The 56,303-nt window shown below is 60.8% G+C and carries 53 protein-coding genes, 4 tRNA genes and 1 riboswitch (1 of these 58 running past the window's edge); of the genes, 31 read left to right on the forward strand and 26 right to left on the reverse strand.

Annotation, left to right across the window (positions count from 1 at the left end):
- Positions 1–45: 45 nt before the first annotated feature.
- A complete protein-coding gene (locus RGM2987_RS14865; RefSeq protein WP_245142451.1) occupies positions 46–555 on the reverse strand; it encodes a 6,7-dimethyl-8-ribityllumazine synthase in 510 nt (169 codons plus the stop codon).
- 99 nt (positions 556–654) lie between these two features.
- Positions 655–822: riboswitch (FMN riboswitch) on the reverse strand.
- A 318-nt stretch (positions 823–1,140) separates the two neighbouring features.
- On the opposite strand from RGM2987_RS14865, the gene ltaE reads away from it, so the two are divergent.
- From ltaE to RGM2987_RS14900, 7 genes are all read left to right on the forward strand, one after another.
- Positions 1,141–2,145: a low-specificity L-threonine aldolase gene (gene ltaE, locus RGM2987_RS14870; protein WP_245142453.1), complete on the forward strand. Its 1,005-nt coding sequence runs from the start codon at positions 1,141–1,143 to the stop codon at positions 2,143–2,145.
- Positions 2,146–2,290: 145 nt separating this feature from the next.
- Positions 2,291–4,912, forward strand: coding sequence for an alanine--tRNA ligase (alaS, locus tag RGM2987_RS14875; protein ID WP_245142455.1), 2,622 nt, complete (start codon positions 2,291–2,293; stop codon positions 4,910–4,912).
- A gap of 89 nt (positions 4,913–5,001) precedes the next feature.
- Positions 5,002–6,243, forward strand: coding sequence for an aspartate kinase (locus tag RGM2987_RS14880; protein WP_245142457.1), 1,242 nt, complete (start codon positions 5,002–5,004; stop codon positions 6,241–6,243).
- A gap of 184 nt (positions 6,244–6,427) precedes the next feature.
- The gene (gene csrA, locus RGM2987_RS14885; RefSeq protein WP_003178872.1) at positions 6,428–6,616 is read left to right on the forward strand and encodes a carbon storage regulator CsrA; all 189 of its coding nucleotides are present in this window, start codon (positions 6,428–6,430) and stop codon (positions 6,614–6,616) included.
- A 62-nt stretch (positions 6,617–6,678) separates the two neighbouring features.
- A tRNA-Ser gene (locus RGM2987_RS14890) sits at positions 6,679–6,769 on the forward strand.
- Positions 6,770–6,876: 107 nt separating this feature from the next.
- Positions 6,877–6,953 (forward strand) — tRNA-Arg (locus RGM2987_RS14895).
- Between the two features lie 72 nt (positions 6,954–7,025).
- A tRNA-Arg gene (locus RGM2987_RS14900) sits at positions 7,026–7,102 on the forward strand.
- Between the two features lie 40 nt (positions 7,103–7,142).
- On the opposite strand, the gene RGM2987_RS14905 is transcribed toward RGM2987_RS14900, so the two are convergent.
- Entirely contained in the window at positions 7,143–7,646 is a 504-nt protein-coding gene (locus tag RGM2987_RS14905) for a cell envelope protein SmpA (RefSeq protein WP_245142459.1), read from the reverse strand.
- A 322-nt stretch (positions 7,647–7,968) separates the two neighbouring features.
- Between RGM2987_RS14905 and mgtE the strand changes: the two genes are divergently transcribed.
- A complete protein-coding gene (gene mgtE, locus RGM2987_RS14910) occupies positions 7,969–9,411 on the forward strand; it encodes a magnesium transporter (protein ID WP_245142462.1) in 1,443 nt (480 codons plus the stop codon).
- A 193-nt stretch (positions 9,412–9,604) separates the two neighbouring features.
- On the opposite strand, the gene RGM2987_RS14915 is transcribed toward mgtE, so the two are convergent.
- A complete protein-coding gene (locus RGM2987_RS14915) occupies positions 9,605–9,931 on the reverse strand; it encodes an Arc family DNA-binding protein (RefSeq protein WP_245142464.1) in 327 nt (108 codons plus the stop codon).
- A 527-nt stretch (positions 9,932–10,458) separates the two neighbouring features.
- Here RGM2987_RS14915 and RGM2987_RS14920 point away from each other — a divergent pair.
- Positions 10,459–10,535 (forward strand) — tRNA-Arg (locus RGM2987_RS14920).
- Between the two features lie 121 nt (positions 10,536–10,656).
- Here the strand turns inward: RGM2987_RS14920 and RGM2987_RS14925 are convergent.
- The 6 genes from RGM2987_RS14925 to kdgD all read right to left on the reverse strand — a co-directional run bounded on the left by RGM2987_RS14925 (position 10,657) and on the right by kdgD (position 17,435).
- Positions 10,657–11,121, reverse strand: a complete 465-nt coding sequence (locus tag RGM2987_RS14925) for a hypothetical protein (protein ID WP_245142466.1) — start codon at positions 11,119–11,121, stop codon at positions 10,657–10,659.
- On the reverse strand, positions 11,090–11,836 hold the full coding sequence (locus RGM2987_RS14930; protein WP_245142469.1) for a FadR/GntR family transcriptional regulator: 747 nt from the start codon (positions 11,834–11,836) through the stop codon (positions 11,090–11,092). Before RGM2987_RS14930 ends, RGM2987_RS14925 begins: the two co-directional genes overlap by 32 nt.
- Before the next feature lie 113 nt (positions 11,837–11,949).
- Positions 11,950–13,533, reverse strand: coding sequence for an aldehyde dehydrogenase (NADP(+)) (locus RGM2987_RS14935; protein ID WP_245142472.1), 1,584 nt, complete (start codon positions 13,531–13,533; stop codon positions 11,950–11,952).
- Between the two features lie 151 nt (positions 13,534–13,684).
- Positions 13,685–15,037, reverse strand: a complete 1,353-nt coding sequence (gene gudD, locus RGM2987_RS14940; RefSeq protein ID WP_245142474.1) for a glucarate dehydratase — start codon at positions 15,035–15,037, stop codon at positions 13,685–13,687.
- Between the two features lie 41 nt (positions 15,038–15,078).
- Positions 15,079–16,443, reverse strand: coding sequence for an MFS transporter (locus RGM2987_RS14945; protein ID WP_245142476.1), 1,365 nt, complete (start codon positions 16,441–16,443; stop codon positions 15,079–15,081).
- Positions 16,444–16,523: 80 nt separating this feature from the next.
- Positions 16,524–17,435, reverse strand: a complete 912-nt coding sequence (kdgD, locus tag RGM2987_RS14950) for a 5-dehydro-4-deoxyglucarate dehydratase (protein WP_245142478.1) — start codon at positions 17,433–17,435, stop codon at positions 16,524–16,526.
- 362 nt (positions 17,436–17,797) lie between these two features.
- Here kdgD and RGM2987_RS14955 point away from each other — a divergent pair, with 362 nt between their 5' ends.
- The 5 genes from RGM2987_RS14955 to RGM2987_RS14975 all read left to right on the forward strand — a co-directional run bounded on the left by RGM2987_RS14955 (position 17,798) and on the right by RGM2987_RS14975 (position 23,926).
- Positions 17,798–18,508 carry a FadR/GntR family transcriptional regulator gene (locus tag RGM2987_RS14955; RefSeq protein ID WP_245142481.1) on the forward strand — a complete coding sequence of 237 codons (711 nt, stop codon included), beginning with the start codon at positions 17,798–17,800 and terminating at the stop codon, positions 18,506–18,508.
- A gap of 108 nt (positions 18,509–18,616) precedes the next feature.
- Entirely contained in the window at positions 18,617–20,224 is a 1,608-nt protein-coding gene (locus RGM2987_RS14960; RefSeq protein ID WP_245142484.1) for a tetratricopeptide repeat-containing response regulator, read from the forward strand.
- Positions 20,217–20,909 carry a HAMP domain-containing sensor histidine kinase gene (locus RGM2987_RS14965; protein ID WP_245142486.1) on the forward strand — a complete coding sequence of 231 codons (693 nt, stop codon included), beginning with the start codon at positions 20,217–20,219 and terminating at the stop codon, positions 20,907–20,909. Before RGM2987_RS14960 ends, RGM2987_RS14965 begins: the two co-directional genes overlap by 8 nt.
- A gap of 338 nt (positions 20,910–21,247) precedes the next feature.
- Positions 21,248–22,489, forward strand: coding sequence for a glutamine synthetase family protein (locus tag RGM2987_RS14970; protein WP_245142573.1), 1,242 nt, complete (start codon positions 21,248–21,250; stop codon positions 22,487–22,489).
- 69 nt (positions 22,490–22,558) lie between these two features.
- The gene (locus RGM2987_RS14975; RefSeq protein WP_245142489.1) at positions 22,559–23,926 is read left to right on the forward strand and encodes an MFS transporter; all 1,368 of its coding nucleotides are present in this window, start codon (positions 22,559–22,561) and stop codon (positions 23,924–23,926) included.
- A 63-nt stretch (positions 23,927–23,989) separates the two neighbouring features.
- On the opposite strand, the gene RGM2987_RS14980 is transcribed toward RGM2987_RS14975, so the two are convergent.
- From RGM2987_RS14980 to flgA, 4 genes are all read right to left on the reverse strand, one after another.
- Positions 23,990–24,736: a flagellar brake protein gene (locus RGM2987_RS14980; protein WP_245142491.1), complete on the reverse strand. Its 747-nt coding sequence runs from the start codon at positions 24,734–24,736 to the stop codon at positions 23,990–23,992.
- 92 nt (positions 24,737–24,828) lie between these two features.
- Complete coding sequence (locus tag RGM2987_RS14985; RefSeq protein ID WP_245142493.1) at positions 24,829–25,296, reverse strand: flagellar protein FlgN; 468 nt, start codon at positions 25,294–25,296, stop codon at positions 24,829–24,831.
- A gap of 48 nt (positions 25,297–25,344) precedes the next feature.
- Positions 25,345–25,653: a flagellar biosynthesis anti-sigma factor FlgM gene (flgM, locus tag RGM2987_RS14990; RefSeq protein WP_245142495.1), complete on the reverse strand. Its 309-nt coding sequence runs from the start codon at positions 25,651–25,653 to the stop codon at positions 25,345–25,347.
- 175 nt (positions 25,654–25,828) lie between these two features.
- On the reverse strand, positions 25,829–26,593 hold the full coding sequence (gene flgA, locus RGM2987_RS14995) for a flagellar basal body P-ring formation chaperone FlgA (protein WP_245142497.1): 765 nt from the start codon (positions 26,591–26,593) through the stop codon (positions 25,829–25,831).
- Between the two features lie 78 nt (positions 26,594–26,671).
- Between flgA and RGM2987_RS15000 the strand changes: the two genes are divergently transcribed.
- The 6 genes from RGM2987_RS15000 to flgE all read left to right on the forward strand — a co-directional run bounded on the left by RGM2987_RS15000 (position 26,672) and on the right by flgE (position 31,673).
- Positions 26,672–27,598, forward strand: coding sequence for a chemotaxis protein CheV (locus RGM2987_RS15000; RefSeq protein ID WP_245142499.1), 927 nt, complete (start codon positions 26,672–26,674; stop codon positions 27,596–27,598).
- A 54-nt stretch (positions 27,599–27,652) separates the two neighbouring features.
- Complete coding sequence (cheR, locus tag RGM2987_RS15005) at positions 27,653–28,480, forward strand: protein-glutamate O-methyltransferase CheR (protein WP_245142501.1); 828 nt, start codon at positions 27,653–27,655, stop codon at positions 28,478–28,480.
- 256 nt (positions 28,481–28,736) lie between these two features.
- Positions 28,737–29,144 (forward strand): flagellar basal body rod protein FlgB, encoded by a 408-nt coding sequence (gene flgB / locus RGM2987_RS15010; protein ID WP_214509552.1) that lies wholly within the window; start codon positions 28,737–28,739, stop codon positions 29,142–29,144.
- Positions 29,145–29,147: 3 nt separating this feature from the next.
- Positions 29,148–29,591, forward strand: coding sequence for a flagellar basal body rod protein FlgC (gene flgC, locus RGM2987_RS15015; RefSeq protein ID WP_003204730.1), 444 nt, complete (start codon positions 29,148–29,150; stop codon positions 29,589–29,591).
- Positions 29,592–29,606: 15 nt separating this feature from the next.
- Positions 29,607–30,326 (forward strand): flagellar hook assembly protein FlgD, encoded by a 720-nt coding sequence (gene flgD, locus RGM2987_RS15020; protein WP_245142503.1) that lies wholly within the window; start codon positions 29,607–29,609, stop codon positions 30,324–30,326.
- Between the two features lie 30 nt (positions 30,327–30,356).
- Positions 30,357–31,673 carry a flagellar hook protein FlgE gene (gene flgE / locus RGM2987_RS15025; protein ID WP_245142505.1) on the forward strand — a complete coding sequence of 439 codons (1,317 nt, stop codon included), beginning with the start codon at positions 30,357–30,359 and terminating at the stop codon, positions 31,671–31,673.
- A 276-nt stretch (positions 31,674–31,949) separates the two neighbouring features.
- On the opposite strand, the gene RGM2987_RS15030 is transcribed toward flgE, so the two are convergent.
- A complete protein-coding gene (locus RGM2987_RS15030; protein ID WP_245142507.1) occupies positions 31,950–34,841 on the reverse strand; it encodes a ribonucleoside-diphosphate reductase subunit alpha in 2,892 nt (963 codons plus the stop codon).
- 192 nt (positions 34,842–35,033) lie between these two features.
- Between RGM2987_RS15030 and RGM2987_RS15035 the strand changes: the two genes are divergently transcribed.
- The 3 genes from RGM2987_RS15035 (at position 35,034) to RGM2987_RS15045 (ending at position 38,025) form a co-directional block, all read left to right on the forward strand.
- Positions 35,034–35,237, forward strand: coding sequence for a hypothetical protein (locus RGM2987_RS15035; RefSeq protein WP_245142512.1), 204 nt, complete (start codon positions 35,034–35,036; stop codon positions 35,235–35,237).
- A 458-nt stretch (positions 35,238–35,695) separates the two neighbouring features.
- Complete coding sequence (locus RGM2987_RS15040; RefSeq protein ID WP_245142514.1) at positions 35,696–36,418, forward strand: response regulator; 723 nt, start codon at positions 35,696–35,698, stop codon at positions 36,416–36,418.
- Complete coding sequence (locus RGM2987_RS15045; RefSeq protein ID WP_245142517.1) at positions 36,415–38,025, forward strand: ATP-binding protein; 1,611 nt, start codon at positions 36,415–36,417, stop codon at positions 38,023–38,025. Before RGM2987_RS15040 ends, RGM2987_RS15045 begins: the two co-directional genes overlap by 4 nt.
- A gap of 117 nt (positions 38,026–38,142) precedes the next feature.
- Here the strand turns inward: RGM2987_RS15045 and RGM2987_RS15050 are convergent, their stop codons facing one another.
- Positions 38,143–38,856 carry a 4'-phosphopantetheinyl transferase gene (locus tag RGM2987_RS15050; RefSeq protein ID WP_245142519.1) on the reverse strand — a complete coding sequence of 238 codons (714 nt, stop codon included), beginning with the start codon at positions 38,854–38,856 and terminating at the stop codon, positions 38,143–38,145.
- Positions 38,857–39,060: 204 nt separating this feature from the next.
- Positions 39,061–39,852, reverse strand: a complete 792-nt coding sequence (locus tag RGM2987_RS15055) for a dienelactone hydrolase family protein (protein ID WP_245142521.1) — start codon at positions 39,850–39,852, stop codon at positions 39,061–39,063.
- A 159-nt stretch (positions 39,853–40,011) separates the two neighbouring features.
- Between RGM2987_RS15055 and RGM2987_RS15060 the strand changes: the two genes are divergently transcribed.
- The 3 genes from RGM2987_RS15060 (at position 40,012) to RGM2987_RS15070 (ending at position 42,736) form a co-directional block, all read left to right on the forward strand.
- On the forward strand, positions 40,012–40,611 hold the full coding sequence (locus RGM2987_RS15060; protein WP_245142523.1) for a porin family protein: 600 nt from the start codon (positions 40,012–40,014) through the stop codon (positions 40,609–40,611).
- 104 nt (positions 40,612–40,715) lie between these two features.
- Positions 40,716–41,393, forward strand: coding sequence for a response regulator (locus RGM2987_RS15065; protein WP_245142525.1), 678 nt, complete (start codon positions 40,716–40,718; stop codon positions 41,391–41,393).
- Entirely contained in the window at positions 41,390–42,736 is a 1,347-nt protein-coding gene (locus RGM2987_RS15070) for an ATP-binding protein (protein ID WP_245142527.1), read from the forward strand. The genes RGM2987_RS15065 and RGM2987_RS15070 overlap by 4 nt, the downstream gene beginning before the upstream one ends.
- 143 nt (positions 42,737–42,879) lie before the next feature.
- On the opposite strand, the gene RGM2987_RS15075 is transcribed toward RGM2987_RS15070, so the two are convergent.
- On the reverse strand, positions 42,880–43,878 hold the full coding sequence (locus RGM2987_RS15075) for an AraC family transcriptional regulator (RefSeq protein WP_245142529.1): 999 nt from the start codon (positions 43,876–43,878) through the stop codon (positions 42,880–42,882).
- A gap of 333 nt (positions 43,879–44,211) precedes the next feature.
- Between RGM2987_RS15075 and RGM2987_RS15080 the strand changes: the two genes are divergently transcribed.
- Both RGM2987_RS15080 and RGM2987_RS15085 read left to right on the forward strand, forming a co-directional pair.
- Positions 44,212–45,564: a dicarboxylate/amino acid:cation symporter gene (locus RGM2987_RS15080; RefSeq protein ID WP_245142532.1), complete on the forward strand. Its 1,353-nt coding sequence runs from the start codon at positions 44,212–44,214 to the stop codon at positions 45,562–45,564.
- A gap of 303 nt (positions 45,565–45,867) precedes the next feature.
- Complete coding sequence (locus tag RGM2987_RS15085) at positions 45,868–47,049, forward strand: CaiB/BaiF CoA-transferase family protein (RefSeq protein ID WP_245142534.1); 1,182 nt, start codon at positions 45,868–45,870, stop codon at positions 47,047–47,049.
- 121 nt (positions 47,050–47,170) lie between these two features.
- On the opposite strand, the gene RGM2987_RS15090 is transcribed toward RGM2987_RS15085, so the two are convergent.
- Entirely contained in the window at positions 47,171–47,665 is a 495-nt protein-coding gene (locus RGM2987_RS15090) for a SprT family zinc-dependent metalloprotease (protein ID WP_245142537.1), read from the reverse strand.
- Positions 47,666–47,821: 156 nt separating this feature from the next.
- Positions 47,822–48,424: a Yip1 family protein gene (locus RGM2987_RS15095; RefSeq protein WP_215007915.1), complete on the reverse strand. Its 603-nt coding sequence runs from the start codon at positions 48,422–48,424 to the stop codon at positions 47,822–47,824.
- Between the two features lie 384 nt (positions 48,425–48,808).
- Here RGM2987_RS15095 and ttcA point away from each other — a divergent pair, with 384 nt between their 5' ends.
- Positions 48,809–49,633 carry a tRNA 2-thiocytidine(32) synthetase TtcA gene (gene ttcA, locus RGM2987_RS15100; RefSeq protein WP_245142539.1) on the forward strand — a complete coding sequence of 275 codons (825 nt, stop codon included), beginning with the start codon at positions 48,809–48,811 and terminating at the stop codon, positions 49,631–49,633.
- Between the two features lie 67 nt (positions 49,634–49,700).
- Complete coding sequence (locus RGM2987_RS15105) at positions 49,701–50,375, forward strand: DNA-3-methyladenine glycosylase I (RefSeq protein WP_245142541.1); 675 nt, start codon at positions 49,701–49,703, stop codon at positions 50,373–50,375.
- Positions 50,376–50,476: 101 nt separating this feature from the next.
- On the opposite strand, the gene RGM2987_RS15110 is transcribed toward RGM2987_RS15105, so the two are convergent.
- The 3 genes from RGM2987_RS15110 to arsC are packed head-to-tail and all read right to left on the reverse strand — an operon-like array spanning position 50,477 to position 51,850.
- On the reverse strand, positions 50,477–50,902 hold the full coding sequence (locus tag RGM2987_RS15110; protein WP_245142543.1) for a DUF2069 domain-containing protein: 426 nt from the start codon (positions 50,900–50,902) through the stop codon (positions 50,477–50,479).
- Positions 50,895–51,500 carry an NAD(P)H:quinone oxidoreductase gene (wrbA, locus tag RGM2987_RS15115; RefSeq protein ID WP_245142547.1) on the reverse strand — a complete coding sequence of 202 codons (606 nt, stop codon included), beginning with the start codon at positions 51,498–51,500 and terminating at the stop codon, positions 50,895–50,897. Before wrbA ends, RGM2987_RS15110 begins: the two co-directional genes overlap by 8 nt.
- Entirely contained in the window at positions 51,497–51,850 is a 354-nt protein-coding gene (gene arsC, locus RGM2987_RS15120) for an arsenate reductase (glutaredoxin) (RefSeq protein WP_245142549.1), read from the reverse strand. Before arsC ends, wrbA begins: the two co-directional genes overlap by 4 nt.
- Before the next feature lie 112 nt (positions 51,851–51,962).
- Here arsC and RGM2987_RS15125 point away from each other — a divergent pair, with 112 nt between their 5' ends.
- The gene (locus RGM2987_RS15125) at positions 51,963–52,430 is read left to right on the forward strand and encodes a TlpA disulfide reductase family protein (protein ID WP_245142551.1); all 468 of its coding nucleotides are present in this window, start codon (positions 51,963–51,965) and stop codon (positions 52,428–52,430) included.
- Positions 52,431–52,648: 218 nt separating this feature from the next.
- Here the strand turns inward: RGM2987_RS15125 and RGM2987_RS15130 are convergent, their stop codons facing one another.
- The 4 genes from RGM2987_RS15130 to RGM2987_RS15145 all read right to left on the reverse strand — a co-directional run.
- A complete protein-coding gene (locus RGM2987_RS15130; RefSeq protein ID WP_245142553.1) occupies positions 52,649–53,053 on the reverse strand; it encodes an META domain-containing protein in 405 nt (134 codons plus the stop codon).
- On the reverse strand, positions 53,053–53,487 hold the full coding sequence (locus RGM2987_RS15135; RefSeq protein ID WP_245142556.1) for a hypothetical protein: 435 nt from the start codon (positions 53,485–53,487) through the stop codon (positions 53,053–53,055). The genes RGM2987_RS15130 and RGM2987_RS15135 overlap by 1 nt, the downstream gene beginning before the upstream one ends.
- A gap of 189 nt (positions 53,488–53,676) precedes the next feature.
- Complete coding sequence (locus RGM2987_RS15140; protein ID WP_245142558.1) at positions 53,677–54,666, reverse strand: 2-hydroxyacid dehydrogenase; 990 nt, start codon at positions 54,664–54,666, stop codon at positions 53,677–53,679.
- A gap of 65 nt (positions 54,667–54,731) precedes the next feature.
- Positions 54,732–56,303, reverse strand: partial view of a response regulator gene (locus tag RGM2987_RS15145; RefSeq protein WP_245142560.1) — the 3' portion only. It continues 1,179 nt past the right edge of the window; only the last 1,572 of its 2,751 coding nucleotides appear in the window; its start codon lies off the right edge, out of view; it ends in the stop codon at positions 54,732–54,734.

The following is a 56,303-nucleotide window of genomic DNA, read 5'->3' on the forward strand; positions in this document are numbered from 1 at the left end:
AAACCGCCTTCGCGAGCAAGCCGCTCCTACAGGGGGCGGCGGTGTTTAGACCGCCACCGCACGCGGCTCGCTACGACGCAACGCCCGGGTCTTGTGCAACGTATCGGCGCAGGTCTTCGCCGCTTCCTGGCCCTTGTGCACGAAGTGCTCGAAGAAGAACTTCTGGTGCTCTTCCCCTGCATGGAAGTGATGCGGCGTGAGCACCACCGAGAACACCGGCACTTCGGTTTCCAGCTGGACCTGCATCAAGCCGCTGATCACCGATTGGGCAACGAACTCGTGGCGATAGATGCCGCCATCCACCACCAGGCCGGCGGCGACGATGCCGGCGTAACGGCCTGACTTGGCCAGAAGCTTGGCGTGCAACGGGATTTCGAAGGCGCCGCCGACTTCGAAGAAGTCGATGTCGCTTTCCTGATAGCCCTGGCTGATCATTTCCGCGACGAAGCCTTTACGGCTCTGGTCGACGATCTCCTTGTGCCAGCAGGCCTGGATGAACGCAACGCGTTCGCCCGGATGATTTTTGCTTTTGCTGTCGATTGCAGTGGGTTGCATGTTCTGGTTCCTGTTTGTGTGAAAAACAGGGCGTCATGAATCGAAGGGGATTTAAGGGTACGCCGCGCACAACAGCCGCAGTCGGCCCTAGGGTGTCAATCCCGTTCTCTCTTCATCCGGACTATGACCGTCGGCCCCGGGATCACACCGGGTCTGCTGACCTTGCCGCTACACCGCCGCAGCCGTGTACCACCAAGCGCTCGCGGGCTATGCACCTTGCGTGCAATTACCGCCGGTGGGGAATTGCACCCCGCCCTGAGAACGTTTTGCCGCCACGGTATGTGGCCGCGGACGTTTTTTAACACATAACCCCTGTGGGAGCGAGCTTGCTCGCGATAGCGGTGGGTCAGTCACATCAGTACTGCCTGGCACGACGCACCTGTGGCGAGGGAGCTTGCTCCCGCTGGACTGCGAAGCAGGCCCAATTCCACACGGCCGCTTCGCACTGGAGCGCCAGCCCGGCCGGGCGGGAGCAAGCTCCCTCGCCACGGAATTTCCTGCGCTCAGCCTTGATTATTTCCCGCCATGCCCGCAGTAATGGTGCTCGAAAGGGAAGTCCCCCCACCAGAACCCGAGGCCAGATTCATGAGTGTTATCGATCTTCGCAGCGACACGGTCACCCAGCCCTCCGCTGGCATGCTCGACGCGATGGCCAGCGCGCCTACCGGCGACGATGTCTATGGCGAAGACCCGACCGTCAATCGCCTCGAAGCCGAACTCGCCGAGCGCCTGGGGTTCGCGGCGGCGCTGTTCGTGCCCAGCGGGACCATGAGCAACCTGTTGGGGTTGATGGCTCACTGCGAGCGCGGCGATGAATACATCGTCGGTCAGCAGGCCCACACCTATAAATACGAAGGGGGCGGGGCGGCGGTGCTCGGCTCGATCCAGCCGCAACCGCTTGAAGTGCAGGCCGATGGCTCCCTTGATCTGGCGCAGGTGGCTGCAGCCATCAAGCCCGATGACTTTCACTTTGCCCGTACCCGCCTGCTGGCCCTGGAAAACACCATGCAGGGCAAGGTCCTGCCGTTGGACTATCTGGCCCGGGCCCGAGCATTCACCCGCGAGCACGGCCTGGCCCTGCACCTGGACGGCGCGCGGCTGTACAACGCGGCGGTCAAACTCAACGTGGACGCCAGGGAGATCACCCGGCATTTCGATTCGGTCTCGGTGTGCCTGTCCAAAGGGCTTGGCGCGCCCATTGGCTCGGTCCTGTGCGGCAGCGTCGAGTTAATCGGCAAGGCGCGTCGGCTGCGCAAGATGGTCGGCGGCGGCATGCGTCAGGCCGGGATCCTTGCGGCGGCGGGCTTGTACGCCCTGGAGCATCAGGTCCAGCGCTTGGCCGATGACCACGCCAATGCCCAGCGGCTCGCCGAAGGCTTGCGCGCGGCAGGGTATGAGGTCGAGCCGGTGCAGACCAACATGGTCTACGTGCAAATGGGCGAGCGAGCCGAGGCGGTCAAGGCATTTGCCGCTGAACGTGGCATCAAGCTCAGTGCAGCGCCACGTTTGCGGATGGTCACGCACATGGACGTCAGCCGTGCGCAAATTGACCAGGTGATCGCCACTTTCGTCGAATTTTCCGACAACTGATCGTCCAAGCGGCCCAATTGACAGTTTCTATCGCATAACACGCTGTACCCCACGCGAAGGGCCGATATAATGCGGCCCTTTGCCGTTGCTTCGTCTGTCGACGTTTTGCACAGGCCTTTGGCCGCAGCCTCCGTGGAAGAACCTAATGAAAAGCGCAGAAATCCGTGAAGCCTTCCTTCGCTTCTTCGAAGAGCAAGGCCACACCCGAGTAGCCTCCAGCTCTTTGATTCCGGGCAACGACCCGACCCTGCTGTTCACCAACGCGGGGATGAACCAGTTCAAGGACTGCTTCCTGGGCCAGGAAAAACGTGCCTACACCCGCGCGGTGAGCAGCCAGAAATGCGTGCGCGCCGGCGGCAAGCACAACGACCTGGAAAACGTCGGCTATACCGCTCGTCACCACACGTTCTTCGAAATGCTGGGTAACTTCAGCTTCGGCGACTATTTCAAGCGCGACGCCATCACTTTTGCCTGGACCTTCCTGACCTCCGACAAGTGGCTGAACCTGCCCAAGGAGAAACTCTGGGTCACGGTCTACGCCAGCGATGACGAAGCCTATGACATCTGGACCAAAGAGGTCGGTGTCCCGGCCGAGCGCATGGTGCGCATCGGCGACAACAAGGGCGCGCCTTACGCCTCCGACAACTTCTGGACCATGGGCGATACCGGCCCGTGCGGCCCATGCACCGAGATTTTCTACGATCACGGCGCCGACATCTGGGGCGGCCCACCCGGCTCGCCGGAAGAAGACGGCGACCGCTACATCGAGATCTGGAACAACGTGTTCATGCAGTTCAACCGCACCGCCGATGGCGTGTTGCATCCGCTGCCGGCGCCGTCGGTGGATACCGGCATGGGCCTGGAACGGATCAGCGCGGTGTTGCAGCACGTGCATTCCAACTATGAAATCGACCTGTTCCAGAGCCTGCTGAGCGCTTCGGCCAAGGCCATCGGTTGCACCAACGACAACCAGGCCTCGCTGAAAGTGGTCGCCGACCACATCCGTTCCTGCGGCTTCCTGATTGCCGACGGCGTGCTGCCGTCCAACGAAGGCCGTGGCTATGTGCTGCGCCGGATCATCCGTCGCGCTTGCCGTCACGGCAACAAGTTGGGCGCCAAGGGCAGTTTCTTCTATCAGATCGTCGCGGCCCTGGTGGCCGAGATGGGCGAAGCTTTCCCGGAACTCAAATCCCAGCAGGCGCACATCGAACGCGTGCTCAAGGCCGAGGAAGAGCAGTTCGCCAAGACCCTCGAACAAGGGCTGAAGATCCTCGAGCAGGACCTGGCCGAACTCACGGGCAACGTGGTCCCGGGCGACGTAGTGTTCAAGTTGTACGACACCTACGGCTTCCCGATGGACCTGACCGGCGACATCGCCCGCGAGCGCAACCTGACCCTCGATGAGGAAGGTTTCGAGCGCGAGATGGAAGCCCAGCGGGTGCGTGCGCGTTCCGCCAGCTCCTTCGGCATGGACTACAACAGCCTGGTAAAGGTTGATGTCGCCACCGAATTCACCGGCTATGCCGGCACCACCGGTTCGGCCAAGATCGTTGCCATCTATAAGGATGGACAGTCGGTCGATATCCTGAGCGAAGGCCAGGAAGGCGTGATCGTGCTCGACAAGACGCCGTTCTACGCCGAGTCCGGTGGCCAGATCGGTGATAGCGGCTACTTGCAGGCCGGCAATTCGCGCTTCGATGTGCGCGACACCACCAAGACCGGCGGCGCCTTCCTGCACCATGGTGTGCTGGCCTCGGGCAGCCTGATGGTCGCGGCTCCGGTGGCGGCCCATGTCGATGCCGAGGTGCGCCATGCCACCTCGCTGAACCACTCGGCCACCCACCTGCTGCACGCGGCGCTGCGCCAGGTACTGGGCGAGCACGTCCAGCAGAAGGGCTCCTTGGTGGACAGTCAGCGCCTGCGCTTTGACTTCAGCCACTTCGAAGCCATCAAGCCGGAACAGCTCAAGGCACTGGAAGAGATCGTCAACGCCGAGATTCGCAAGAACTCCCCGGTAGAAACCGAAGAAACCGACATCGAGACCGCCAAGCAGAAGGGTGCGATGGCCCTGTTCGGCGAGAAGTACGGCGACAGCGTGCGTGTGCTGAGCATGGGTGATTTCTCGGTGGAGCTGTGCGGTGGCATCCACGCCAACCGGACCGGCGACATCGGCCTGCTGAAGATCATCAGCGAAGGCGGCGTGGCCTCCGGCGTGCGCCGTATCGAGGCGGTCACCGGTGCTGCGGCCCTGGCGTACCTCAACGGCGCCGAAGAACAACTCAAGGAAGCGGCGAGCCTGATCAAGGGCAGCCGTGACAACCTGATCGACAAGCTGTCGGCTGTGCTGGAGCGCAACCGCTTGCTGGAAAAGCAACTGGAACAGTTGCAGGCCAAGGCCGCCAGCGCCGCGGGCGACGATCTGTCGGCCCAAGCCGTGGACGTCAAGGGCGTGAAGGTCCTGGCCGCGCGCCTGGATGGCCAGGATGGCAAGGCGCTGCTGGCGCTGGTCGATCAACTGAAAAACAAACTCGGCCGCGCAGTGATCCTGCTCGGCGGTGTCCATGAGGAAAAGGTCGTTCTCGTCGCAGGCGTGACCAAAGACCTGACTGGCCAACTCAAAGCCGGTGATTTGATGAAGCAGGCCGCTGCGGCAGTGGGCGGTAAGGGCGGTGGTCGTCCGGACATGGCGCAGGGCGGCGGTACCGACGCCGGCGCACTGGACGCGGCACTGGCCCAGACCGTGGCATTTGTAGAGCAGGGTATTTAAGACAGCCTCCCGGGCTCGCAGTCTAGTGGCGAGCCCGGTTGCTGTTGAGTGATTATTGGGCGCCCTTCACGGGCAGAGGCGGCTTTGAAATGGCTTTGATCGTACAGAAATTTGGAGGCACCTCGGTCGGCACTGTCGAGAGAATCGAACAGGTCGCCGACAAGGTTAAGAAATTCCGTGATGCGGGCGATGACCTGGTGGTCGTGCTGTCGGCAATGAGCGGCGAGACCAACCGTCTGATCGATCTGGCCAAGCAAATCAGTGGCGAGCAGCAACCGGTTCCCCGTGAACTGGACGTGATCGTTTCCACCGGCGAGCAGGTGACCATCGCCTTGCTGGCCATGGCCTTGATCAAGCGTGGCGTGCCGGCGGTGTCCTACACCGGCAACCAGGTTCGTATCCTGACGGACAGCGCGCACAACAAAGCGCGTATCCTGCAGATTGACGATCAGAAAATTCGCGGTGACCTGAAGGCTGGTCGCGTCGTGGTCGTAGCCGGTTTCCAGGGCGTGGACGAGCACGGCAACATCACCACCCTCGGCCGTGGCGGTTCCGACACGACGGGTGTGGCGCTGGCGGCGGCCCTGAAGGCTGACGAGTGCCAGATCTACACCGATGTGGACGGCGTCTACACCACCGACCCACGGGTGGTGCCCGTGGCCCAGCGCCTGGACAAGATCACCTTCGAAGAGATGCTGGAAATGGCCAGTCTCGGCTCGAAGGTGCTGCAGATCCGGGCGGTGGAATTCGCCGGCAAGTACAACGTTCCGCTGCGCGTCCTGCACAGCTTCAAAGAGGGTCCGGGTACCCTCATTACTATTGATGAAGAGGAATCCATGGAACAGCCGATCATTTCCGGCATCGCTTTCAACCGCGATGAAGCCAAGCTGACCATCCGTGGCGTGCCAGACACCCCCGGCGTGGCGTTCAAGATTCTCGGCCCGATCAGTGCCGCGAACATCGAAGTCGACATGATCGTGCAGAACGTTTCACACGATAACACTACCGACTTCACCTTTACCGTACACCGCAACGACTACCAGTCGGCCGAAGCGATCCTGAAAAAGACCGCAGGCGAGATCGGTGCCCGGGAAGTCGTCGGCGATACCAAGATCGCCAAGGTCTCGATCGTCGGTGTCGGCATGCGCTCCCACGCAGGCGTGGCCAGTCGCATGTTCGAATCCCTGGCCAAGGAAAGCATCAATATCCAGATGATCTCGACCTCGGAAATCAAGGTTTCCGTGGTGATCGAAGAGAAGTATCTGGAACTGGCCGTGCGCGCCCTGCACACGGCTTTCGAACTCGACGCGGCTGCCCGACAGGGCGAGTAAGCGTTGTCCTGAGGGCGCGGTTGGACCGCGCCCTTTGTTTTTTTGAATGGCGCGTCCCAAAACTGTTCTTTTGCCCGCGCTAGTCAATACTTAGGCGTGTGGGCTTCGGCCGTTCCGGTCGTTGGCCCCATCCCCTTTTTTTGCAGACTGTTGTCCCTGAACTGAATTGCGTGAGGAGAAAGGTATGCTGATTCTGACTCGTCGGTGCGCGGAAAGCCTGATTATTGGCGATGGCGAAATCACCGTGACCGTGCTCGGCGTCAAAGGAAACCAAGTGCGTATCGGCGTCAACGCCCCGAAAGAGGTTGCGGTGCACCGTGAGGAAATTTACCTGCGGATCAAGAAAGAGAAGGACGACGAACCAAGCCATTAATTTTTATCGATTTTTATGTTTGCAAACGGGGATGAAGGTGGTTAATATACGCCCCGTGTTGCGGAGAGCTGGCCGAGTGGCCGAAGGCGCTCCCCTGCTAAGGGAGTACACCTCAAAAGGGTGTCGGGGGTTCGAATCCCCCGTTCTCCGCCATTATTCGTTTAGTGCGTCAAAACCTGGCTTGCTCGGTAAGTGATTGAAATTACTGAAAAAAGCGCTTTACAAAAGGAATTGACGACCTATAATGCGCGGCAACAAATGCACTCGTAGCTCAGCTGGATAGAGTACTCGGCTACGAACCGAGCGGTCACAGGTTCGAATCCTGTCGAGTGCACCATTTAAGAGTTGTTTGCAGCGATGCAAATTACTTGGCTTCAACCAGTTGTGATCTGGTATAAAACCACAACCTGCACTCGTAGCTCAGCTGGATAGAGTACTCGGCTACGAACCGAGCGGTCACAGGTTCGAATCCTGTCGAGTGCACCATATACCAAGAAGCCCGCATTTATTGCGGGCTTTTTGCTGTCTACGATTTGGCTTTTACGCACCCTTTCTCGTCGAACACGATCTCTGCACTGCGGCCTTTCTTCGCTTTGTAGGTGTAGCGCGTGCTCGAATTCCTGGTCTTGATCGAGTTGGGCTTGCCCAGGGCGCTCTCCACGTCCTGCTGGCTCATGCCCGCGATGACGCGCTTTTGCAGGATGGCTTCCCGGCGTTGCCTGGCGCTGATGAGGTTGCCACAACGGTCTTCGAACTGGCCGACCACGATCGGTTCTTTGCGTGCGGCTTTATTACTGGATATTGGCCGATGCTCGGCTTCCGGCAGCATCGATTCGGTCTTTGGCGCAATTGTGCCCGGGCTATAGGGATGGATCTGTTGCAGCGACAGAACGTCTTCCGGTCCGCAACTCAAGGTGGTGAATGTCACGTGTCCCGCGCCGCTTTCGCAGCGATGCACGGTTTGCCCGGCGGCCCATAGTGGCAGGCAAAGCAGGTTGGCAAGCAGAAGCAGGTGGCGGTTGGTCGGCATCCGTGGCGCCCTCCTTGACGCTGAAAAACAGAAGGGTAGCCGCTGCATTTGCGGTGAGGCGTGTGTTTTCTTTTCAGGATAAGTCGTCGTATGGAGACGGTTCAGCCTATGTTCAGGTTTGTCTCGCAAGCGCTTGTTCTTGCCACGATTTTTTAACGTTTTAAAACGTCAAGCGGTGTATGATTGCGCCCGTCAGCCCCGCCGGGGCTTTGGAATACTTCCATGGACTTACCCAGTAGTTACTCAATATTTAGTTTTGCCAATCAAGAATTGACTGATTGAATCTTCCGGCGTGCTCCACTGCTGGGAGTGGAGTTCGCCTATGACCCAAGTTGAAGTAAAGAAAACACAGGAAAGCCTTCAGGATCGTCTGGCTCAGGTCGTCGAGCTGCTGCATCGCCAGCGGGTCGTTGAAGACCTGACGCATCGCCAGGAGGGTCCGCATCATGACCGGGTCGAGAACCTGGTCCACCGGCAGAACCTCGTCGAGTTGCAACGCAAGCTCGATGACCTGCACTCCGCCGACGTCGCCTACATTCTTGAAGCCTTGCCACTGGAAGAGCGTCTGACGGTCTGGCAGTTGGTCAAGGCCGATCGCGACGGCGACATCCTGCTTGAAGTGTCCGACTCGGTCCGTGAAACCCTGATCGCCGACATGGATGATCACGAGTTGCTGGCGGCGGCCAAGGAAATGGACGCTGACGAACTCGCCGACCTCGCGCCTGAACTGCCACGGGACGTTGTCCACGAACTGATGGAAGCCCTCGACGGCCAGCAGCGTGAGCGTGTGCGCTCGGCGTTGTCCTATGACGAGGAGCAGGTCGGCGCGCTGATGGACTTCGAGATGGTGACAATCCGCGAGGACGTCAGCCTTGAAGTGGTCTTGCGTTACCTGCGTCGCCTGAAGGAGTTGCCAGGGCATACCGACAAGCTGTTCGTGGTCGACTACGACGGCGTGCTGAAGGGCGTGCTGCCGATCAAGCGTTTGCTCGTCAACGACCCGGAAAAACAGGTGGCCGAGGTCATGGCCAGCGATCCGGTGAGCTTTCACCCGGATGAAGACGCCTATGATGCGGCTCAGGCGTTCGAACGTTATGACTTGATTTCGGCACCGGTGGTCGACAAGAACGGCAAATTGATTGGCCGTCTGACCATCGATGAAATGGTCGACCTGATTCGTGAGGAAAGCGAAAGCGAAGTCCTCAACATGGCCGGTCTGCGCGAAGAAGAAGACATCTTCGCCTCGGTCTGGAAATCCTTGCGTAACCGTTGGGCCTGGCTGGCAATCAATCTGATCACGGCCTTTGTCGCGTCCCGGGTCATCGGGCTGTTCGAGGGCTCCATCGAGAAACTGGTGGCGCTCGCCGCGCTGATGCCGATCGTGGCCGGCATTGGCGGCAATTCAGGCAACCAGACCATTACCATGATCGTCCGGGCCATGGCGCTGGACCAGGTCAGCACTGGTAATACCTCGCGCTTGATGCGCAAGGAACTGGCTGTTGCCCTGATCAATGGCGTGATCTGGGGGGGCGTGATCGGCGTGGTGGCCTATCTGCTTTATGGCAGTTGGTCGTTGGGTGTGGTCATGACCGCTGCAATGACGCTCAACCTGTTGCTGGCGGCATTGATGGGGGTGCTGATCCCCATGACCCTGGCCCGCATGGGGCGAGATCCCGCCATGGGAGCCAGCGTGATGATTACCGCCATGACGGACAGCGGCGGGTTCTTTATTTTTCTAGGGTTGGCGACGGTTTTCCTGCTCTGAAGCTAGCCTGATTAATCGTGGCGAGGGAGCTTGCTCCCGTTGGGCTGCGTAGCGGCCCCAATTTTTGTGGGTGCTATGCCCTCAAGCGGGAGCAAGCTCCCTCGCCACGGGATCAGTCGAAAATCCAAGTCGAGCCCAAATCCCAGGCAAAAAAAAGCCAGCACAAGGCTGGCTTTCAATAGCTTGGGTGCGATCAGGATGCTTCTGCGTTCTGCTCTGCGTCATGAGCGATCAGCGAAACGAGGGCGTTCTGCTGACGATGAGACAGTTGTCGGAAGCGTTGAAGCAGTTCTCGCTCATGCAATGACAGCTCCGGGCTGTCCAAGCGCATGCTCAACTCTTCACCCAACGCGCCTTCCTGAATGAGGCTTTGCTCAAGGCGCGCGATGATTTCGGAGTTCATGCTGCGGTGATGATTGCGAGCCACCTCGGCAATGCGTTCCCGCATTCCGTCTGGCAGACGTACGACGAACTTGTCAGCCGTACGGCTGGAATAAATTGCCTGTTTCAATGGGCGCATATATTTAACCGGTTAGTTCAGGGGAGCGGTTCTCGGGATTGGCCGCAGGATGTCGATAGGACAAGCTCCGCAGCCAAATGTTCAACCTGAATTGTTAAGAGGCCCGCATCATGCCTCAAAATGGCCAGATCATTGGCGCCAATTCTGTGACAAATTCTGATCCGCGTAAAGGCGTTATGCCAGTACCCTTCATCAAAAATTGCGGACTGGTTTGAAAAATCCAAAACGTCCGCAGCTTGTGACCGTCACATCGTGTCGATGTGCCATACCGTCTGGCGGATAACCGCAATCAAACCAAAGGCGCTTACATCCTTGTCTTATATAGGATAGTGGCAAATGGCCGATTTACTACGTGAACCCGCGAAAGACAGATGAGCGGTGACCCGGCTTCGGACCTTTGGCGTTGTGGGGCAGGCAGGCGGTACCATTTGCCTACACTTAAAAAGCCAGGGACAACATGACAAACGCAGGGCGGGTCGTTAACATGCACGCCGTCCCGCACACCGCGTATCTCGTGGTCGACTCGTGTCTCAGTAGCTCAATTGGATAGAGCATCCCCCTCCTAAGGGGAAGGTTGGCAGTTCGAACCTGCCCTGGGACACCATATATTCAAGGTCAGCAGCCAAATCGCCGCAACAGCGTAACTGCCAGTGGCAGTAGGCGGCGTACAGCAATGGCTCCGGCCCGCCATGATCTGCGAGCCGCTCTCCCGGCGACCCACCGTGTCAGGCGCGGTCGTTTGATGGTATGCGCTGTTCAATCACGACGCGCTCGAATGGTCCGGCCAAAACGACGTAACCGAATATTCCGATCAGGTCGTGAGCTGCAACGAACCACAGAGCTGAGTTGAATGAGCCAGTCGAAGCAACGAAGTAGCCAATCACTACCGGGGTAATGATCCCGGCGATATTGCCGATGCCGTTGAATACCCCGCCACTGAGTCCCACCATGTTTTTCGGCGCCGTGTCGGACAGTACCGCCCAGCCTACTGCTGCCAGCCCCTTGCCAAAAAATGCCAGGGCCATCAGTGCAATCACCATGACAATCCAGCGCTGCCATCTTTCCTGCGAATGGCCGAGGATTATTTCCGCTGCCTCGATTGATGCTGCCCATTGTTCAACAGCAAAAACGCAGCCAAAGGACATCCTTTCATGACCGTCAGCGCAGGTTGGCGTGGCGTAGCCGCTCACGGATATTGCTGAGATGAAGTTGCATGGCCGCCTTGGCTGCGGCGGGGTCGCCCTCGGCAATGCCTTGATATATCGCTCGATGTTCTCGATGTAAACGTAAGCTGTACTCGGTTCGATCCCCGTCATTGAGTGCGGCGCTGTCCAGACCTTTGCGGGGTATGAGGTCGATGCCCAGATGATCGGTGATATCGACGAAGTAGCGATTGCCTGTCGCCAGGGCAATCTGTCGATGAAACTCATGATCGGCCGCAGCCGCCACGTCGCGGCTGATCGTCGGATCCGCCAGAGTTTCGAGGGATGTTTGCATGCCTGCCAGATGAAGCGGGCTTCGGCGTTGAGCGGCAAAGCCTGCTGCTTCCACTTCGACACTGATACGAAGTTCGATGATGGCCAGGACATCCCCTAACGAGGTGCCTGAACCAGAGGGTGAATCGAAATCAGGAGTGTCGCTGACGAACGAGCCAATGCCGTGCCTGGTAATGATCAGGCCACGGGTTTGCAGCTTGGAAATAGCTTCGCGCACGACTGTTCGGCTGACACCATGTTCAGCCATGAGATGCACTTCTGGAGGCATTCTCTGTCCACGATCCAGTGCGCCGTTGGTAATCTGCTCGGCCAGGATCTGAGCGAGTACAGACGAAAGGTTTCTTGATTGATTCAAGCCCTTGGGCCGACGCTGGAGGGGATGCCCTGGTTCGAATGTGCAGGTGTCCATATCAGCCCCTGTCCGTAAGCGGTCATGTCATTCAACGTCGCTGTGGCCTGTTGCACGACATGACGGCGCTGAGTCTGTGCCGCATGCCGGGCAACTGAGCCACAGGTGAGTAGCTAGCCGATAGCGGCTTCGCTCCACTCGCTATTGACCAGGCGTTTTAGCTTGAGTGGATTGGCGTTTTGCAAGGCTGGTGGCAACAGTGCATCGGGGTAATTCTGGAAGCACACCGGGCGCAGAAAACGATCGATTGCCAGGGTACCGACGGAGGTGCCGCGCGAATCCGACGTTGCCGGGTATGGCCCGCCATGAACCATGGCTTCACAGACTTCTACGCCGGTGGGATACCCGTTGACCAATATCCGTCCGACTTTGTGTTCCAGCACAGGGATGAGCCATTGGTATTGCAGCAGGTCGGACTGTTCGCCAATCAGCGTGGCGGTCAACTGGCCACGCAATGATTTGAGCGCGAGTTCAAGCTGATGGTCGTCCGCCACTTCGATCACAATCGTCGTTGGCCCGAAGACTTCTTCTTGCAACAGTTCATCACCCTCGAGCAGCAGGCTCACATCAGCCTTGAACAACTGTGGGTGCGCCTGGTTTCCGGTCTGCTCGGCGCCGGTCAGGTGTGTAATGCCGGGATGGGTGTGTAGGTGTTCAAGGCCCTTGGAATAGTTGCGCAGGCCGCCTGCGTTCAGCATCGTCTGTGGTGCTTGAGCCGCCATCTGGCCTTTGAGGTGCTCGAGGAATTGCGCGAACTGCGCGGACTTGATCCCTATGACCAGGCCAGGATTGGTGCAGAACTGGCCGCAACCCATCACCACAGAGGCCGCCAGGTCTTTTGCCACTGTTTCGCCCCGTGTCGCCAGTGCGCCGGGCAGCAGCACGACAGGGTTGATGCTCGACATTTCTGCAAACACCGGAATGGGTTGTGGGCGCTCTGCGGCCATCTTGCACAGCGCATTCCCACCGCCGAGGGAGCCGGTGAAGCCCACCGCCTGTATGGCTGGATGCTTGACCAGCCACTCACCGACGCCTGCGCCGAAGATCATGTTGAATACACCCTTGGGCATTGCGGTGCGTTCGGCAGCTCGAACGATGGCGCAACCCACCAGATCGGCGGTTGCCATGTGGCCACTGTGTGCCTTGAACACCACTGGGCAGCCAGCCGCCAGGGCGGCCGCGGTATCGCCACCGGCGGTAGAAAACGCCAAGGGGAAGTTGCTGGCACCAAACACGGCGACCGGGCCTACACCGATGCGGTATTGACGCAGGTCGACTCGCGGCAGTGGCGTGCGATCCGGCAGGGGGAGGTCAATGCGTGCACCTAGAAAGTCGCCACGACGCAGCACTTTTGCAAACAGGCGCATCTGGCCGCTGGTGCGTGCTCGTTCACCCTGGATGCGACCTGCTGGTAATGCGGTTTCCTGGCAAACGATGGCGACGAAGTCGTCGCCCAGTTGATCAATCTCGTCGGCGATTGCCTCGAGAAATTCAGCTCGGCGTGCAGGGCTCAACTGTCGATATTCAACGAAGGCTGTTTCGGCAGCCAGTGCGGCGCGATCTACTTCAGCTTCTGTCGCTTGAAAAAAATCGTATGGCAGAGCCTGGCCAGTGGTTGCATCCAGGCTGCTCAGTTTCTTATCGCCGTCGGCGCTACGCTCGCCAGCAATGAAGTTTTGGCCAAGAAGAGTGAACATATCGGTCTCCGTGTGCTTCAGACCGGGCATGGAATGCTTGTCCGAAGTCGGTTAAATGATGCGACACAGGGGGAGGGGTACTTTGGGTACCCCTTTTTCTGAGGGTGCAGCCTTATGAGAGCGGTGGGCGTTACTTGTGCCAAGGCCTGGACTAGCGCACCAGGCAAGGCTGTTTGTTGTTGAAGCTCCAGCCTGGAATCAAAAACTGCATTGCGACGCTGTCATCCCGAGCGCCAAGTCCCATGCCTTTGTATACCTCATGTGCCTTGGCAACCGCGTCCATGTCAATGTCCACACCCAGACCATGTTTGGTCGGAACCTGGACGTAGCCGCCTTCGATTTTCAGCGGTTCCTTGGTCAAGCGCTGACCGTCCTGCCAGATCCAGTGGGTATCGATCGCCGTGATCTCTCCAGGTGCTGCGGCTGCTACCTGAGTGAACATGGCCAGGGAGATGTCGAAGTGGTTGTTGGAGTGAGAACCCCAGGTCAGCCCCCATTCATGACACATCTGAGCCACTCGGACTGAGCCCTGCATTGTCCAGAAATGTGGATCGGCGAGCGGGATGTCGACCGATTGCAACTGGATCGCGTGGCCCATTTCGCGCCAGTCGGTTGCAATCATGTTGGTCGCGGTTTTAAGGCCGGTGGCGCGACGGAATTCAGCCATGACTTCACGCCCCGAATAACCATTTTCCGCGCCGCATGGATCTTCAGCGTAGGCCAGGACGTGATGCTGATCCCGGCACAAGCGGATGGCTTCTTTCAGTGACCACGCGCCATTGGGGTCGAGCGTGATACGGGCATCAGGAAAGCGTTCGGCCAACGCCGTGACCGCTTCGATCTCTTCATCGCCGCTCAACACACCCCCTTTGAGCTTGAAGTCATTAAAGCCGTATTTGGCCTTCGCGGCCTCGGCCAGGCGCACCACGGCCTCGGCGGTCATGGCTTTCTCGTGACGCAGGCGGAACCAGTCGTTGTCTGCTTCGGATTCGTTGCGGTACGCAAGATCCGTGACGTTGCGATCGCCGATGTAGAACAGGTAGCCGAGCATCTTCACGGCATCGCGTTGCTGGCCTTCGCCCAGCAATGCGGCAACCGGCACCTCGAGGAATTGACCCAGCAGGTCGAGCAGGGCGGCTTCCATCGCGGTGACCGCATGGATGGTAATTCGAAGGTCGAACGTTTGCAGGCCGCGGCCGGCTGAATCACGCGATGCAAAGGTCGTCCGCATCTGATTGAGGATGCGTTGGTACTGACCGATAGGTTGGCCGATGACCAGGCCGCGAGCGTCTTCGAGTGTCTCGCGGATACGCTCGCCACCGGGTACTTCACCTACGCCAGTGTTGCCGGAGCTGTCTTTGAGAATGACGATGTTACGGGTAAAAAACGGGCCGTGAGCACCGCTCAGATTCAGCAACATGCTGTCGTGACCCGCTACGGGTATGACTTGAAAACTGGTGACAACCGGTGATTTCGTGGTGTTGGCAGCGTGTTCAGCATTCATGGCAAATTCCTGCAAAATGAGTTCGTTCAGCGATCAATAGGTCAGTGGGATTTGCTGACTGTCGCGCCGGGTGACGCCATGTTCGGCGGCGTGACCAGTGTTGATGGTTTTGGCGACGTCTTGGCAAAGAACACCAGTATTGCCGCGAGTACCGAGGTGCCCGCCAAGCCGTAGAGGCCACCTTGGATCGACCCGGTTGTTTGTTCCAGGAAGCCGAAGGTCGTTGGCGCCACGAAGCCGCCCAGGTTACCGATCGAGTTGATCAGCGCGATGACGGCCGCCGCGATACGTGCATCCAGGTAGCCCTGCGGAATTGGCCAGAATAAAGACGACGCCGATTTGAAGCCGATGGCGGCAAAGCAGATGGCTACGAAGGCAAAGATCGGCCCGCCGGTGGTGGAAAAGAACATACCGGCAGCGGCAATCAACAGTGCAGTTGCAACCCAGGCTTGTTGGAATTTGAATTTGCTCGACAACGCCGCGAAGGAGTACATGGCGATGATCGAAATCAACCAAGGGATCGAGTTGAAGAAGCCCACCTGAATGTCGCTGAGGTCACCCATCTTCTTGATGATGCTGGGGAGCCAGAAAGTGGCGGCGTAGATGGTCAGCTGAATGCAGAAATACAGCGCGCAGAAAAGCATGATCTGGCGGTCTTTGAGGAGTTTGCCGATGGTCGGCTTGACGGTCGCCACTGCCTCACGTTCACGTTGTTCCTGATCAATTGCGTCGACCAGTGCGTCCTGTTCTTCGCGAGTCATCCATTTTGCGTCGTGGGGTTTGGAATCCAGCCAGAACCAGACGAAGAAACCCAGCACAACAGAGGCAAGACCTTCGATGGCAAACATCCACTGCCAGCCGTGGAAGCCGAAGCCTTCGATTTGTAGCAGGGCACCCGACAGCGGGCCGGAGATCAGCGAAGCGATTGCCGAGCCACTCAAGAAAATGGCGATGGCTTTACCGCGTTCTACACCAGGCAACCAGCGGGTGAAGTAGTAGATTACGCCGGGGAAAAAGCCTGCTTCGGCGACGCCCAGCAGAAAGCGCAGGATGTAGAAGTGGGTTTCGTTCTGGATGAACGCCATCATCGTGGCGACGATGCCCCAGGTGAGCATGATGCGGGTCAGCCAGACTCGAGCCCCGATTCTTTGCAAAAGCATGTTGGACGGGACTTCGAAGAGCGCGTAGCCGATGAAGAACAGGCCAGCGCCCAGACCGTAGGCGGCAGCACCGATGCCGAGGTCATGTTCCATGTGCGTGCGCACGAAACCGATATTGACCCGGTCGATGTAGTTGAGGATGAACATGATGACGAAAAGTGGGAGCACATGACCCTTCACTTTACGCACGGCGCGAGCCAGGACTGAATCTTCTGGAACGACAGATGCACTGCTTGAGTTATTCACAATTCAAATCTCCCACTGATTATTTTTATGCGGGTTTGGGTGTGATGCCGGCGACTTGACCGCCGGTTGTTGCCGGCGGATTACTGGGCGCCGAGTTTCTTGATCAGCGCATCCAGCTCTTCCATTTCATTTGGCAGCAGGTCAGTCAGCGGAGCTCGCACAGGGCCAGCATCATGGCCTACCAGTTTGGCGCCGGCCTTGACGATGCTGACGCCATAGCCCTCGCAGCGATTGCGGATATCCAGGTAAGGCAGGAAGAAATCATCGATGAGTTTGCCCACGGTTTCGTGGTCTTCAGCTGCGATCGCGCGGTAGAACTCCATCGCCGTTTTGGGAATGAAGTTGAATACCGCCGAGGAGTAAACCGGCACGCCCATCGCTTTATAAGCGGCGGCGTAGACTTCGGCGGTTGGCAAGCCGCCCAGGTAGGTCAAGCGTTCACCCAGCCGGCGGCGAATTGAAACCATGCTTTCAATGTCACCCACGCCGTCCTTGAAGCCAATCAGGTTTGGGCAGCGATCGGCAATTTTTTCCAGGCTTTCAGCGTTCAGGCGGCAGACGTTACGGTTGTAGACAACAACGCCGAAATCGACCGATTTGCAGACTTGCTCAACGTGGGCGACCAGGCCTTCCTGGCTGGCTTCTGTCAGGTAATGAGGCAGCAGCAATACCCCCGCTGCGCCCTGGCGTTCGGCTTCCTGAGCCAATGCGATGGCTTGGCGGGTCGAACCGCCCGTGCCTGCCAGAATCGGCACTTCGCCACGGCAGGTTTCAACCGCGACCTTGATGATTTGCGAATACTCGCCCGCTTCGAGCGAAAAGAACTCGCCTGTGCCACCGGCTGCAAACAACGCGCTCGCCCCGTACGGCGCGAGCCATTCCAGGCGTTTGGCGTAGGTGTCGGCGCGGAAGTCACCCGCAGCGTCAAAGTCAGTCAATGGAAAAGACAGGAGGCCTTCGGAGAGGATGGACTTGAGTTCTTGAGGGGTCATGTGTTTCGCCTGCATCGCTGTTTTTGTTGGGATGTCATGGGTGTTCTGTTGATAGACATCATACAAGTAATTTTTTTGTTCGCAACGACATGCTCTAGGATTTCTTTGCATAACAGACGGAAAAATTGAGTCCTTTCGGTTATTGATGTGCCCAATTTTAAGGGGTTGTTCGGCCAGGCGTTGGGTTTTATCGGTTTTTCTTTAGATGATGCAGCAAGCGGAAAGTGGGTTTGGTGGTGAGATGAAAATGTGTGTTGTCATACAAGTTTGGCGTCCAGGATTCTCTTTGCTCGACGGCATTGCGCCAGAGGAGCGCTGGCGGGTGATAAGCTCTTCCCAGCAAAAATCCTGGACTCGAACTTATGCAAACCGAAAGTGGAATACCCGTCCGAAGACGATCCAATAATCTGGCTCAGGGTGTGGTCGAGGCGCTGACACAGCGCATTTTGCTCGGGCAGTTGAAGCCGGGCGAAAAGTTGCCTTCGGAATCCACCATCGTGCGCGAGCATGGCGTCAGTCGCACCGTCGTGCGGGAGGCTATTTCCAAGTTGCAAGCGTCGGGCTTGGTGGAAACTCGTCACGGAATAGGAACGTTTGTACTTGAGCGACCGGCGCCGCCCGGACTGCGCCTGCATATGGATACGGTCGCGAGTGTCAGGAACATGCTTGAGCTGCGTCTGGGTCTAGAAGTACAGGCTGTAGCGTTAGCCGCCGTGCGCAGATCCGACGATCAGCTCGCTCGCATGCGTCAGGCACTGACTGACTACCAGGCATCGCTGGCCAACAACGACAGTTGCGTCGAGGAGGACAAGCGCTTCCACCAACTGATCGCCGAGGCCACCGGCAATACTTTTTTTACCGAAATCATGCAGCACTTGGGCAGCGCGATGATTCCGCGTACGCAAGTCAAGGTTGACGAGCGCGGCGGCGCCGACTTTTCTCAGTTGGGGCATCTGGCGAGCCTGGAGCATGAAGCGATTTTCAATGCCATTAAACGGCAGGATCCCGATGCCGCCCGAGCCGCGATGGTGCTGCATTTGACCAATAGCCGAGATCGGTTTTCGGGGCAGTGATCCGTTAACGGAACGCCATTTGCGGCCGATAACCTGACGAGTCCTATCTTCTGCGGCATTTAGTTGTTTTGCCGTTGGGTTATTTTCTTACTTGCCTGGACATCCTCGATGCTGGCGTACCACCAAAAAAGCTTTCTGATCGTCGATGATTTCTCGGATTTCCGCAGCTCGATCCGTTCCATGTTGCGTGAGCTGGGCGTCAAGGATGTGGACACCGCCGATACCGGTGAAGTGGCGCTGCGCATGTGCTCGCAGAAACGCTATGACTTTATTTTGCAGGACTACCACCTGGGTGACGGGCGCAAGAACGGCCAGCAGGTGTTGGAAGATTTGATGGTCGAGAAGCTGATCAGCCATGAGAGTGTATTCCTCATGGTGACCGCCGAGACCAGCCAGGCGATGGTGCTCAGTGCCCTGGAGCATGAGCCCGATGCCTACCTGACCAAGCCGTTCAACCGCTCCGGCCTGGCCCAGCGGCTGGAGCGGCTGGAACAGCGCAAGACGCTGCTCAAGCCGATCCTCCAGGCGCTGGATCGCGGCAAGCCAATGGAAGTGCTCAACGCGTGTATCGCCCTGTGCAAGCAGGATCCGCGCTACGGGCCGTTGTGCCTGCGTTATCGGGCCGATGCGTTGCGCGACCTGAATCAGAACGAAGCCCTGGAGCGGCTGTACAACACCATCCTGGCGGATCGTCCGCTGCCCTGGGCCTATGCGGGCCTGGGCAAGTTGCTGTTCAAGCGCGGTCAGGTGCTGCAGGCCAAGGACGTCTATGAGAAGGCGCTGAAAACCTTCCCGATGATGCCGGCCCTGTACGACGGCATGGCCGAGGTGCTGGTGGCCGAAGGCGACACCAAACAGGCGCAGCACGTACTGGAAGAAGCGGTGCGTCTGTCGCCGCTGGCGGTGCGTCGACAAGCGCTGCTCGGCAAGCTGGCGATGACCAACGAAGACTACGACACCGCGTCCAGGGCCTATCGCCAGGCGGTCGGGCAGGGCGCACAGTCGCGCTTCAAGGACCCGGAGACCAACCTGGGCCTGGCCCATGCGCTGATCAGCAAGGGTAGCGAAAAGGGTCTCGATACCCGCACCCGGCTGGAGATCAATACCACCCTCAGCGCCGTGGCGAAGGAAAATCTCAACGACCCGGGGTTGCAGGTCCGAGCTCGGCTGATGAAGGCCACCAGCATGCTGCTCAACGATGCCGAGACCGCCGAGAAACTCACCGAACAGGCCTTGCAGCGCCTCGATGGCATGGAGCAGTTCATGAGCGCCGAGGCCGCGTTGCTGGTCGCCAAGCAGTTGCAGATGCTCGGCCAGGCCAGTGCCGGCGAGTCGATGCTCAAGAACTGCGCGGAAATCTACGGCGATGACCCGGCGGTGATGCAAGGCATCGCCAAACTCACCGATGACCCGAACATCCTCAATCAGGGCAATGCCGCCGCCGAGCTGAACCGCGAAGGCGTGCGCGTCTACAAGACCGGGGCGTTGCCGGAGGCGCGGGAGTTGTTCCGTCGCGCGCTGAAGATGCAGCCCAAGAACATCAGTATTGCTTTGAACATGGCGCAGTCCCTGCTGCACGGCACCGATACCAGCGTGGAATCGGAACTGCTGCAAGAGTGCCGCGCCTGCCTGAAACTGGTGGGCATGATGCCCGACACCGATGCGCGTTTTGCGCGTTATCAAAAACTGCGAAGCAAGGCATTTGGCGATGAATGACAGCGAACAGGCACTCGATTTTTCCACGGTGATCGCATCTACCGTGCACGACATGAAGAACTCCCTGACCTTGCTCATGCAGGCGCATACGCAATGGCTCGAGCGTTTGCCCGAGCCTGAGCGCCAGACGCCGGAACAGGGCGTCATCGAGTTCGAGTTCGCGCACCTCAACGGCCTGATGGTGCAGCTGCTGGGGCTCTACAAGCTCGGCGTCAACCAGTTGCCACTGCATCCGGCCTACCACGAGCTGGATGACTTCATCGAGGCGCAGCTGGCCGCTCACCAGGACGTGTTCCGCAGCCGCGGGATCATGGCGACCTATGAAGTCGATCCGCTGAGCCCCCTGGGCTTTTTCGACCGCGAACTCATTGCGTCGGTGCTCGACAACTGCATCACCAACGCCATTCGCCACGGGCGCCAGGCATTGTTGATCAGTGCCAGCGACGAGGCCGGACAACTGGTCTTGACCATCAATGACGACGGCGACGGCTACCCGACCGAAATGATCGAGCGTCAGGCCGAATACGTGCAAGGCATCAACCACAGCAGCGGCAGCACCGGCCTGGGCTTGTACTTTGCCGCGCGGATCGCCGGGCTGCATCAGCGCGGCGGCGTCTGCGGGCGTACCGAGATTGCCAATGGCGGTGTGTTGGGCGGTGGGGTGTTCAGGATTTATCTGCCGTAAACTGTCGAGCAGCAAAATCGAAACCCTGTGGGAGCGGGCTTGCTCGCGAATGCGGTGTGTCAGTTAATAAATCTTCGACTGACACACCGCATTCGTCGGATCGCCGCCCGGAGCAAGCCCGCTCCCACAGGTTTTTCCTCGGTGTTTATTGTGTTGGGCTGCTTGAAATTCCGAACAGCCGAAGCCTATTTTGTACGGGTCGCCGCTCGCGGCTCGCACATAACAAGGATTGCGTCATGACGACCGATGGCCAGGGTTCACTCGCGCAGCGACTGACCGGCATTGATGAGATTGAATGTGTCACGCCGGATTTGAATGGCGTGCCGCGGGGCAAGGTGATGACCGCCGAGGGCTTTCTCGAAGGCCGGCGGTTGCAGCTGGCGCGGGGCGTATTGCTGCAATGCATCATGGGCGGTTATCCACCGGCGCGTTTCTACGGCGGCGAGGACGGTGACCTGGCGTTGGTGGCCGATCCGAAGCAGATCCATCGCCTGCCATGGAGCCGGCAGCCCCGTGCCCTGGCGATCTGCGATGCCGACGAACTGAGCGGCGAAAGCTCGCCGCTGTCCACTCGCGGCCAACTCAAAACGGTAATCGCCCGCTATGCGGCCCACGGCCTGGCGCCGGTGGTGGCGACCGAGCTGGAGTTTTTCGTGTTCGCACCCAACCCGGACCCGACCCAGCCGTTCCAGCCGCCGGTGGGGCTGGACGGTCGTCGCGAAGACGGCCTGTCGGCGTTCAGCGTCAGCTCCAACAACGGCCTGCGCCCGTTCTTCAGTGAAGTCTATGAAGCCATGGCGGCGCTGGGCTTGCCGCGCGACACCTTCATGCACGAAATGGGCGTGAGCCAGTTCGAAATCAATCTGCTGCATGGCGATCCTCTGTTGCTGGCCGACCAGACGTTCCTGTTCAAGCATCTGCTCAAGGAAGTCGGTCTCAAGCACGGCCTGATGGTGGTCTGCATGGCCAAGCCGCTGGCCCACACAGCGGGCAGTTCGATGCATATCCATCAGAGCCTCGTCGAGCGCGACAGCGCTCGCAACGTGTTTTCCGATGAGGCCGGCGAGCCGACGGCGACTTTCCGGCATTTCATTGGTGGGCAACAGGCCTGCCTGGCGGATTTCACCGCGTTGCTGGCGCCGAACGTGAATTCCTACCAGCGCCTGTGCCACCCGTACGCCTCGCCGAACAATGCTTGCTGGTCCCACGACAATCGCTCGGCCGGGTTGCGCATCCCCGCCAGCTCGCCCGTGGCCCGCCGGATCGAAAACCGATTGCCGGGCGCGGATGCCAACCCTTACCTGGCGATTGCCGCCAGCCTGGCAGCCGGGCTTTATGGCATCGAGCGGCGCCTGGAACCCAGCGCCGCGATCCAGGGTGAGTTCGAGGTGCCGGATAATCTGTCGCTGCCATGTACCTTGCATGCCGCCCTGGAGCGTCTGAAGCGTAGCTTGGTCGCGAAGGAACTGTTCGGTGCGGAGTTCATCGAAGGTTACATCGCTTCGAAGGCCCTGGAACTGACCAGTTTCCTTGACGAAATCACGCCCTGGGAACGACGCGTTCTAGCGGCGCAGGCCTAACCAACCGCTGCATCCGGGCTATCTTGCAAGGTAGCCCTCACTCACCTCAAGGAGCCGCTCGGAACGCCGATGCGCCAAATCTGGAAACCTTTTCGAGCGCTTTATTTCGCCTCGCTGATGATGTTGATCGGCTCCGGCCTCTTGAGTACTTACCTGGCCTTGCGGCTGGCTGCCGACCATGTCGACAGCCTGTGGGTCGGTGCGCTGATGGCCGCCAACTATTTCGGCCTGGTGCTGGGCGGCAAGATCGGTCATCGGCTGATTGCCCGGGTCGGGCATATCCGTGCCTATTCAGCCTGTGCCGGCATCGTCGGGGCGGCGGTCCTGGGCCATGGCCTGGTGAACTGGCTGCCGGCCTGGATCGTGCTGCGGATGATCGTCGGCCTCGGCATGATGTGCCAGTACATGGTCATTGAAAGCTGGCTCAACGAGCAGGCCGACGCCAAGCAGCGCGGCGTGGTGTTCAGCGGTTACATGATCGCCTCGTACCTGGGGCTGGTTCTGGGCCAACTGATCCTGGTCATGCATCCGGCTCTGGGGCTGGAACTGCTGATGCTGGTGGCGCTGTGTTTCGCCCTGTGCCTGGTGCCGGTCGCGCTGACCCGGCGGATTCACCCGGCGCCGCTGCGTCCGGCGCCGATGGAGCCACGGTTTTTCATCAAGCGGGTGCCGCAGTCACTGAGCACCGTGTTGGGCTCGGGGCTGATCGTCGGTTCGTTCTATGGCCTGGCCCCCTTGTATGCCTCACAGCAGGGCTTGTCGACCGAGCAGGTCGGTCTGTTCATGGGTAGCTGCATTTTTGCCGGATTGTTGGTGCAGTGGCCATTGGGCTGGTTGTCCGACCGTTACGACCGGGCGATGCTGATCCGCTGCTTTGCGCTGTTCCTGGCGGTTTGTGCGTTGCCGCTGGCGATTTTGCAACAGGTGCCGCTGGAAGTGTTGTTTGTCGCCGGCTTCTGCTGTTCGCTGGTCCAGTTCTGTCTGTATCCCTTGGCGGTGGCGTTCTCCAACGACCACGTCGAGGGTGATCGCCGGGTGTCGCTGACGGCGATGCTGCTGGTGACCTACGGTGTTGGCGCCAGTATCGGGCCGCTGGTGGCGGGGGTGCTGATGAAGATGTTCGGCAGCCACATGCTCTATGCCTTTTCTGCCTTCTTCGCCCTGGTGCTGGTGTGGCGGATCCGGCCGAAAGCGGTGACCAACCTGCATCAGGTCGACGACGCGCCGTTGCATCACGTGGCCATGCCGGACAGCATGTCGAGTTCGCCGCTGGTGGCGTGCCTCGACCCGCGGGTGGATGAACAGGTGGTGCAGGACCAGATGCAGGCGCCGCTCAATCCGGACGTCGAGCCAGGGCCGGTTGAAGAGCCGGTCGCTGAAGCCGAAGCGCAAGCCGACGAACCGGCGACACCGGACTTCACCCAGGCCCGGCCATGAGCCAGGCATAAAAAAACGGGCAGTCACCGCAAGGGACTGCCCGTTTTTTTATGGTGCCTGGAATCAGAGGTCGTCTTTATCGAAGCGACGGGCTTCGCGCTGGAGCTGATAGACAAAACGCTCGACCTGGCGCTGCACCAGGCCACTGACGTTATGGAAGCGCACGCCGGCGAAGGTGGTGTTGATCCGTTCTTCGAAATGCAGGTGACGCAGTTCGACGGGAGCGGTCATGTTGCCAAAGGGCAGGGCGGCGATGAAGCGCTCATAGACCTGGCCCAATTGCAGGCGCTCGGTGATGTCGCCTTCGAAGCGCAGCTTGCAACCGGTTGCCGAAATGTCCAGCAGCTTGCCGCTGGCCGGCGACTTGAGCTTATCGCCACCCAGTTCGACGCTCACCAGTTGCGTCAGTTTCAGGGCGGCGCGGAAGGCGTTGCGGCGCTGGTGATAAACCACTTCCTCGGGCAAGGCGCCACGATAGCAGCGATCGCCCTTGGACTCATCGATGGTCAGCGGACCGTTGCCTTCCCAGGCGATACGCACGCCGTCATGGAAACCCTCTACACGAAACGGCTCGCCTGCCAGCAGGAAGCGTTCGCCATCACGCGGAATCATTTCATCCAGGGCAATGGTGTTGTTCTCGCGATCCACATTCACCAGATAGGTCTGGAAGCGCTGAGTGCGTTCGTGAAAGGTAATGATCAGCGGGTCGTGGCTTTCCTCCAGCATCCGCAGGTTGCCGGAGATTTCCAGAGGCGTGGTGAGGACCTTCGGTGGCTGCGGAGCATCATCCGCGTTTGAGGCATTGAACACGGTAGGTCAATCTCCAGGCAAAATACGACTACGAGTAGCCAGCATTTTGCCAGCATGTCTCGCGCGTTGATAGAGCACAGGCGCTGTTCCTTTTACGCCTGACTGAGCGGGCGGTGCTTGACCATCCGGGCGGTCGAGCCGCTGGCGTCATACAAGGTCGGGATTTCGCCGCCGTTGAGGATCCGCAACTGATTAGCGGTCGCGGCCTGCTGGGTCAGGATTGACTGGCCGTTACGCGCATTGGTGGCCTGGCACTGGGCGAGCAGGTCATTGAGGACTTTGCTCTGGGACAGCAACTGGTCGCCGATTGATGATTGGCTGGCCAATTGCTCGAGGCCTTCGTGACTGGCGGGCAGGTTCAGGCTGATAAGGATTTCGCTGCGCTTGCGGCCATGCTGGTCGAGCAAAATGATCAGTGCCTGTTTCTGTGCCAGGATGTTTTCCAGCAAGGGCATGTCGCGACCATGCAGGGCCAGTGATTCGGCCTGCAGCAATTCCAGCAGTTGTTGCGCTGGAGCGAAGTCGTCGATGATCAGTTGCAATAAAGTCGAATCGTGCATGGCTGGCCTTGGGTCTTAAGCGTCCAAAAGCCTGGCGCTGGCGATGGCCTAGCGCTGGGCTTCGAAGTTGAGCAGTTTGCTGGCGACGCGGTTGCTGTCGACTTTATAGCTGCCATCGGCGATTGCTGCTTTCAACTCGGCCACGCGGGCTTTGTCGACGACAGGTTGATCGCGCAGCTTGTCAGTGACCTTCTGCAACTGCTGGGCCTCAGTGCTGAGGTGTACGGACTCTCCATTGCTGACCTTTTCGGCCGGGGTAGACAGCGGCGCGGATTTGTCGGTTTCCTTGCTCGCGCTGGTACGCGTGGTGCCTGGCAACGGTGAAGAGCTGTTTAAACGATTGAAGTCGATGACCATGGTAGAAAACCTCTGGATATTTGGACGCTTGCCATGTTCTCGGCTATCCCTGAAAAAACTTTAGGCTCATTTTATTCAATGAGCATGCGCACGTCTGCGCTAGCCTTCCTGTAAAGGCACAGTCTAGGGAACACCGGGGTCAAGCGCCAGCTTTGTACCCGTTTCTACCGCGTCGCTACATGGCCACTTCCACCTGGCCCGGGGCCATGACCTGGGCTTTGATCACCCGTTGGGAGTTGAGGTTTTTCACCCGGATCTGTTCCCGCATGCCGCCGTTGGACAGGGCCTCGCCGGGCATCCGTACGGCCAGGGTGCCGCTGCGGGCGGTGATGACCACCTGGTCGCCCTTGCGTATCACTTCGGCCTGCTCCAGATGCACGAGGGTGACGACCTGGTCGGCTACCATTGGTCGGACAAGTTTCTGCCCGATGGCCTGGTCTACCGAAGTCAGGAAGCCCTGGGTGATCTGGCTGATGTCGCGTTCGCGCAGCATGACGTCCTGAGGTTCGACGATTCCGGCCCGCTTGAGCGCACGAGTGGTCGTGACGATCTCCCGGAACAGGCGCACTTGAGCCGGCACGAACACGGTCCAGGGCGCTGCGCTGTCGCAACGAACCTTCACCGTGACGCGACCCAGGGGACGGGCCGGGCTCTCCAGCGAGGCAGTCAATTCCCTGTCGCACATTGGCATGCGCAGGCGCGGGTCGAGCTGGTTGACTTCGATTTCATAGCGACCTTCGGTTTGACTGGTAGCCAGGTAGTCTTCTACGGTGAATTCAAGAAAGCCCTGAGTGACGCCGATAAGGAGATCAGGCAAGGTAACCGGAGCATCTGCCAGGGCAGGGCGGCCCGAAGCGAACAGGCAGACAGCCAGCAGTGCACCGAGCCAGTAGCGGCAGCGAGTGGTCAGGCGTCGAGAAAATGTCGTTTGTGCGTTCATGCCGGTTCAATAGCAAGCCCCGTGCCGTTTAGTGATTCAGGCGCGTCGGACACATTAGCGTTAGGTAGGAGTCAGGGCATGGCGGGAGTAATGGATTCAGTAAACCAGCGCACTCAGCTGGTGGGTCAGAATCGCCTGGAGCTGTTGTTGTTCCGTCTCGACGGCCAGCAAATGTATGGGATCAACGTATTCAAGGTCCGCGAGGTGCTGCAATGCCCCAAGCTGACCCTGATGCCCAAGTCCAGTCCCGTCGTGTGCGGTGTGGCGAATATCCGTGGGGCGACGATTCCGATTCTCGATCTGGCGATGGCGACCGGCTCCGGTCGGCTGCTGGACCAGAGCAATCCGTTCGTGATCATCACCGAGTACAACACCAAGACCCAGGGCTTTTTGGTGCGTTCGGTAGAACGCATCGTCAACATGAACTGGGAAGAGATCCATCCGCCGCCCAAGGGCACCGGCCGCGATCACTACCTGACGGCAGTGACCCGGGTCGACAACCAGTTGGTGGAAATCATCGACGTGGAGAAAATCCTCGCCGAAGTGGCGCCGACGCCGGAAGCCATTTCGGTCGGGGTGGTGGATGCCGAGACCCAGCACAAGGCGATTTCGCTGCGTGTGCTGACCGTCGATGATTCGTCGGTGGCCCGCAAGCAGGTGACGCGTTGTCTGCAGACCATCGGTGTCGAAGTGGTGGCGCTCAATGATGGACGGCAGGCGCTGGACTACCTGCGCAAGCTGGTGGAAGAGGGCAAGAAGCCCGAAGAAGAGTTCCTGATGATGATCTCGGACATCGAGATGCCGGAGATGGACGGCTACACCCTGACGTCGGAGATCCGCAGCGACCCGCGTATGCAAAAACTGCACATCATCCTGCACACCTCGTTGTCCGGTGTTTTCAACCAGGCGATGGTCAAGAAGGTCGGAGCCGACGATTTCCTGGCGAAATTCCGGCCCGATGACCTGGCGTCCCGGGTGGTCGAGCGGATCAAGGCAGCAGAATAAAAGGTCGGGCGCGTTGTGCGCCCGGCAAGTCAACACAATGAAAGAGGCGGTATCTTGTCTACGGGTAATTTGGATTTCGAACAGTTCCGGGTCTTCCTGGAAAAAGCCTGTGGCATATTGCTTGGCGAAAACAAGCAATATCTGGTATCGAGCCGTCTCAACAAATTGATGGAGCAACAGGGCCTCAAGTCGTTGGGCGAGCTGGTGCAGCGTATCCAGACCCAGCCGCGCAGTGGTCTGCGCGAGATGGTGGTGGATGCGATGACCACCAACGAAACCTTGTGGTTTCGTGACACCTATCCGTTCGAGGTGTTGAAAAACAAGGTGTTGCCGGCGGCCATCAAGGCCAGTCCGGGCCAGCGCCTGCGGATCTGGTCGGCGGCCTGTTCGTCGGGGCAGGAACCGTACTCGATCTCGATGTCCATCGACGAATTCGAGCGGACCAACCTCGGCCAGTTGAAGGGCGGCGTGCAAATCGTTGCCACCGACCTGTCCGGGTCCATGCTCACCAACTGCAAGACCGGCGAATACGACAGCCTGGCCATTGGCCGTGGCCTGTCGCCTGATCGCCTGCAACGCTACTTCGACCCGAAAGGGCCGGGCCGCTGGGTGGTCAAGGCGCCGATCAAGAGCCGGGTGGAGTTCCGCTCGTTCAACCTGCTGGACAGCTATGCCAGCCTGGGCAAGTTCGACATCGTGTTCTGCCGTAACGTGCTGATCTATTTCTCCGCTGAGGTGAAGAAAGACATCCTGCTGCGGATCCACGGCACCCTGAAGCCGGGCGGCTACCTGTTCCTGGGCGCCTCCGAGGCGTTGAACGGTTTGCCGGATCACTACCAGATGGTCCAATGCAGTCCGGGGATCATCTACCAGGCGAAGTGATTCGTTCGGGTTGTCAGAAAACGGGAGTCCTTCAAAGGCTCCCGTTTTTTTTTGCCTGCCAACGCCCTATCAGATCACCCCCATCCCCTTGTGGGAGCGGCAGAAAAGCGGCAGCCAAGCGGAAACCGATTGCCGCTTTTCTGGCATTGCCGCCTTACCCATGCCCGCAAAGCCCCGGTTTCTGGGCTTTTTGAAAGTGGCACGGCGCTTGCTTTGTCCCTCGTACGTAAATTCTGGTCACCCAAAGGTTTCCGCCATGAGCATCAGCTTCGATAAAGCGCTCGGTATCCACGAACAGGCCCTGAGCTTCCGCGCCCAGCGTGCCGAAGTCCTGGCCAACAACATCGCCAACGCCGATACCCCGAACTACAAGGCCCGGGACCTGGACTTCTCCAAGGTGCTCGCCGAACAGAACGAGAAGACCAAGAACGGCAGCTTCGCCCTGAACATGACCAACAGCCGTCATATCGAGGCCGAGGGCCTGGGCAACGGCGACGAGTCGCTGATGTATCGCACGCCGATGCAACCTTCGATTGACCAGAACACCGTGGACGCTCAACTGGAACAGTCCAACTACGCGGAGAACTCCGTGAACTTCCAGGCCAGCTTCACCCTGCTCAACAGCAAATTCAAAGGGCTGGTATCGGCCCTGCGCGGAGAGTAATCCATGTCGATTGCGAGCGTATTCAACATCGCCGGCAGTGCCATGAGTGCCCAGACCACTCGCCTGAACACCGTTGCCAGTAACATTGCCAACGCCGAGACCGTTTCGTCGAGCATCGACCAGACCTACCGCGCGCGCCACCCGGTATTTGCCACCATGTTCCAGGGCGGCCAGTCCGGCGGCAGCGACTCGCTGTTCCAGGAGCAGGACGCGGCCGGGCAGGGCGTGCAGGTGTTGGGCGTGGTCGAGGACCAGAGCAACCTCGAGGCGCGTTATGAGCCCAACCATCCGGCCGCGGACGCCAAGGGCTATGTCTACTACCCGAACGTCAACGTGGTCGAAGAAATGGCCGACATGATTTCTGCCAGTCGTTCGTTCCAGACCAACGCCGAAATGATGAACACCGCCAAAACCATGATGCAGAAGGTCCTGACCCTCGGTCAGTGATAAGGGGCGAGTCATATGAGCGTTACTAACAGCACCGGCGGTTTGAGCCTCAACGAGATTCTGGCCAACTCTTCGGTCAAGACCAACACTCCCTCCGATGCCTTGGGCTCGTTGACGGGTGCGGCGACCGGCAAGAAGGAACTGGGCAAGGATGCGTTCTTGCAATTGCTGGTCACCCAGCTGAAGAACCAGAACCCGCTGGAACCGCAGGACAACGGCGAGTTCGTCGCCCAGCTGGCGCAGTTCAGCAGCCTGGAGGGCATCACTACCCTCAACCAGACCGTGAGCGGCATCGCCGGCAACTACAACTCCTCGCAGGCCTTGCAGGCCTCGTCGCTGGTCGGGCGTTCGGTCATTGCCCCGGGCGACAAGGCGGTGGTCGATACCTCCAAGAGCCTCAACGGCACGGTGGTGGTACCGGCCTCGGGCTCCGTCGCGGTCAAGATCACGGACAAGGACGGCAAGACCGTCCGCACCATCGACCTGGGTGCCCAGACGGCCGGCAATTCAGCCTTCATCTGGGATGGCAAGAATGACGCGGGCACCACTGTGGAGTCAGGCACCTACGGCTTCACGGCCTCGACCACCATCGATGGCAAGCCTACATCGCTGATCACCAACCTGCCGGCCACGGTCAGCAGCGTGACGATCAGCCAGACGGGCGGTGAGCTGATGCTCAACCTCGCCGGGCTGGGCAGCATCGCCCTGTCCAAAGTCCAAACTATTGGTATGTAAGAGCCGACTAACCCGGCAAAGGAGTGGAACATGTCTTTCAACATCGGCCTTAGCGGTCTCTATGCTGCCAACAAACAGCTGGACGTCACCGGCAACAACATCGCCAACGTGGCGACCACCGGTTTCAAATCGTCCCGCGCGGAATTCGAAGATGTCTACTCGGCCACCAAGCTGGGTTCGGGCAGCAAGACCGTCGGCAACGGCGTGCGCCTGTCCAACGTTTCGCAGCAGTTCGGCCAGGGTGACGTCAACAACACCGGCAACGTGCTGGACATGGGCATCCAGGGCCAGGGCTTCTTCGTCCTGAGCAACGACGGTTCCCTGAGCTACACCCGTGCCGGTACATTCAAGACCGACAAGGAAGGCTACATCACCAACAGCGATGGCACTTCCAAGTTGCAGGGCTATGGCGTGGATGCGAACGGCAAGATCCAGAACGGGATCCTGACCGACCTGCGCATCGACACCTCCAACCTGCCACCGAGCGCCACCAGCCTGGTGTCGTCGACCATCAACCTGAACTCGACGGCGACGGCGATCACGGCGGCGTTCAACCCGGCCGATACCGCTACCTTCACCAAGCAGTTCACGACGCCGGTCTACGACACCCAGGGGAACCAGCACGCCATGGACCAATACATGGTCAAGACGGGTTCCAACACCTGGAATGTCTATACGCTGATTGACGGTCGCAACCTGAACGGCAGCGCGCCGACCACGACGGGTGCGACTGCCCCGATCCCTTCGACCATGACCTTTGATTCGAGCGGCAAGCTGACCCAGGTCAGCACGCCGCCAGTGCCGCCTGCGACCTTGCCGACCATCAACAACGATCTGGTACTGACTGGCTGGGTTCCCGGCACCGTGACCAACGGCGTATGGGCCGCCAACGGCGCCACGAGTGCGCCAACCATCACGATCTCAATGGGCAGCACCTCCCAGTTCAACGCCGACACCGCACGTTCGATCCCGACCCAGAACGGTTACGCCACCGGCCAGATCACCAACCTGACCATCGACGGTAGCGGTGTACTGCTGGCCAACTTCAGCAACAACCAGACCAAGCCGATCGGCCAGCTCGCCCTCGCCAGCTTCACCAACGAGCAGGGCCTGCAACCGGTAGGCGGCACCAGCTGGAAAGAGACGTTTGATTCGGGCATCCCGGGCTACGATTCTCCAACCACCGGTACCCTGGGTTCGATCGTCTCCAACGCCCTGGAAGAGTCCAACGTCAACCTGACCAACGAACTGGTCGAGCTGATCAAGGCGCAAAGCAACTACCAGGCGAACGCCAAGACCATCTCCACCCAGAGCACCATCATGCAGACCATTATTCAGATGGCTTGATGTCGACGGTGGTTTGAAGGCTGCACAAGAAGCCCCTCGCAAGAGGGGCTTTCTTTTGGGCGAGTGTTTTGTGTTGCCGGTTCCGGCCCCATCGCGAGCAGGCTCGCTCCCACCGGGGATTTTCGGCGCACACAGATCCAGTGTGGGAGCGAGCCTGCTCGCGATGAGGCCAGAACAGACGCTCGCTTATCATCAGGCAAAAGAAAACCCCCGATAAACCAGTGGCCTATCGGGGGCTTCTTTCAGCAGGCGCCTCTGCGCGCCCGCCCGCTCAGCTTATTGGCAAGCTTCGCAATCCGGCTCGTCGATCGCGCAGGCCTTTGGCACTGGCGCAGGTCCTGCTGGAGCCGCCAGGACCGAGTCGTCACCGTGGTTGCCGCCGCTGGACACAGCGTTCAGCTTGCCGGTGTTGATGGTCGATTTCTCGGTGCTGGTGGCGGCCAGGGCACGGAGGTAGTAGGTGGTTTTCAGGCCACGGTACCAGGCCATGCGGTAGGTCACGTCGAGCTTCTTGCCCGAGGCGCCGGCGATGTACAGGTTCAGCGACTGAGCCTGGTCGATCCACTTCTGGCGACGGCTGGCGGCGTCGACGATCCACTTGGTGTCCACTTCGAAAGCGGTGGCGTAGAGCGCTTTGAGCTCCTGCGGGATGCGCTCGATCTGCTGCACCGAACCGTCGTAGTACTTCAGGTCGTTGATCATGACCGAGTCCCACAGGCCGCGGGCCTTGAGGTCGCGGACCAGGTACGGGTTGATCACGGTGAATTCGCCCGACAGGTTCGATTTCACATACAGGTTCTGGTAGGTCGGTTCGATCGACTGCGACACGCCGGTGATGTTGGCGATGGTCGCGGTCGGTGCGATGGCCATGATGTTGGAGTTACGGATGCCTTTTTGCACACGGGCACGAACCGGTGCCCAGTCCAGGGATTCGTTCAGGTCAACGTCGATGTACTTCTCGCCGCGCTGGGCGATCAGGATCTGTTGCGAATCCAGCGGCAGCACGCCCTTGGACCACAGCGAGCCCTGGAACGTCTCGTAGGCGCCGCGCTCGTCGGCCAGGTCGCAGGAAGCCTGGATCGCGTAGTAGCTGACCGCTTCCATGGACTTGTCGGCGAACTCGACCGCGGCATCGGAGCCGTACGGGATGTGTTGCAGGTACAGGGCGTCCTGGAAGCCCATGATGCCCAGGCCGACCGGACGGTGCTTGAAGTTGGAGTTCTTCGCTTGCGGCACCGAGTAGTAGTTGATGTCGATCACGTTGTCGAGCATGCGCACGGCGGTGTTCACGGTGCGTTGCAGCTTGGCGGTGTCCAGCTTGCCGTCGACGATGTGGTTCGGCAGGTTGATCGAGCCCAGGTTGCAGACCGCGATCTCGTCCTTGTTGGTGTTCAGGGTGATCTCTGTGCACAGGTTCGAGCTGTGGACCACGCCCACGTGCTGCTGCGGGCTGCGCAGGTTGCACGGGTCCTTGAAGGTCAGCCATGGGTGGCCGGTCTCGAACAGCATCGAGAGCATCTTGCGCCACAGGTCCTTGGCCTGGACGACCTTGAACAACTTGATCTTGTTGTACTCGGTCAGGGCTTCGTAGTACTCGTAGCGCTCTTCGAAAGCCTTGCCGGTCAAGTCGTGCAGGTCCGGCACTTCGGATGGCGAGAACAGAGTCCACTTGCCGTCGTCGAAGACACGCTTCATGAACAGGTCGGGGATCCAGTTGGCGGTGTTCATGTCGTGGGTACGACGACGGTCATCACCGGTGTTCTTGCGCAGCTCGATGAACTCTTCGATGTCCATGTGCCAGGTTTCCAGGTAGGCACAGACCGCGCCTTTGCGCTTGCCGCCCTGGTTGACCGCAACGGCGGTGTCGTTGACCACCTTGAGGAACGGCACGACGCCCTGGGATTTGCCGTTGGTGCCCTTGATGTACGAGCCCAGCGCGCGAACCGGGGTCCAGTCGTTACCCAGGCCACCTGCAAATTTCGACAGCATGGCGTTGTCGTGGATCGCGCCGTAGATGCCCGACAGGTCATCCGGAACGGTGGTCAGGTAGCAGCTGGACAGCTGTGGACGCAGGGTACCGGCGTTGAACAGGGTCGGCGTCGAGGCCATGTAGTCGAAGGACGACAACAGGTTGTAGAACTCGATGGCATGGTCTTCTTTCTGCTTCTCTTCGATTGCCAGGCCCATGGCCACGCGCATGAAGAAAATCTGCGGCAGTTCGAAGCGGATACCGTCCTTGTGGATGAAGTAACGGTCGTACAGGGTTTGCAGGCCCAGGTAGGTGAACTGCTGGTCACGCTCGTGGTTGATCGCCTTGCCGAGTTTTTCCAGGTCGAAGGAGGCCAGGACCGGGTTCAGCAATTCGAATTCGATACCCTTGGCGACATAGGCCGGCAGGGCCTTGGCATACAGCTCGGCCATCTCGTGGTGGGTCGCGCTCTCGGCGACTTCCAGGAAACTCAGGCCTTCGGCACGCAGGGTGTCCATCAGCAGGCGGGCGGTGACGAAGGAGTAGTTCGGCTCGCGTTCCACCAGGGTCCGCGCGGTCATGACCAGGGCGGTGTTGACGTCCTTGAGGGCGACGCCGTCGTAGAGGTTTTTCAGGGTTTCGCGCTGGATCAGCTCGCCGTCGACTTCTTCCAGGCCTTCGCAGGCCTCGGTGACGATGGTGTTCAGGCGGCCCATGTCCAGCGGTGCCAGGCTGCCGTCGGCGCGGGCGATGCGGATCGAAGGGTGAGCCTGGACCGGTGCGTCGGCCGGGGTGCGGGTGGCCCGCTCCTTGGCGCGCGAATCACGGTAGATCACGTAGTCGCGGGCCACTTTCTGCTCGCCGGCACGCATCAGGGCCAGTTCGACCTGATCCTGGATTTCTTCGATGTGGATGGTGCCGCCCGAAGGCATGCGACGCTTGAAGGTCGCGGTGACCTGTTCGGTCAGGCGGGCCACGGTGTCATGGATTCGCGACGAGGCGGCGGCTGTGCCACCTTCAACTGCGAGGAACGCTTTGGTGATGGCGACGGTGATCTTGTCATCGGTGTAGGCAACGACAGTGCCGTTACGCTTGATCACACGCAGTTGGCCTGGCGCGGTGGCGGACAGATCCGGAGTCGAATCGGCGGCCAGCGGCGCGGTGGCCGGCGGGTTCTCGCGAGTTGTGTCGGTGTGCATGGGTGTCTCCACATTCTCTATGTTTATTTGGGCGCCATTACGGTGCCCACCGTTCCGTCCTGAAGCACTACAACCGACTGGCGCCGGGTATAACAACTTCGGGACAGTAGGAAACAGGCGTCTGGCGCTGCTTCCATCCGAAGTTCTTGGGTCGCGGGCCTGGGCCCGGACCGGTTTGCCGGGATACCGGCAATGGACTGCAACACCCGTACCGTTCCGGTCGTTTTCGACTTCGAAACAGTTGCCATCCGCAAGGGCGGTCTGGGCTTTGGGGAAATGCGCTATTTCAGGTGGACAGAAGCAAGAAAAGCGCTTGAATTCCCTGTCCAACTTGTGTTTGGTTTTTTGCCTGAAACCCTATATGTAGGGTTTTTTACGCGGCGGGCTACAAGATAATGCGTTTTGGGGGGGGATTGCAACGTACTACCTGTGGATAAGCCTGTGCGTAATTTGTGTGCGAAACGTGGAACTGCTCTGTAGGCCGCGACCTAGCTGGAGTAGACCTTTTTTCAACGTTTTCGGTGGCTCGAAAACAGCCCTCAGGTTTTTGCGGCGCGGACGTTACCACACAAATCCTGGCTGACCGAATGCATTTAACGGCTTGTTTTCTCCGGGGGTGGCGTTTATACAATCGGCCCGTATGCTGGCATGTTTATCCCCCTTTGATATGACAAAAAGAGGGGCTGTATTCGAATCTCTGGAGCGAGCACTGTTGTGGTGAGGGAGCTTGCTCCCGCTGGGCTGCGAAGCGGCCCCGCTTTTTGCGATTGCTGCGCAATCGAGCGGGAGCAAGCTCCCTCGCCACAGGTGAGTGCTGATCCTTCCTTTTATATTCGCAGCAAGTCGAGGCCCCAGTGGAACAAGAAGCCTGGCAGGTATTGATCGTCGAGGATGACCAGCGTCTGGCCGAGCTGACCCGTGAGTACCTCGAAAGCAACGGGCTGCGCGTCGCCATCGAGGGCGATGGGGCTGTGGCGGCTGCGCGGATCATTGCCGAGCAGCCGGACCTGGTGATCCTCGACCTGATGCTGCCCGGCGAGGATGGCCTGAGCATCTGCCGCAAGGTACGCGAGCAGTACGACGGGCCAATCCTGATGCTCACCGCCCGCAGCGACGACACCGACCAGATCCAGGGCCTGGACCTGGGTGCCGATGATTACGTCTGCAAGCCGGTCCGCCCGCGTTTGTTGCTGGCGCGGATCCAGGCCTTGTTGCGTCGCAGCGAACCGGAGCCGGCCACGCCGCAGAAACCACGGCGGCTGGAGTTCGGTCCCCTGGTGGTGGACAACGCCCTGCGCGAAGCCTGGCTGCAAGGCACCGGCATCGAGCTGACCAGCGCCGAATTCGACCTGTTGTGGCTCTTGGTCGCCAACGCCGGGCGCATCCTGTCCCGGGAAGAAATCTTCACGGCCCTGCGCGGCATCGGGTATGACGGCCAGGACCGGTCCATCGACGTGCGCATCTCGCGCATCCGCCCCAAGATCGGCGACGACCCTGAGCATCCCCGGCTGATCAAGACCATCCGCAGCAAAGGCTACCTGTTCGTTCCCGAAGCCTGCGTAGACTCGGCGCCGTGAACTCGATCTTCCTGCGTATCTACGGCGGCATGTGCGCGGCGCTGGTGTTGGTGGCGGTGCTCGGTGTGCTGGCCCTGCACCTGCTCAACCAGGCCCGCAGCGAGCAGTACCGCGAGCGCCTGGCCCACGGCACGTTTTCGTTGATGGCTGACAATCTGCGACCAATGAACGACACCGAACGGCATCGGGCGCTGCTGGTGTGGGAGCGCCTGCTGGGCATTCCCCTGAAATTGCAAACGTTCACCCAGACCCATCTGGACCTGGGCCAGCGCACCGGCGTGCTGCGCGGCCAGGCGTTGGTCGAGCAGACCGGGCCTCACGCGGCGAAGGTCTATCGGCTGGTCAGCGATGGCGAACAATTGATGTTGGTGGGGGAAGTCCAGCAAATCAGCGAACAATTGGCCCGGGCGACTATTTATCTGTTGGCCGACGAACTGGTGCGCTACCCGGTCAGTGAGCAGCCGGCACGGCTCGCGCAGCTCAAGGAAGAAAAAGGTTTCGGTTTCGACCTGCGCCTGATGACGGCCGGGCAGGCGGACATGGACGAAGACCAGCGCCGCCGGGTGTCCGAGGGCGATACGGTGATGGCGTTGGGCAAGGGCGGCGACTCTATCCGGGTATTTGCCGGCATGGTCGGCACGCCGTGGGTACTGGAAATCGGCCCGTTGTACCAGATGAATCCTTATCCGCCGCAGTGGCTGGTGCTGATTGCGGCGCTGGGGCTGAGCTTGATCGGGTTGATTGTCTATCTGTTGGTCCGCCAATTGGAGCGACGCCTGCGTGGCCTGGAGGCGGCCGCCACGCAGATCGCCCAGGGCAGCCTGGAGACCCGGGTGCCGGCCCGCGGTGCCGACTCGGTGGGACGCCTGGCCGCGGCGTTCAATGGCATGGCCGAGCACTTGCAACAGTTACTGGCGATTCAGCGGGAGCTGGTGCGAGCGGTGTCCCACGAGCTGCGCACCCCGGTGGCGCGCCTGCGTTTCGGCCTGGAAATGCTCGGCAGCGCCACCACGCCCCAGGCCCGGGACAAATACCTGGCGGGCATGGACCACGACATCGAAGACCTGGACCGGTTGGTGGACGAGATGCTCACCTATGCGCGGCTGGAGCAGGGTTCACCGGCGCTGAATTTCCAGCGGTTGGACCTGGACGCGTTGGTCAATCAAGTGATCGATGAGCTGGGGCCGCTGCGGGCGGGGGTTACCGTGGAGCGCGGCGTCTGCCTGTCGGCAGCCGACTGTGACGGTGCCTGGGTCGAGGCCGAGCCGCGTTTCCTGCATCGTGCGCTGCAAAACCTGGTGAGCAATGCCATGCGCCACGCCAGCTCCCGGGTCACCGTCAGCTACCAGGTCGGCCAGTTGCGTTGCCGGGTGGACGTGGAAGACGATGGCCCCGGCGTGCCGGAGGCCGCGTGGGAGCGGATCTTCAAGCCATTCCTGCGCCTGGACGACAGTCGCGCCCGGGCCTCGGGCGGGCATGGGCTGGGGTTGTCGATCGTGCGGCGGATCATTCATTGGCATGACGGCCGGGCGTTGATCGGCAAGAGCAAAAGCCTGGGTGGGGCGTGTTTCAGCTTGAGTTGGCCGCGGCATCAGGATCGCTCTTGAATGATGTAGCGCCTGATCCGCCGTCTTCGCGAGCAAGCCCGCTCCCACAGAGTGGAAGGCATTCCAGATGTGGGAGCGGGCTTGCTCGCGAAGAGGCCCTTACAGCCACCACCAACCTCAGGCCTTGACCCCCACCAGACTCAACAACTGCCCATCCCGCACCCCGAACTGCGCCTGCAACTCACTCCCATGGCGCCACTCGGCCGAAAGGTCGGTGAGCAACCGCAGCCGCACCTGCCCGTCCGGCGACCACTCCAACACCTCGGCATGTTCGAAATAGAAGCGCTGCCCGACGATCGGGTACAACGCCTTGAACAGGCTTTCCTTCACCGAAAAGGTCAGGGTCACCAGCAATGCCCGGTCCTCTTGCGAAAGGGCGGCCATGCGCTGCAATTCCGGCGGCGTGAGGATTTCCCCACACAGACGCTCGGCGCGTTCGGGGGCGAGCAGGTTTTCCAGGTCCATGCCCAGCCCGCGCCAGTGCGCTTTTTTAGCGACGATGGCCGCCGCGTGGCCGGTGCTGTGGGTGATCGAGCCGCTGACCCGGTCCGGCCACACCGGGGCGCGATCCTCGCCGATGGCCGGCACACAGGTCTCGCCACCCAGCCGTTGCAAGGCGGCCCGGGCGCAGATCCGCCCGGCGAGGAATTCGGCCTGCCGCTTGGCCACCGAACGCTGGATGCTCGGCGGCGGCTCGATAGCGCTATTGGCGAAGTCATTGGCGGTCAGCAGCAACGGGTCAAAACGGGTGCTGAGCAGCACCGTATCGGGCAGCAGCCACTGTTCGTCCAAGGGCGAGCAGCAGGCGGGCAGGGCGGGAAGTGTGTTCATGGCGGGCATTTTGCCGGGTTGCCCGCAAGCTGGGTAGTGGGAACAATGATGGGCCTGACTGAACAGGGTTTTTGTGGCGAGGGAGCTTGCTCCCGCTCGGCCGGGCTGGCGCTCCAGTGCGCAGCGCCCGCAGATTTTTGGGGCCGCTACGCAGCCCAGCGGGAGCAAGCTCCCTCGCCACAGGGGGGCTTCTCAGCTGAGATGTCAGCCAAATATTTTCTTGAAGAATGCCTTCATATCCGCCCACGACTTCTCATCGGCGGCCTTGTTGTAGCCAATGTCCGGCCCGCCATGTTCGCCGTGGCTCAAGCGGTCGGCGTCCGGGTTGCTGAAGCCGTGCTTGGCGCCTTCCAGGCTGACGAACTTATAGTCGACGCCGGCCTTGTCCATCTCGCTCTTGAATGCGGTCACGTTGTCTTCGGTGACCATGCTGTCCAGCGCGCCATGCTCCACCAGCACCTTGGCCTTGACGCTGCCCGGTGTTGCCGGAGTGTTGGTCACCAGGGCCCCGTGGAAACTCACCACGCCCGCCAGCGGCACCCCTTGGCGCGCCGCATCCAGCACCACCTTGCCGCCGAAACAGTAACCAATGGCCGCGAGTTTATCCGGGTCGGTCTGGGGTTGTTTCTTCAGCAGGTCGAGTCCGGCCTGGAAGCGCGCGCTGGCCGCCTTGCCGTCCTTGAGCGCCGCCTGCATGAAGGCCATGGCGTCCTTGGGGTGCTCGGTGTTCTTGCCGTCGCCGTACATGTCGATGGCCAGCGCGCTGTAGCCCAGGCCGGCCAGGTCACGGGCGCGGCGCTTGGCGTAATCGTTCAGCCCCCACCATTCATGCACCACCACCACACCCGGGCGGGGGCCCTTGACGGCGTCGTCGTAGGCGTAATAGCCGATCAGCTTCGTGCCATCGGCACTGGTATAGGGAATCTCCTGGGTCTGGACAGCGGCGTGGCTCGCACCGCTAAGAGCCAGAAGTACAACGGCAAGCAACCTGCGCATGACGGATCTCCTTGAATAAGTGGTTCGCACGAAGGTGAGACACGACACTCTAGCCGATTCATTCAGCCCAGGTTCAGAGAACGTTCAAGGGGTGTTCAGGGACCGCTGGTTAATGTGACTGCGACTTCACCCACCACCGATGCTTCCTGGAGCTTGATCATGACTCAGATGAAAAAACTGCTGTTGGCTTTCACCGTACTGGGCGTTAGCGCCATGGCCCATGCCGATGACAACTTCGCCAGCCTGACCCTCGGCCAGACCAGCGACAAGGTCAAGAAATCCGACGCCTTGAACGACAACCTGAACCACCCGAACGCCGACGGCATCATCGGCAAGGACACCACCTACGGCGTCCGGCTGGGCAAACAGAACGACCAGGGCCGTTACTACGCTACCTATGACAACGTTTCCGGGACCCACAACGGTATCAAGCTGCGCCAGGAGAACCTGCTGGGCAGTTACGACCTGTTCTATCCGGTCACCGGCAGCACCAAATTGTTCGGCGGCGGCACGGCGGGCCTGACCAAGCTGACCCAGGATTCGCCCGGCTACAGCCGCGACAGCGACATCGGCTACGCGGTGGGCTTGCAGGGCGGCGTCCTGCAACAAATTTCGCAGAACACCTCGGTGGAACTGGGTTACCGTTATCTGCGCAGCAACGCCAGCACCGAGATGAGCCCGCACGGTGGCGACAAGGTCGGCTCGCTGGACCTGACCAGCAGCGCCCAGACTTACCTTTCCGCCAACTACACGTTCTAAGCGGCCTGGGGTGAGGGTATCCCGCCGGATCGGTCCTGGGCCGATCCGGCGCCTGTCGTTGCGGTGCGCTGCGCCGGATTGTCTGTTTTGCCTGGGGAGGCTCCATGAAGTTACTGGTCGTCGAAGACGAAGCGTTGTTGCGTCACCACCTGCATACCCGTCTCACCGACAGCGGCCATGTGGTGCAGGCTGTGGGCAATGCCGAAGAGGCCTTGTACCAGGTCCGCGAGTTCAACCATGACCTGGCGGTGATCGACCTGGGGTTGCCGGGCATCAGCGGGCTGGAACTGATCCGCCGCCTGCGTTCACAAGACAAGACCTTCCCGATCCTGATCCTGACCGCCCGCGGCAACTGGCAGGACAAGGTCGAAGGGCTGGCCGCCGGCGCCGATGACTACGTGGTCAAGCCGTTTCAGTTCGAAGAGCTGGAGGCCCGGTTGAACGCGCTGTTGCGTCGCTCCAGCGGTTTCACTCAGTCGACCATCGTCGCCGGCCCGTTGCTGCTGGACCTCAACCGCAAGCAGGCGTCCCTCGACGATGAGCCGCTGGCGTTGACGGCCTACGAATACCGCATCCTCGAATACCTGATGCGCCATCACCAGCAGGTGGTCGCCAAGGATCGTCTGATGGAGCAGCTTTATCCCGATGACGACGAACGCGACCCGAATGTCATCGAGGTGCTGGTCGGGCGCCTGCGGCGCAAACTGGAAGCCCCGGCGGGCTTCAAGCCGATCGACACCGTGCGGGGCCTGGGCTATCTGTTCAACGAGCGCTGCCAGTGATTCGTTCGCTACGCCTGCGCCTGATGCTGGCCGCCATGACCCTGGCGGCGCTGTTCATGCTGGCGTTGTTGCCCGCCATGCAGGGCGCATTCAGCCTGGCGTTGCAGGAATCCATCGAGCAACGCCTGGCATCGGACGTCACCACGTTGATTTCCGCTGCCCGGGTGGAAAACAACAAGCTGAAGATGCCCGCGCAATTGCCCGATGAGCGCTTCAACCTCGCCGACGCCCGTCTGCTGGGCTACATCTATGATCGCGACGGGCATCTGGTCTGGCGGTCGAAGGCGACTCAGGAAGAAAACATCAACTACACGCCGCGCTATGACGGCCTGGGCAACCAGTTCGCCCGCATCCGCGAGAACGACGGCCAGGAATTTTTCGTCTATGACGTGGAGGTCAAGCTGCTCGGCGGTCAGAGCGCGGCGTTCAGCATCGTCACCCTGCAACCGGTGCGCGACTACGAAGTGACGCTCAAGGGCCTGCGGGACAATCTCTACCTGGGCTTTGGCGCCGCCCTGTTGGTGTTGCTGGCGCTTTTGTGGATCGGCCTGACCTGGGGCCTTCGGGCGTTGCGGCGCCTGAGCCAGGAGCTGGACGAAATCGAAAGCGGCGCCCGGGAAAGCCTCAGTACCGAGCATCCCCGGGAGCTGCTGCGCCTGACGGGTTCTCTTAACCGCCTGCTATACAGCGAACGCGAGCAGCGCAGCCGTTATCGCGACTCCCTCGATGACCTGGCCCACAGCCTGAAAACCCCGTTGGCGGTGTTGCAGGGCGTCAGCGAGGACATGGCCCGGCGCCCAGAGGACCGTGGACAGGCCTGGGTGCTGCAAAGCCAGATCGAACGCATGAGCCAGCAGATCGGCTACCAATTGCAACGGGCCAGCCTGCGCAAGAGCGGGCTGGTGCGTCACCAGGTACGCCTGCGCCCGGTGTTGCAAAGCCTGTGCGACACCCTGGACAAGGTCTATCGCGACAAACGGGTCAACGTCGGTTTCGACCTGCCGGAGCATTGCCAGGTGCCGATCGAGCAGGGCGCGTTGCTGGAGATGCTCGGCAACCTGCTGGAGAACGCTTACCGGCTATGCCTGGGCGAGGTGCGGGTCAGTGTGCACCAGACTCTCGGCGGGATGGAGCTGTGTGTCGAGGATGACGGGCCAGGCGTGCCGCCGGACCAGCGGGCACGGATCCTCCAGCGTGGCGAACGGCTGGACCGCCAGCACCCGGGGCAGGGGATCGGGCTGGCGGTGGTCAAGGACATCATCGAGAGCTACGGCGCCACGTTGACGCTGGGGGATTCTGAGCTGGGTGGGGCGGCGTTTCGGATTCATTTTCCGGTGGTGTGACTGGAGCGTTTCGGTGTGGCTACTGGCCCTTTCGCGAGCAAGCCCGCTCCCACACTGAATCTGCGTCAGCCATAGATCCCCTGTGGGAGCGGGCTTGCCCGCGAAGAGGCCGGTAGTCACACCACCGGACTGGATGCTGCCACTCAGTTTTCCTGCTCCCGATAAGCCCCCGGCGTCAGCCCGGTCCACTTCTTGAACGCCCGGTGAAACGCCGACGGCTCGGAGAACCCCAACTGCTCGGCAATCTGCTGCAACGATAGGTCCGCATGCCCCAAATGATAGATGGCGATATCCCGCCGCAGCTGGTCCTTGAGCTCCTGGAAGCTGGTGCCTTCCTCGCGCAGATGCCGGCGCAAGGTCTGGGGGCTGATGTGCAGATGGGCGGCCACGGTGTCCAGGTCGGGCCAGCGGGCCGTGTCGCGGCTGAGCAGGTGCCGCAGTTGGCTGCTCAGGCTGTGGCCGTCGTCCGGGCGTGACAGCAGGTCTGCGGGGGAGCGTTCGAGAAAATGTTTAAGGGTGCGTTCGTCCTGCAGCAGCGGCATGTCCAGGTAGCGGCTGTGGAACAGCAGGCTGCTAGTGTCGGCGTCGAACACCAGCGGGCAGGGAAACAGCAAGTCGTATTCGGCGCCGTGGGCGGGCCTGGCGTAGCCGAAAGTCGCCTGTTCCAGGCCAATCCGCTGGCCGATCAGCCAACTGCCGAGGCGATGCCAGATCACCAACAGGCTTTCGCTCAGGAAATGATCCGGGTCCCATAAGGTCGAGTCGTCGAGGACCAGGCGCACGCGTTCACCCTCGGCCTCCAGCGTCAGGCTCGGTGCGGCGGGGAACAGGCTGTAGAACAACAGGCCGCGCTGGAGGGCCTTGCCCAAGGTGCGGCAAGGGATGATTGCGTGACACATCATCGCAAAGGTGCCGGGTTTACTCGGGGCCTGGCCAAAGCCCAGGTACTCGTCCCCCAGGGCCAGCCACAGCGTTTGCAGTAAACGGGCGAACTGCTCCGGGGCAATCCGCGCCCGCGGCTCATCCAGCAATTCAGGGCTGATGCCCAGCTGCTGCAGCAAAGGAAAATAATCGAACCCTTGCCGACGCGCGCCACCCAGGGCAGCGCGGGCGAAGTGGCTGGCGATCGTGCGTTGGCGCATGGCAGAAAATCCGTCCGTTAAGCGGGCGATAGTAGCAGTGGGGTAGGGCCGGGCAAGGCGGATATCCGCCAAATCCCGGAACCCGGAACGCCTCGAAGGCGGAAATCCGCCACTGCAGACGCTTTGTTCAACCCTTCCTGATATCAGCAAACCCTTCTGCTATACATGATGTAGGGCATTTCGAAAAAGTGGCGCGTGGTTTGCAATACGTTGAGTAGGTCTGCCCGCGTGCAGCCGCCAAAACAAATCCCTCCAGCGCAGGAGGGTTCGCAATTGAGGTTTCGTCGATAACAGGTGGATGTTGTCGCACGGGACGCTTGAGGAAGGTTTGCCATGACGACTCGTCAGCCACTGTACAAATCCCTGTATTTCCAAGTGATCGTAGCCATTGCCATCGGTATTTTGCTCGGCCATTTCTATCCGCAGACCGGTGTGGCCCTCAAGCCGTTCGGTGACGGGTTCATCAAATTGATCAAAATGGTCATCGCCCCGATCATCTTCTGCACCGTTGTCAGCGGTATCGCTGGCATGCAGAACATGAAGTCGGTCGGCAAGACCGGCGGCTACGCACTGTTGTACTTCGAAATCGTGTCTACCATTGCCCTGCTGATCGGCCTGGTCGTGGTCAACGTCGTGCAACCGGGCGCCGGCATGCACATCGACGTAACCACCCTGGACACCAGCAAGATCGCCGGTTTCATTTCCGCCGGTAAAGACCAGAGCATCATTGCCTTCATCCTCAACGTGATCCCGAACACCATCGTCGGCGCGTTTGCCAACGGTGACATCCTGCAAGTACTGATGTTCTCGGTGCTCTTCGGTTTCGCCCTGCATCGCCTGGGTGCCTACGGCAAGCCGGTGCTGGAATTCATCGATCGCTTCGCCCACGTGATGTTCATCATCATCAACATGATCATGAAGCTGGCTCCCCTGGGTGCCTTCGGCGCGATGGCGTTCACCATCGGCGCCTACGGTGTCGGTTCGCTGGTGCAACTGGGCCAGTTGATGATCTGCTTCTACATCACCTGCGTGGTCTTCGTGCTGGTGGTGCTGGGTGCCATCTGCCGCGCCCACGGTTTCAGCGTCATCAAGCTGGTGCGCTACATCCGTGAAGAACTGTTGATCGTACTGGGTACTTCCTCTTCGGAATCGGCCCTGCCACGCATGCTGATCAAGATGGAGCGCCTGGGTGCCAAGAAGTCGGTCGTGGGCCTGGTGATTCCAACCGGCTACTCGTTCAACCTCGACGGTACTTCGATCTACCTGACCATGGCGGCGGTGTTCATTGCCCAGGCCACTGACACCCAGATGGACATCACTCACCAGATCACCCTCCTGCTGGTGCTGCTGCTGTCGTCCAAGGGGGCTGCGGGCGTGACCGGTAGCGGCTTCATCGTCCTGGCGGCCACCCTGTCGGCTGTGGGTCACCTGCCGGTGGCCGGCCTCGCGCTGATCCTGGGCATCGACCGCTTCATGTCCGAAGCCCGTGCCCTGACCAACCTGGTGGGCAACGCAGTCGCCACCATCGTGGTTGCCAAGTGGGTCAAGGAGCTGGACGAAGACCAACTGCACGCCGAACTGGCTTCCGGCGGTCGCGGTATCTCCGATGTGCGTGAAGATGACGAGCAGATTGCGGCGGCGCAGATCGCAGCGGCTGAATCCTCGGCTCCAGGCGTTGTGAAGTAAACTTCAAGCTGCAATGAAAAAACCCGCTTCGGCGGGTTTTTTCATGCCCTGATTTTTCATGGCAGGCGCGCTCTTGTGGCGAGGGAGCTTGCTCCCGCTGGGTTGCGAAGCAGCCCCAATATCCTTCACTCACCACTTATGCTTCAGGCAAAAGGCGGGGCCTGCTGCGCAGTCCAGCGGGAGCAAGCTCCCTCGCCACAAAGGCTTGAGCACAATCGTCAGCCAGCGTGACGAATCCGGTAATTGCCCCACCGCCAGCCTCTGCCTAATCTTCAGCCATCGTCCCATTATGGAGATTCGCCCATGCAAGGCCCGCTGGCATCGCTCAAGGTGCTCGACTTCTCGACCCTGTTGCCCGGCCCGTTCGCCTCCTTGTTGCTGGCGGACATGGGCGCCGAGGTGTTGCGCATCGAGTCGCCGACCCGGCCGGATCTGTTGCGGGTATTGCCGCCCCATGACCAGGGGGTATCCGCCAGTCATGCCTATCTCAACCGCAATAAGCGCAGCCTGGCCCTGGACCTCAAGCAAGCGGCGGCAGTGGAGGTGGTCAAGCAGTTGCTGGGCGACTACGACATCCTGCTGGAACAGTTCCGCCCCGGGGTGATGGATCGACTGGGCTTGGGCTACGAGGCCCTGAAGGCGATCAATCCGCGGTTGATCTATGTGTCGATCACCGGTTACGGCCAGACCGGGCCCTACAGGGACCGCGCCGGCCACGACATCAACTACCTGGCCCTGGCGGGTCTCGCCAGCCACACTGGCCGGGCCGACAGCGGCCCGCTGCCGCTGGGGATCCAGGCGGCAGACATCGCAGGTGGTTCGCTGCACGGGGTGATCGGGCTGTTGGCCGCAGTGATTGCCCGGCAGCAGACCGGACAAGGCCAGCACCTGGACGTGAGCATGACCGACTGTGTGTTCAGCCTCAACGCCCTGGCCGGCGCCGGTTACCTGGCCTGCGATGTACTGCCGGCCCGAGAAAACCAGATGCTCAACGGCGGCAGCTTCTACGACTATTACCGGACCCGGGATGGCCGCTGGATGTCGGTGGGCAGCCTGGAGCCGGCGTTCATGCAGGCGTTGTGCGAGGCGCTGGGTCGACCGGAACTGGCAGCCTTGGGGCTGACGCCCGACGCTGGGCAACAGCAGGCCCTCAAGCAAGCGTTGCAAACCGAGTTCGAGAAACATGACTTCACCGAACTGCGGCGCTTGTTCGCCGGGATCGATGCCTGCGTCGAACCGGTGTTGAGCCTGGACGAAGCGTTGGAGCATCCGCAGTTGCAGGCCCGGGAGGTGGTGGCCCAGGTACCCCGGGGCGATGGCACGAGCCAGGCGCAGATGGCGTGTCCGCTGAAGTTTTCTGACGGACTGCCCGAGCCTCGGCACATCGGCGCGGGGTTGGGGGAGCATACGGACCAAGTGTTGGGGGAATTGGGGTTCAGTGCGCAGCGGATTGCTCGACTGCGCGATGACAAGGTGATTTTGTAGCGTTCTTCAGGGCCCCTTCGCGAGCAGGCCCGCTCCCACACCGGATCTGCGGCGTACACAAGTCCCCCTGTGGGAGCGGGCTTGCCCGCGAAGAGGCCAGTCCAGACACCCCAAAAGCAAACTATTCCACCCGCGTCTCTCCACTGAACACCAACGTCCCCCGGCAACTACGGCACAAGTACCGCCGCCCCTGGCGGACCAGGCTGTGGCGCTGGGCCGAGAACGGGAATTCGTTGGCTTCGCACGGGCATTTGTAGATGTAGCGGGTCACGCTGCGACGTTTGATTTCGTAGGTGTGGCAACGGTTGGGCGGCAGTTCGTAGACCCCGCGCATGATCAACTGCCACTCTTCGCCATGGGGCTGGATGCGCTCGCCAAACAACTGGTGGGCGATCAGGTGGGCGACTTCGTGTGCCACGGTCTGCTTGAGGAAGTCCTCGGCGTTTTCCCGGTATAACTGCGGATTGAAGCGCAGCAGATTCTCATGCAGGTGCGCCACGCCAGCCTTCTGGCCGCGCAATTTGAAGCTGACCACCGGGCGTTTGAAAGGACGTTTGAAAAAGGATTCGGCTTGTTGGTAACACTCTTCGACGCGGGTATTGAGTTGCTCGAGCATGCTTTACGGGTCTCCAGAAGCCCGAGTATGCCGCAAGCGCCGGTCGTTGCGAATCGCCCAGGCGCCCAGTGGTCGTTTTGGCAGGCGTGGACACAGGAAGGCCGCCTGGCGGCGGCCTGTGTCGGCAGATCCTGTTTTTATAAGGTGAGCCTTGATTCAGTTGGTGTACACCGGGCCGACCCCCAGGCCCCAGACAATCACCGTGAACGCCATGATCGCCACCAGCACCACCAGGCCGACGGCCAGCACCGAACTGGAAAACAGGAAGCCTTCGTCCTGGGGAATGTTCATGAAGGTTGGCAGGCCCACGTACAACAGGTACACCGTGTAGCAGATGGCCGCCGTGCCGACGATCATGCCCAGCCACATGTGTGGATAGAGCGCTGCCAGGCCGCCGATGAACAGCGGTGTCGCGGTGTAGGTGGCGAACGCGACGCAACGGGCCAGGCTCGGGTTGGCATCGTAGGTGCGGGCCATCCAGTGGATGAAGGCGCCCATCACCGCTACGCCGCCCAGCATGGCCAGGTACGACATGACGGTCATCCATAGCGCGCTTTCCTGAGTCAACATCACCGGTGGACGACTGCCGATGACCCATCCCACCTGAGTGGTGCCGATAAACGCAGAGACGGCGGGAATGGCCGCCAGGATCAACGTGTGGGTGAGGTACATGTGGCTGATGCTTTCCTCCTGATCGCCACGGATTTCTTTCCATTCTTGATCAGGGTGGGTAAAGAGCCCCACGACGTGATGGATCATAGTCAGTCACTCCTTTGTTATTGCCATCGCCCCCCAACGGAGCGCCTACGGGCCAAGCGGCCAAGTAAGTGAAGGTCTGTATGTGTGTGCGACCTTATGACGCAGTATAGAAAGGAGTTACCCCGAGGGGGATGGGGGGCTTAGAGCAAATCGCGCTGTGGGCGAGGGCGTTAATCGCCGATGGGTCTGTGCACACCTAGGCCTGTAGGAAATCCCTGTGGCGAGGGAGCTTGCTCCCGCTCGAGTGCGCAGCGCTCGCAGATTTTGAAGGTCTGCTTCGCAGTCCAGCGGGAGCAAGCTCCCTCGCCACAGGGGAACGGTGCCACGCCTTGGGTTTTTTGCGTAAAATGCCCGCCTTTCGTCACACCTCACGGATTTCGCGTCATGGGCACTCTTACGGTCAACCAGAACAAACTGCAAAAGCGCCTGCGCCGTCTGGCCGGTGAGGCGGTCGCCGATTTCAACATGATCGAGGATGGCGACAAGGTCATGGTCTGCCTGTCCGGCGGCAAGGACAGCTACACCATGCTCGACGTGCTGATGCATTTGCAGAAAGTGGCGCCGATCAAGTTCGACATCGTCGCGGTGAACATGGACCAGAAGCAGCCCGGGTTTCCCGAGCACGTGCTGCCGGCCTACCTCGAGTCGCTGGGCGTGGAATACCACATTGTCGAGAAAGACACCTATTCGGTGGTCAAGGAGCTGATTCCGGAGGGCAAGACCACCTGTTCGCTGTGCTCGCGCCTGCGTCGCGGCACGCTCTACACCTTCGCCGACGAGATCGGCGCGACCAAGATGGCCCTGGGGCACCACCGCGACGACATCGTCGAGACGTTCTTCCTGAACATGTTCTACAACGGCTCGCTCAAGGCCATGCCGCCCAAATTATTGGCCGATGACGGGCGCAACGTGGTGATCCGCCCACTGGCCTATTGCAATGAAAAAGACATCCAGGCCTATTCGGATCTGAAGCAATTCCCGATCATTCCCTGCAACCTCTGCGGTTCCCAGGAGAACCTGCAACGCCAGGTGGTCAAGGAAATGCTCCAGGAGTGGGAACGCAAGACCCCGGGCCGCACCGAGAGCATCTTCCGCGGCTTGCAAAATGTCATTCCGTCACAGCTGGCGGACCGCAACCTGTTCGATTTCACCAACCTTCGCATCGACGAAAACGCCACGCCGCGGTTCGTCAATGTGGTGAACCTCTGACCAGGGCACACGCTCGTATTCACGGCGCTCGCGGGCGCCGTTTTCATTTCCGACCCCAGGAGAGGGCATGCGCGATTACAAGTGGCTGCACGAGTATTGTCTGAACCGCTTCGGTTCGGCGGCTGAACTGGAAGCCCACCTGCCTGTACCCAAGACCCCGGCGCAACTGCGCAAGATCAGCGATGACCGCTACCTCTCGACCATGGCGCTGCGGGTATTTCGCGCCGGGCTCAAGCACAGCCTGGTGGACGCCAAGTGGCCTGCGTTCGAGGAAGTGTTCTTCAAGTTCGATCCGGAAAAAGTCGTGTTGATGAGCGCCGAACACCTGGAGCGGCTGATGCAGGATGCGCGGATCATCCGGCACCTGGGCAAGCTCAAGAGCGTGCCGCGCAATGCGCAGTTGATCCTGGACGTGGCCCATGAAAAGGGCAGCTTCGGCGCACTGATCGCCGACTGGCCGGTGACCGACATCGTCGGCCTGTGGACTTACCTGAAAAAACACGGTCATCAACTGGGCGGTCTTTCAGCGCCGCGCTTTCTGCGGATGATGGGCAAGGACACCTTCGTGCCCAGCTATGACGTGGTGGCCGCGCTCAACGCCCAGGAAATCATCGAGAAAGTGCCCACCAGCCTGCGGGACCTGGCGACGGTGCAGAATGCGTTCAATCGCTGGCATGAAGAGAGTGGCGGGCGGCCGATGAGCCAGATTTCGATGATGCTGGCTTATACAGTGAATCATTGAGACCCGCATCGCCCCCTTCGCGAGCAAGCCCGCTCCCACATTGGATCTGGGGCGTTCACAAATCCCCTTGTGGGAGCGGGCTTGCTCGCGAAGACGGTTTATCAGGCGACAGAGATATCACCTTCACCCGCCAACCGCCGATTCAACTGAAACCGCCACCGCACATACAACAAGGCCGAGCAGAACACCGCCACGCTCGCTGCCATTTCCAGCACGCCGAACCATTGCCGGCTCGGGTCATAGACCGCCAGCGCGCCCTTGATGAAGTACAGGTTCACCACGAAGCACATCCACGAATGCCCGCGGGCGCTGCCGCTGAGCATGCCCGGCGCCAGGATCAGCAGCGGCACCAGCTCGATCAGCAGGATCACCCAGGGCCGGGCGCCGTGCAGGTCGGCGATCAACAGGTAATAAGCGCTGAGCAACCCCACCAGGCTGAAATAGCACAGCAGGCTGAGAATCCGGGCGATGCGCACACGCGGTTCCAGCCACGGGATGGGCGGCAGGATCTTCGGCTTCTTAGCCACGGCCCTTCTCCAGTAATTGCGCGGTTTTCGCCAGGCGCGAGCCCAGTGCCCGGCATAGCGTGATTTCATGCTCGTTCAAGCCGCTCTTGCCATCGGCCCCGGCGTGATGGCTTGGGCCATAAGGTGTGCCGCCGCCCTGGGTGTCGATCAGCGCCGATTCGCTGTAGGGCAGGCCGGTGATCAGCATGCCGTGGTGCAGCAGTGGCAGCATCATCGACAACAAGGTGGTTTCCTGGCCGCCGTGCAGGCTCGCGGTGGAGGTGAAGACCCCGGCCGGCTTGCCCACCAGGGCTCCGGTCAACCAGAGATTACTGGTGCCGTCGAGGAAATACTTCAGCGGCGCGGCCATGTTGCCGAAACGGGTCGGGCTGCCCAGGGCCAGGCCGGCGCAGTTCTTCAAGTCATCGAGGGTGGCGTACAGCGGGCCTTGTTCGGGGATGTCCGGGGAAACGGCTTCGCATTCGGTGGAAACCGCCGGCACTGTGCGCAGCCTGGCTTCCAGCCCGGCCTGCTCGACGCCACGGGCGATCTGCCGGGCCATCTCGTTGGTGGCGCCACCGCGGCTGTAATACAACACCAGGATGTACGGTGTGCTCACGGCAGGATCTCCAGGATTTTCTCCGGTGGCCGACCGATCACGGCCTTGTCAGCGGTTTCCAGGATCGGCCGTTCCATGAGTTTCGGGTGGGCGGCGATGGCGGCGACCAGCTGGGCCTGGCTCAGGCTTTCGTCGGCCAAGTCGAGGCTTTTGTATTCGTCCTCGCCGGTGCGCAGCAATTGCCGGGCACTGATACCGAGCTTGCCCAGCAGGCGTTCGAGCTGAGCGGCGTCGAGCGGGGTTTCCAGGTAACGGACCACGGTGGGCGTCAGGCCCCGGGCCTCCAACAGTTCCAGCGCACCGCGGGATTTGGAGCAGCGCGGGTTGTGATAAAGCGTCAGATCAGTCATGAGCGGGTCGCATCTTGCGTAAGGTGGCGGCTATTCTACTGTGCCGCGAGGCCCCAGGCACCCGATGGAGGCAATGGGTCGCGGCGACTCACTTTCAGACAAGGATTGGCAGATGGCAAGGCGATTGACGGCGGCACTGATATTCATGGGCATTTTATTGCTCGCCGGCTGCGGCAACGACTACGGGGTGGACCAGAACGGCCAGGCCATCGCCTCGCAACGGCTGGACAAGCAATGGCTGGTGCTCAACTACTGGGCGGAGTGGTGCGCGCCGTGCCGCACTGAAATACCGGAATTCAACGCCCTGGCCGAACAACTCAAGGGCCGCAACATCGGCGTGTTCGGGGTCAATTTCGACCAAGTGCAGGGCGAGGAACTCAAGGGCGCCAGCGACAAGATGGGCATCCGCTTCACCGTGCTTGCCCGGGACCCGGCCGAGATCTTCGACCTGCCACGCAGCGAAGGGCTGCCGGTGACGTACATCATCGACAACCAGGGTAAGCTGCGCGAGCAATTGCTGGGCGAGCAGACTGCGGCGGGCGTGATGGCGAAGCTCGAGGCGTTGCAGGCGCTCAAGTGATTCCTATGTGACGTGGAGGCTTTTTGTGAGGATGAGCGCTTTTGTGGCGAGGGAGCTTGCTCCCGCTGGGCTGCGCAGCAGGCCCCTGCATTCTGTCTGATGTATCAAAGTGACGGATGCATCCGGGGGCCGCTTCGCAACCCAGCGGGAGCAAGCTCCCTCGCCACAGGGTTAACCCTGTCCCTGGTCCAAACAGGTGTGTCTGGAGGGCTCAGGTCTCAGCCTTCCTCCAACCACCAACGCAGCGGCTTGCCCTGGGCCGGCCAGAAGCGCATCTGCTCGATGGGCGAGACGTCCCAGCGTTCGACCTTTTCCAGGGCCTGCAAAAAGCGCGACTCCTGCTCCATCACGGCCGGGGCGCAGCGTTTTCGGGTGCTGCCGATCTTGCCGAAGCTCAAGCGGTGGCCTTCCAGGGTGTAAGGCGCGAACCAGTGATTGCAGCCAGCGTTGCCATAGGCTCGGCCATCATCGCCAAGGGTGATGGTCAGGTGGCTGTAGTCCATCAGCGGGCGCTCGCCGATCCATTCCAGGATATAGCTGCGGTTCTGTTGCAACTGCACCGGTTCGGCGGCGCAGCCCAGCAGGCTCATGCCGATCAATGCGCACAGGGCCAGACGTTTCATCAAGCGGCTTCCTGGCATTTCGGGCACAGATGTTTTTCACCCACGCTGCTCCAGCCCAACTCGGCGATGCGGGCACTGGCGGCGGGTTTTTCAGCCTTGACGCCGAGCTTGGCGTCGACGGCGAATTCGAAGCTCAGGGTCTTGGCGCAGCCGTCGCAGTTGACCTGCCAGGTATGGATCGCCAGTTCGCCGAACACCGGGCCGGTGGTCATGGCGGTCCATTGACCCATGGGCTTGAGCAGATGGCGAACCGTGTCCACGGTCAGGCGCATGGACAGGTCCTTGCTGCCCTTCAAGGTCACGAGCAGTACATCGTTGGCCTGGATCGAGCCGCCATTGCCGGTGACCTGATAGCGGCCCGGCGCCAGGGCGCGGACTTCGGTCAGGGTGTGCTGCGGGTTCATCAGGGTGTAGCGGAAATCGTGTTCGGCCATGGGTCCTCCAAATAGGCGCGATATGCTAGCACGGGGGATGGGTTGGGGCGGTCTGGATGCGACGAACTCCCCTTGTGGGAGCGGGCTTGCTCGCGAAGGCGGTGTGTCAGCCACTCATTTGTTGACTAAGGCGCCGCTTTCGCGAGCAAGCCCGCTCCCACAGGTTTTTGTGGTGATTGAAAGACTGAATCAGCTTTCCACCAGATTCTGCGGTGCGCCAGCCACCCAGGCGGCGATGTTATCCAGGGTGGTCCTGGCAATAGCCGCCAACGCTTCATGGGTCAGGAAGGCTTGGTGAGCGGTAACGATCACGTTGGGAAAGGTCAGTAGCCGCGCCAGCACGTCGTCCTGCAAGGGCTGGTCGGAACGGTCCTGGAAAAACAGCTGGGCTTCCTCCTCGTACACGTCCAGGCCGAGATAGCCCAAGCGGCCGCTTTTCAAGGCCTCGATCAAGGCGGGAGTGTCCACCAGTCCGCCGCGTCCGGTGTTGATCAGCATGGCGCCGCGTTGCATGGCGGCCAGGGAGCGTGCGTTGATCAGATGGCGGCTCTGTTCGTTGAGCGGGCAGTGCAGGCTGATGATCTGCGCTTGTGCCAGCAGATCGGCCAAGGGCAGGTAGCGGGCGCCCAAGGCTTCGACCTGCGGATTGGGGTAGGGGTCGTAGGCCAGCAAGCGGCAGCCGAAGCCGGCCATGATCCGGGCGAAGGTTGCGCCGATCTGCCCGGTGCCCACCACGCCGACTGTCTTGCCCACCAGGTCGAAACCGGTCAGCCCATGGAGGCTGAAGTTGCCGTCCCGGGTGCGGTTGTAGGCGCGATGCAGGCAACGGTTGAGGGCCATGATCAATGCCACCGCATGCTCGGCCACCGCGTGGGGCGAGTAGGCCGGCACCCGGACGATGTTCAATCCCAGGCGCCTGGCCGCGCCCAGGTCGACATGGTTGTAGCCGGCCGAGCGCAGCGCGATCAACCGGGTCCCGCCGCGCGCCAACCGCTCCAACACTGGGGCGCCGAGGTCGTCATTAATGAAAGCACACACCACTTCATGCCGTTCGGCCAAGGTCACGGTGTCCAGGTCCAGCCGTGCCGGCTGGAATTGAAGCTCCAGGCCTGCGGGTTTCGGTGCCTGGGTGAAACTGTCGCGGTCGTAGGTCTGGCTGCTGAAAAAAATCACCCGCATGACGGCCTCCTGCTGTGGGATGGGCCCAGCTTACCCGTGATGGGCGCCGCGGTTATTGCGCTGGATCAGGCGCTGATGCGGGCCTCGCTGGCGAGCCGGTCGATGGCGCGTTCCAGGTCTTCCAGGGCGGCAGCGGCTTTCGGGTCCTGCTGCTTGAGCAGGGTCTCGCTGCGCTGGCAGGCCGCCCGCAGCTGCGGCACACCGCAGTAGCGCGTGGCGCCGTGCAGGCGGTGGACCCGTTCGATCAGGGCGTTGTGATCGTTGGCCTCGCTGGCCTGGCGGATCGCTTCGCGGTCGGCTTCCAGGGACGCCAGCAACATCGCCAGCATGTCCGCCGCCAGGTCGGCCTTGCCGGCGGCCAGACGCAGGCCTTCTTCATGATCAAGCACCAGCAGTTCGCTGCTTCCCTGGTTCTCGTTGCCGCGTTCCGGCGACTGGTTGCGCAAGGCCAGTCCGGTCCATTTGAGCACCACCTGGGCCAGTTGCCGTTCGCTGATGGGTTTGGTCAGGTAGTCGTCCATGCCGCTTTGCAGCAAGGCGCGCTTTTCATTGGCCATGGCATGGGCGGTGAGGGCGACAATCGGCAGCGGCGTGCAGTGTCGTTCGCTTTCCCACTGGCGGATCGCCTCGGTGCTCTGGCGTCCGTCCATGCCGGGCATCTGCACGTCCATCAACACCAGGTCGAAGGTTTCCTTCTGCACGGCCTTGACCGCCGCATAGCCGCTTTCTACCGCGAGCACCTTGGCGCCCATGTCTTCGAGCAGCGTCTGCACCAGTAGCAGGTTTGCGGGATTGTCGTCCACGCACAGTACTTTGGGCGCACGGCTGGCTACCGGTTCGCTGGGTTCGCTGCGGGGCGGGCGCGGGTTGACCAGGTCGGACAGCGAGCGGCGCAACTTGCGGGTACAGGCCGGCTTGGCCTGCAACTGGCTGTGAGGGTTGGGGACCGAGAGGTGGTAGAGCGTCTGTTCGGTGGTGGGGCACAGCACCAGCACTTTGCAGCCCAGGTGTTCGAGGTCCCAGATGTGCTGGTTGAGGCGTTCCGGCGGCATGTCGTTGCTGGTGATGCCGAGCACGGCCAGGTCAATCGCCTGATCGGTCTGGTGGGCGATGGTCACGCCGTTGGTCAGGTTCTCCAGGGAGTTGAACGGGGTCACTTGCAAGCCGCAGTCTTCCAGTTGGTGCTGCAAGGCCTGGCGCGCCAGTTCGTGGTTTTCCAGCACTGCGACGCGGCGGCCCAGCAGCGGTGGGCCGGGCAGGTCCTCGGCGTCGTCGCGGGTCTTGGGCAGGCGCAGGCTGATCCAGAATTCCGAGCCTTCGCCCGGTGTACTGTCGACGCCGATCTCACCGCCCATCTGTTCCACCAACCGTTTGGAAATCACCAGGCCCAGGCCGGTGCCGCCCGGCTGCCGGGACAACGAGTTATCAGCCTGGCTGAACGCCTGGAACAATGCCCGTACATCCTGGTTGGACAGGCCGATGCCGGTGTCCTGGACGCTGATGCGCAGTTGCACGCTGTCCTCGTGTTCGTCTTCGAGCATGGCGCGGGCGACGATGGTGCCCTCGCGGGTGAACTTGATGGCATTGCTCACCAGATTGGTGAGGATCTGCTTGAGCCGCAGCGGATCGCCCACCAG

The sequence above is a fragment of the Pseudomonas sp. RGM2987 genome (assembly GCF_022952855.1).
In the GTDB taxonomy this organism is placed as follows: domain Bacteria; phylum Pseudomonadota; class Gammaproteobacteria; order Pseudomonadales; family Pseudomonadaceae; genus Aquipseudomonas.

Coding starts and splice junctions, on each gene's coding strand:
- RGM2987_RS14865 (WP_245142451.1), bottom strand. CDS start 555: ATGCAACCCACTGCAATCGACAGCAAAAGCAAAAATCATCCGGGCGAA.
- ltaE (WP_245142453.1), top strand. CDS start 1,141: ATGAGTGTTATCGATCTTCGCAGCGACACGGTCACCCAGCCCTCCGCT.
- alaS (WP_245142455.1), top strand. CDS start 2,291: ATGAAAAGCGCAGAAATCCGTGAAGCCTTCCTTCGCTTCTTCGAAGAG.
- RGM2987_RS14880 (WP_245142457.1), top strand. CDS start 5,002: ATGGCTTTGATCGTACAGAAATTTGGAGGCACCTCGGTCGGCACTGTC.
- csrA (WP_003178872.1), top strand. CDS start 6,428: ATGCTGATTCTGACTCGTCGGTGCGCGGAAAGCCTGATTATTGGCGAT.
- RGM2987_RS14905 (WP_245142459.1), bottom strand. CDS start 7,646: ATGCCGACCAACCGCCACCTGCTTCTGCTTGCCAACCTGCTTTGCCTG.
- mgtE (WP_245142462.1), top strand. CDS start 7,969: ATGACCCAAGTTGAAGTAAAGAAAACACAGGAAAGCCTTCAGGATCGT.
- RGM2987_RS14915 (WP_245142464.1), bottom strand. CDS start 9,931: ATGCGCCCATTGAAACAGGCAATTTATTCCAGCCGTACGGCTGACAAG.
- RGM2987_RS14930 (WP_245142469.1), bottom strand. CDS start 11,836: ATGGACACCTGCACATTCGAACCAGGGCATCCCCTCCAGCGTCGGCCC.
- RGM2987_RS14935 (WP_245142472.1), bottom strand. CDS start 13,533: ATGTTCACTCTTCTTGGCCAAAACTTCATTGCTGGCGAGCGTAGCGCC.
- gudD (WP_245142474.1), bottom strand. CDS start 15,037: ATGAATGCTGAACACGCTGCCAACACCACGAAATCACCGGTTGTCACC.
- kdgD (WP_245142478.1), bottom strand. CDS start 17,435: ATGACCCCTCAAGAACTCAAGTCCATCCTCTCCGAAGGCCTCCTGTCT.
- RGM2987_RS14955 (WP_245142481.1), top strand. CDS start 17,798: ATGCAAACCGAAAGTGGAATACCCGTCCGAAGACGATCCAATAATCTG.
- RGM2987_RS14960 (WP_245142484.1), top strand. CDS start 18,617: ATGCTGGCGTACCACCAAAAAAGCTTTCTGATCGTCGATGATTTCTCG.
- RGM2987_RS14965 (WP_245142486.1), top strand. CDS start 20,217: ATGAATGACAGCGAACAGGCACTCGATTTTTCCACGGTGATCGCATCT.
- RGM2987_RS14970 (WP_245142573.1), top strand. CDS start 21,248: ATGACCGCCGAGGGCTTTCTCGAAGGCCGGCGGTTGCAGCTGGCGCGG.
- RGM2987_RS14975 (WP_245142489.1), top strand. CDS start 22,559: ATGCGCCAAATCTGGAAACCTTTTCGAGCGCTTTATTTCGCCTCGCTG.
- RGM2987_RS14985 (WP_245142493.1), bottom strand. CDS start 25,296: ATGCACGATTCGACTTTATTGCAACTGATCATCGACGACTTCGCTCCA.
- flgM (WP_245142495.1), bottom strand. CDS start 25,653: ATGGTCATCGACTTCAATCGTTTAAACAGCTCTTCACCGTTGCCAGGC.
- flgA (WP_245142497.1), bottom strand. CDS start 26,593: ATGAACGCACAAACGACATTTTCTCGACGCCTGACCACTCGCTGCCGC.
- RGM2987_RS15000 (WP_245142499.1), top strand. CDS start 26,672: ATGGCGGGAGTAATGGATTCAGTAAACCAGCGCACTCAGCTGGTGGGT.
- flgB (WP_214509552.1), top strand. CDS start 28,737: ATGAGCATCAGCTTCGATAAAGCGCTCGGTATCCACGAACAGGCCCTG.
- flgC (WP_003204730.1), top strand. CDS start 29,148: ATGTCGATTGCGAGCGTATTCAACATCGCCGGCAGTGCCATGAGTGCC.
- flgD (WP_245142503.1), top strand. CDS start 29,607: ATGAGCGTTACTAACAGCACCGGCGGTTTGAGCCTCAACGAGATTCTG.
- flgE (WP_245142505.1), top strand. CDS start 30,357: ATGTCTTTCAACATCGGCCTTAGCGGTCTCTATGCTGCCAACAAACAG.
- RGM2987_RS15030 (WP_245142507.1), bottom strand. CDS start 34,841: ATGCACACCGACACAACTCGCGAGAACCCGCCGGCCACCGCGCCGCTG.
- RGM2987_RS15035 (WP_245142512.1), top strand. CDS start 35,034: ATGGACTGCAACACCCGTACCGTTCCGGTCGTTTTCGACTTCGAAACA.
- RGM2987_RS15050 (WP_245142519.1), bottom strand. CDS start 38,856: ATGAACACACTTCCCGCCCTGCCCGCCTGCTGCTCGCCCTTGGACGAA.
- RGM2987_RS15055 (WP_245142521.1), bottom strand. CDS start 39,852: ATGCGCAGGTTGCTTGCCGTTGTACTTCTGGCTCTTAGCGGTGCGAGC.
- RGM2987_RS15060 (WP_245142523.1), top strand. CDS start 40,012: ATGACTCAGATGAAAAAACTGCTGTTGGCTTTCACCGTACTGGGCGTT.
- RGM2987_RS15065 (WP_245142525.1), top strand. CDS start 40,716: ATGAAGTTACTGGTCGTCGAAGACGAAGCGTTGTTGCGTCACCACCTG.
- RGM2987_RS15075 (WP_245142529.1), bottom strand. CDS start 43,878: ATGCGCCAACGCACGATCGCCAGCCACTTCGCCCGCGCTGCCCTGGGT.
- RGM2987_RS15080 (WP_245142532.1), top strand. CDS start 44,212: ATGACGACTCGTCAGCCACTGTACAAATCCCTGTATTTCCAAGTGATC.
- RGM2987_RS15085 (WP_245142534.1), top strand. CDS start 45,868: ATGCAAGGCCCGCTGGCATCGCTCAAGGTGCTCGACTTCTCGACCCTG.
- RGM2987_RS15090 (WP_245142537.1), bottom strand. CDS start 47,665: ATGCTCGAGCAACTCAATACCCGCGTCGAAGAGTGTTACCAACAAGCC.
- RGM2987_RS15095 (WP_215007915.1), bottom strand. CDS start 48,424: ATGATCCATCACGTCGTGGGGCTCTTTACCCACCCTGATCAAGAATGG.
- ttcA (WP_245142539.1), top strand. CDS start 48,809: ATGGGCACTCTTACGGTCAACCAGAACAAACTGCAAAAGCGCCTGCGC.
- RGM2987_RS15105 (WP_245142541.1), top strand. CDS start 49,701: ATGCGCGATTACAAGTGGCTGCACGAGTATTGTCTGAACCGCTTCGGT.
- arsC (WP_245142549.1), bottom strand. CDS start 51,850: ATGACTGATCTGACGCTTTATCACAACCCGCGCTGCTCCAAATCCCGC.
- RGM2987_RS15125 (WP_245142551.1), top strand. CDS start 51,963: ATGGCAAGGCGATTGACGGCGGCACTGATATTCATGGGCATTTTATTG.
- RGM2987_RS15130 (WP_245142553.1), bottom strand. CDS start 53,053: ATGAAACGTCTGGCCCTGTGCGCATTGATCGGCATGAGCCTGCTGGGC.
- RGM2987_RS15135 (WP_245142556.1), bottom strand. CDS start 53,487: ATGGCCGAACACGATTTCCGCTACACCCTGATGAACCCGCAGCACACC.
- RGM2987_RS15140 (WP_245142558.1), bottom strand. CDS start 54,666: ATGCGGGTGATTTTTTTCAGCAGCCAGACCTACGACCGCGACAGTTTC.